Here is a 52794-nt window from a genome sequence, read left to right on the forward strand (position 1 = left end):
GCCCGGTCGCGCCCGCGGAGCGCCCGGTCGCGCCCGCGGAGCGCCCTGCTGCCCGACCGCCTCGCTCGCCGAGCACCCCCCTCGCGTCGCCCATGATCACGCGGGCATGGGCGTGGATGCCCAGCGCGTCGAGCTGCTGGTCGAGGAAGCGAATCAGCTGCGGCTGCTGCTCGACCAAGGTCGCGTGCGCTGCACCCCGGCTGATCGCCTCGATCGCGAGCGCCCCCGTGCCCGCGAAGAGATCCAGCACGCGCGCGCCGACGACTTCGTGCTGCAGACGATCGAAGATCGCGCTGCGCACCCGACTCGAGCTCGGGCGCACGCCCGTGATCGAATTCGGCAGCGACAGCAGCCGCCGCCCGCGAAGCGTTCCAGAGACGATCCGCTGCACGCCCGATCTGTAGCGCCCCGGCGCGCGCCTGGAAACCCACCTTCACGGGACCGCGGCGCGCCCGTCTCAGCTAGCCGGCGTAGCTGCGCACCCAACCACCTAGCGAGACGCCCTCGTCGGCGCCTTTCGAGATCCCGAGGATCTCGAAGCTGCCGTCCGGGCGCGCGCCCAGGCCCCAGGCGGTCCCGCAGATCTCGACGCGGTGGGCCCACTGCGCGTCGCCGCCGGAGGTGATCGCCATGACCCAAGGCTGGCCGGAGCAGGTCGCGCTGGGATAGGCCTGCCGGCCCACCAGCAGATAGCCGCCATCGGGTCGCACGTGCGGGTGGGCGTAGTCGAGCAGCGCACAGCCTTCGGGGCCGCACTGCTCGGGCTCGGCCACGTCGAAGCGCCGATACTCGCGGGTCCAGATGCTGGCGCCGGTGAGCAGCGAGACCTGCTCGAGTGCCAGCGCGCGTCCGGCCCCGACTCCCGTCGGCTGGCGGCGGACGACGAGCATGGTGTCCCCCTGTGCGGCCCCTACCCAGCCCTCGCTTCGCGCCCAGCGGACGCTGCCGTCGGGCTCGATGAGCTCGAAGCCTTCGCCGGTCGACCACACCGCCGCGCCGTCTTCCAGGGCGTGCACGGCTCCGCTTGGCGACGTGCGCGGATTGACGGTCGTGCGCGTCGCGAGCTGCTCAATCTGATCGAGGCTCGTGACCCTGAACAGCGCGTGCTCGACGAGCCCGTCGTCGAGGTCGTCGAGGGTCGTGACCCACGCCCCGCCCGCGACGTCCCGGGCCGCGAGCAGTCGGTTGTAGCTGGCCTCCTGCCAGGCGCGCGAGTCCAAGATCGCGCCGCTGCTGGCGTCGACGATCGCTATCCGCTCCTGGTCATCGAGGTCGCGGGCCACGACCCACAGCTCGTCGGCGACGAAGTCGAAGGACCAGACGCTCAGCTCGCTGACTGCCCAACCAAACCCGGCGCCGTCGCTCATGACCCGGACCAGGGGATGGCCGATCGGGTCGACGGGGTCGACGATGCCGTTGCTCGCAAGCCACGCGTCCCACTCGTCGCGGTAGCCGGGCGGCGCCAACTGCATGACCCAGCCGCCGTCCGGATGGAGCTTGGCGAACCAGGGCACGCCAGGCAGCGCGCGCGTGTCGAGCTCCGGCTGGGTCTCGATCCCGTTGCCCCAGCCAGCGGCACACTCGACGGCGTACTCAGGCACGGGCGGGAAGCGAACGGGATCGAGGCCCAGCGGCCAGTCGATCTCGTCGCAGGCGGGGACGATCTCGACGAGCTCATCGCCGCACGCACCGAGGGCGAGCACGACGAGCACGAGGACGGACGCGGCTGTACGGGTCACCGCCCAATCATCGCGGGCGCGGACGCGACGCGAAAGCGGGGAAGCCCGCGAACACGACAGGTGCTTCCTCCATACTCGCGCTGCCCCGGTGCGATGGGCGTTGTGAAGCTCGCCCGCAGCACCCCCAATTGGCCGACCTACAAACCCTGTTAGATTCCCGCGATGCGCCTGGCTCGTTCGACCTTCGCCCTGCTCTTCCTCGCCCCGCTCGCGACCGCGTGTGGTGACGACGGCGGCTCAACCGACAGCGGAGAGACCAGCCAGACCGGAGATGGCGACGGCGATCCAACCGGCGACGGCGACGGCGACGGCGACGGCGACGGCGATCCAACCGGCGACGGCGACGGCGATCCAACCGGCGACGGCGACGGCGACGGCGATCCCCAAGGCGATCCCTGCACGCCCACCGACTGGAACCCAGCCGACTTCGCCACGGTCTACGACGTTGGCCCGGGACACGCCTACGAAGATCCCTCGGCCGTCCCGTGGGACGCCCTGGGTCCCGGCTCGCTGATCCGCATTCACTGGCGCGAGCAGCCCTACCGCGACAAGTGGGTGATCAACAGCGCTGGCACCGAGGCCGCGCCGATCGTCGTGACCGGCGTGCCCGACAACGGCCAGCTCCCGGTGATCTCGGGCGACGGCGCGAAGACGAGGTCCGAGCTCAGCTTCTGGAATCAGCAGCGCGGCCTGATCAAGATCGGCGGCGCCGATGCGCCCGGCGGCGACGTGGCCTCGTGGATCTACATCGAGAACCTAGACCTGCGCGACGCGAACTCGACCAACAGCTTCACCAGCACGAACGGCGCCGACCAGGGCTACGCCGACAACGCGGCGGCGCTCTACGTCGAGTGGGGCGACAACCTGTACTTCCGCAACAACGAGGTCAGCTGGTCGGGCAACGGGATCTTCACCGGCTCGCAGTCGTCCGATGTCCACGTGCAGTGCAACTACGTGCACGACAACGGCGTGGCCGGCAGCATCTACCAGCACAACTCCTACACGGAGTCGGTCCGCATCACCTTCGAATTCAACCACTACGGGCCGCTGTGCCCGGGCTGCGGCGGCAACAACCTCAAGGATCGCTCCGCGGGCACGGTGATCCGCTACAACTGGCTCGAGGCCGGCAACCGCCAGCTCGACCTCGTCGAGAGCGACCACGACGAGCTGATCGCCCTGCCCGAGTACGCCACCACCTACGTCTACGGCAACGTGCTCGTCGAACCCGACGGGGCCGGCAACGGCCAGATCCTGCACTACGGCGGCGACCTTGGCGATCAAGACTACTACCGCAAGGGCACCTTGCACCTCTACAACAACACCGTGATCTCGACCCGCAACGGCAACACCACGTGGATGCGGCTGTCGAGCAACGGTGAGACCTGCGACGCCCGCAACAACGTGGTCTACGTGACCGCTGGCGGGGCGACCTTGGCGATGACCGACGGCGCGGGTCAGCTCGAGCTTCGCAACAATTGGGTGGTCGAGGGCTGGAGGGATACCCACGGTACGCTGACCGGCAGCGTCGAGGATCTTGGCGGCAACGTGTATGGGACGGATCCTGGGTTCCTCGACTTCGATGGCCAAGAGTTTGGTCCGGCGCCCGCCAGCGAGCTGCGCGACGCCGGCGGTCCGCTCGCCAATGGCGTGAACGCCCCGAGCTGGGCCTACGTCGTGCACCAGAGCGGCGCGCCGCGGACCGACGACGGCGAGCTGGACATCGGCGCCTTTGAGGGGTGATCCCCCCCACTCGAAGCGACGGCCAAGAACAACGCAAAATAGACTCCGCGTCGTCTACCGCGACGAGAAAAGTTGCGGGCTCGACTCCTGCGGATGGCACTTCGCCGTGGTTCCGAATGTGGCAGGTTGCTTGATGGATGGGTGCTTCTCAGCGGTTGATGAGCGTGGCCATCGCCGCATCACTCGAAGCGACCGATCAACTCGATGCTCGGAGGCCCCTGCCAGCGCTGGCCCAGGCTGTCAGGCGTGACCTGCTCGCGGCCGAGCACGAGCGGGCCCGCGCGCCGCCGCAGCCGATCGCATTGGTCCAAGATCAGCGCGACGGTCTGCGGAGCCCGCGGGGCCAAGCTGGGATCGATCTCGCACACCGAGCCCCGGTAGTAGAGGTGGCAGCCCTGCGCGTCGTTGGGCTCGCCCGCGCTCGGCATCGATCGGAACCGCAGCTCCGGCGCGAGCAGGCGCAGCGGCGAGCGATCGGGCGCCAGGCAGCAGTCCAGATCCGGCTCGTCGGTTGCCTGCCGCGGGCGCACGAACCACAGCGTGCATCCCTCCAGCTCACGCGACTGCAGCTGCTTGGCCAAGAACACGTACTCGGCTTGAAAGGTGTACTCGTGGCGCCAGCCGGGCCGCGCCGCCAAGCTCCCGAGCATGGCGATCATCACCGCCCCCGCGCCCAGCAGCGCCCGCCGATGTCGCGCGCGCGGGCCTTGCAGGTAGTCGTTGGCCGCCTCGCCGACCTGGGCCGCGAGCAACACCAAGACCGGCAGCGCCAGCACGAAATAGCGCGCCCCGGTCAGGCCGTCGTGGGTCAGGTTGCGACCGATCGGGATGAAGATCAGCGCGAGGCTGAGCGCGGCGGCGACCAACCCAGACCAACGCCGGCGCGACGCCGCCACGCCAACCCCGACCACCGCCAAGCCCAAGCACAGCGGCGAGATCCAGTGCGGCGGGGTGACCGTAGCCGTCCAAAACTGCGAGAACAGCAGCTTGGCTGCGTCGCGGATCCCGTCGAGCTCGGGGCCGGGATGCCTGCTCGGCACGACCAGGCGAAACCACCCGTAGACTCCGATCGCCACCCAACACAGGCCAAAATACAGCGCGTCCGCCCAGCGTCGCCCGGCCGGCAGCCAGTTGGCGCGACCTGACCCGAACACGGGGCCCAGCAGCGACCACAGCACGATCAACGACAGCTGCGGCCAGCAGTCCACCCGGGTCAACACGGCGAGCACGATCAGCACGACGCTCAGCAGACGTGGGACCGGGCTTGGATCCGCCGCCGCGCGCTGCCACACGACCCAAGCCGCGAGCGCCAGCGTCCCCGCCAGCACGTGCTCCGAGCTCGAGGCCGACAGGCGCACTGCGATCGGTGCGAGCGCGAGCAGCAGCCCCGCGACGATGCCCGCGCTCAGCGAGCCACCCAGGCGCCGCACCAACAACACCACCAGCGGCACCGCGAGCGCGCCAACAACTCGCGCGAGCGCGAACGCGACCCCCACCGTCCATGGGCTCAGGTGACGAACGACCGCCTGCAGCACCGCCGCGGTCGCGCCAAACCGGAGCTCGCCCAGGCCCTCGACCGGCAGGAAGGATCCGTACCAATTGCCGACGCTGGCCACGACCATGAAGCGGGGGACCAGCGCGAACACGAACAGCGTGGCCATGGCCACCGCCCACCCACGGTCATCCTGATCCACCCCACGGTCCACATGGTTGGCCGCGCGCTGCCGCCAGCGCTGAACGAGCGCGGTCACGCCCAGCAACAAGGCGGCCAACCACGCGACGCTCGCTACCACCAGCGGATCTGCGATCTCGATCCCGCTGATCGACTCATCGGCCTCGCCGTCGGTCACGTCGCTGATCACCGGCACCTGCTCGGGCATCAGGGGCGCGAGCTGTTCATGCGCATCACCGACGAACCCACGCAGTCCCGCCAGCGCGGCCGGGCAGCGCTCACCCAGCTCGGGCGGCGCGTAGTAGGCCAAGTCCGCGCCCTCGTGGGTGGCCTCGAGCACGCACCCGCGCGGGCCCAGCAGCGCCGTATGGGAGCCCGCCTCGCTGACCCACTCGATCTGCGTGCGGAACAGCGAGGTGTCGACTCGACCCAGGGTGCACGGGCCAGCGGCGGCGATCGGTCGCAGGCGGTCGAGCAGATCGTCGACCTGCTGCTTGGACAGCGCCTGCTCGCAGGTCTCGCTGAACCCCGGACTGGCCCGCGCTCGCGCCGGCCACAGCACGGCGAGCAACGCCAGCACCGTCAACAGAACACGCAGACGCGGCGGCACGGTGGGACTATATCCGAGCTTGTCCCGCGCGCGCCGATCTCCGCGCTTGGTCGGCGTGATGCCCGGGACTAACATGGTCGACGTGAACGACCCTGAACGTGGCCACCCGCGCTGGACGATCGCCAGCTATGTCGACGGCGACGAGGGGCGCATCGTCTCGCTGTTCGAGCGCGTGTTCGCCAAGCCAATGGGCCGCAGCGAGAGCATCCAGCATTGGCGCTGGAAATTCGCCGCCAACCCGGTCGGCCCCAAGGTCATCGAGCTGGTCTGGGACGCCGATCAGCTCGTCGGTCAATACGCGATCTCGCCTCGCAAGCTGCGCTGCAACGGCGCCCAGCAGCTCGGCGCGCTCAGCCTCGACACGATGACCGATCCCGACTACGGCCGTCAGGGCATCTTCACGGCCAGCGCAGAGGCCTGCTACGCGCGCTTGGTCGAGGCCGGCTTCACCTGCGTCTACGGGTTCCCCAACGCCAACTCGATCCACGGGTTCGAGAAGCGCTTGAGCTGGCAGGTCGTCATGCCCACGCCCGTGCTGGTCAAGGCCCTCGATGTCGGCGAGTTCGTCGCCGACAAGCTCGGGCGCCCAGGCTTGGGTCCTTTGCTGTCGGCGGCCTCGCGGCAGGTCTCGCGCGCGCCCTCGCTGGTCGACGCGCTCGCGGCTCGGCTGCGCGGGCTCGAGCCGCTGAGCGTGCAGGTGTTCGATCGCTTCGACGCCTGGGCCGATACGCTGTGGACCCGCTGCCAAGCCCAGCACGGCGCCTGGGTCATCCGCGATCACGAGTTCTTGGCCTGGCGCTACGACGCCCGGCCCGAGTCCGACTACCTGCGGCTGCGCGTCGATGGCCCCGACGGCGAGGTCGCAGGCTACGTCGTGCTCGCCTTCGCCGAGCGCGAGCAGGGGCTGTGCGCCTTCGTCATGGATCTGCTCGTCGATCTCGAGGTCCCCGGTGCGCTCGCCAGCATCCTGCACGGCGTCGAGCGACACGCCCGGGCGCGCGGCTGCGCGTTCGCCAGCGCGATGGCGGGGCCGGGCTCGCGCTATCGCCAAGCCCTGCTGCGACAGGCCTATCTCCCGCTGCCCGAGCGGCTGTTCCCGCAGGAGCTCTACTTCGGCGTGCGGGTGTTTGGCGACAGCGACGGCGCGCTGCTCCAGCCCCACAGCTGGCAGCTGAGCTGGGGCGACATCGACGTGCTGTGAGCCTCAGTCTGACCCGGCCCCACGCGCTGCCCGGGGGCCAACGGCAATGTTTGCGGTCAGGTACAGCACCAAGCGAAACCCCGCCAACACCAGCAGGGTCTGGATCGCCCCCGCGATCCCCCGAGTCGGGATCAGCCACAATCCAACCCCGACCGAGCAACCGAGCGCCGCCAAGTTCAGCCACAGCTGCAGGCGAAAGCGAGACAGCGCCGTCAAGGTCTGCGACAGCATGTTCGCCAGCCCCAGCACCACCGCGGTGATCGACGCGACCACCAGCTCCGGCAGATACACAGCGTACTCGGGGGTGTACGCGTAGCGCAGATACGCGTCACCGATCAGCGCGACGATCACCACGCCGACCCCGTTGAGCACGACCACGAGACCCAGCAGCTTGACGAGCAGCACCCAAAACCCGCGGGCGTCGTCGACCGACAGGCGGGCCAGCTTGGGGATCGCGGCGTTGCCAAGCGCGACGTTGACCACGCCGCTGGCCTGGATCACCGACAGCACCGCCGCAAAGAATCCAGCAGCCTCGAGCCCGTGGGTGTCTTCGAGCACGTAGGTCGGGACGTTGCCCGTCAGGCCCAGCAGCCCCGCCGCGACGCCCATCGGCAGCGCCTCCCAGGCCAGCCCGCGCAGCCGCACGCGATCGAAGCGAGGCCGCAGCGAGCGACCACTTGCCAGCGGATCGTCTGCGACCTGAACCTGCGCAGCCCTGCGCCGATCGTAGAACAGCATGTGCAGCGTCAGCCCAGCCGCGACCATACCCAGCGCGAGGACCTCGTCGCCAAGCACCAGCCCAAGCGCGAGCAAGCCGATCCACAGGCCACCCTGGACCGCCCGCGAGATCCCGATCGTGTCCATTTTCTGGGCCCGCTGCGCGCGGCCATACAGGATGTCCGAGACACTGCCCGCCACCCGGATCACCCCAAGCAGACACACGACCGCCGCGACCTGCCACGGCCAGCCGCGGATCAGGCACACACCCGCCGTCACCCCCAGGGCCAGCGGCAACATGATCGCCCGCAGGCCCAGGTAGTCGGCGAAGCCCCAGCGTGCCCGCGTGTCGACCACGTAGATCGGTCGCAGGTGCAGGTTGGCCAGGATGATGATCGGCGTGGCCACGGCCAGCCCCAGCGAGTAGCGGCCAAGCGCCTCGGGCGAGCCGAGCTTGGCCACGACGATCAGCGCCAACCATTGCGCGGCCGCGAAGCTCAGCTCCCCGAGCAGGGTCCACGACAGACTGCGACCGACCGAGTCGGGGGTCTCGCTCATGGACCTCGGTTGGCCTGCGTCGTGGCGGTAATCATGGCTGGGGGGGGAGTCTGAGGTATCATCACGCGCATGGGCGAACCAGTGCTCCGCACGGACAATGACACGCTCTGGCTCGATTCGCGGGGAACTCCGGGGATCGGCGAGCGGTGAGCGCGACCGGCGACTGGCGCCGCGAACCCAGCGATGCAGGAGGCCGCGCTGGCGTGACAACGGAGATCCGAGAAGCCAGCGAGCGCGACCTCCCCGGACTCGCCGAGCTGCTTGGTGCCCGCGAGGGACTCAGCAGTCCCTATCTTGGAACACGGCGCGCCTTGCTCGACCTCGACCCCGCGCGCGGCCGCGTGTGGGTGGGCATCGCGGCCGAGCGCGTCGTCGCGCTCAGCTGCGTCGAGCTGCGGCGCCTGCAGGTCGGCGCGACCACCTGCAACGCTGGCTATTGGACAGCGCTCTATGTCCACCCCGACCACCCCGATCCGCAGCTCGACGTCCGACTGGGCCAGGCCATGCTCGGCGGCCTCGAGCAGCTTGGCATCACGCGGGTCTACCTCTCAGTCCGCGGAGCAACGCCGCGCGCCGCCTCGCTCCTCGAGACCCACGCACGCATCGGCTCGCGCGAGCTCGCGCGCTACGTCGTACGCATGAAGCCGCTGCGGCCGCTGTCGTTGGTCTCCAAGCAGCTGCGGCTGCCGGAGCTGGCCCAGCGCGTCGCCGCCCCGCTCGATCGCGTGGCTGGGCTGCCGCTGCGCTTGCCTGGCTGGCGGCCCGATCCTCCGCCCGGCAGCTCGGTGGTCACGTTGAGCCTGGTCGAGGACGGCGAGGCCGTGGCCCAGCTGCTCATGCGCGCGCGCGCGGGCAAGGTCACGCGAGCGTGGGATCTCGAGAGCCTGTGCGCCCGCTACCACTCGGCGAAGGCTGACGCCCGCTACACGCTGCTGGGGTTGTGCCAGGCGGGCGTGATCATTGGCGTCGCCGTGTTCCGCGTCCGCACCCGCACAAGCGGGGTCCGGGTGGGCGTGGTCCTCGAGCTCGCCGCCCGCGACGACGACTCTGCCACCCTCGCGCTGCTGCTGAGAAGTATCGAACGACGCGCGCGCGCTCGATCGGCGGACGCAGTGCTCTTGCTCGACTCGCTTGGCGATCAAACCAGCAAGCTCGCGCGCGCTGCCGGCTATCTCGACATCGGCGAACGAGTCACGGTGCTCACGGCCACCGGCGCCGAGATTGCCAACAGCGATCTGATCCATCAGGCCCAGGCTTGGCGATTTCCGCTTGGAGACCACGACAGCTTTTGATGATGGTTTAATGTCGCGCCCCCAAAGCCGGCCAAAGTGCTACCATTGGTCGCCTTGGCGGACATCACGCAAATTGCAGCAGCGCGGACGCGCCGCCTCCCCCTGCAAGATCTGCAAAGTTGCTCGCTACAGTCCGGTTGGCAGGCATTTCCGGTCGCCGGGCCGCCCATTGGACGCCCCGGATACGCGCCAAAACAGTGCTCCATCTTACTAATATTTCATAGATTTTACTGGCACGAGACTTGCGTAACTTCAGCGCGCGCCCCGCTCGCCATCCACGACCCCCGGGATGACCCACACCTCGCTGGCTCGCCAAATTCGACCTCCTGAGGTCCATCTCCCAAAAGCCGAACAGATGACCACCCACCGCGACAGTCCCAACGTGACCCAATCTAGCAACCGGGATATGCACTTGTTTGTGGGCGATCTCGGCTGGCTACGAAATCCTTTCATAGTAGGTCGCTGGCCCCGCATCACCATGAAACCCGCAGCAACCTCTCCCGCTTCATCTGCCTGCCCACTGGATCGACGACGGGCTCGACAAAGGGGCGCCACCATGGTCAGCGTGATGCTGCTGACCGTATCTTTGATGACAGTGGCCGTGCTGGTCGTGCGCACCTCGAACCGCGAGGTCAACCAAGCCAACGCCGTCGTCGCCCGCGAGCGCGCGCTGATGGCCGCGCAAGCCACCATCGAGCTCGGCGCCGCGCAGCTTCGCCAAGAGATCACCAATGCAGGCAGCGCCCAGGTGGTCATCAACCAATCCCTGACTGGTTACAACAACCCGGGCGACCAGAGCATCTGCACTTCAGTCTTCGAAGACTGCATTCCGGGCGGCAACGGGGACAACCAGGTGCCCGGCACCGGTCAGAAAAATCGATGGGTCACTGGCAAGTCCGACTGCGCTGGCCGTCCCTGCATGCGACAAGGGGCAATTGCCTTCTTGCCGGACGCAGAGGGCGTCACCACCAACTGGGTCCAGGTGCCGCTGCGTGACTTGCTCGAGGGCGCAGACTCCGAGGCCCGCGTGAGCCTGTGGATTCGCAACAATGCGGCCGACGCGGTCGACACTGGCAATGGCACATGGACGAGCGACACCGACGGTCGCGTCATCCTCACGGGTGTCGCCACGGTTCGCAACACGACAATCGCCATCGAGCAAGAGATCGTGCTGGCGCCTGGCAATCAACAGCAGGCCTGGTCCATGAGCTCTCCCGACGTCGGCTACGGCGGTGGGCACAACAACGACAACGTCATGGCTGACGTCTGCGTCGAGAACTTTCTCGGCTACGAGGAGAACTGAGATGCGCAAGCAACACGACAAGCTGTCAACCCGCGGCCTATTGTTGCGGCTCGGCCTCAAGCTGGCCGGGGCCACGCTCTTGTTGTTCGGCATCGCCGGGCACGCCCAGCAAGCCAACGCGCGGCTCGATCCCTTCTACATCGTCCACGGCGCGAGCTACGGCTCAATCTCGCCGCGAATTCTATTCGTGCTCGATAACTCGGGCTCAATGGCCATGGACGAGACCTACGCTCCGCTGGCGCCGTTCCCCAACACCAAGTGCTGGTGGAACTACTGCGAGGACTCCAGCAAGGGCGTGCTTCAGAGCCGGGTCCACGCCGCGCGCGAGGTCATCAGCGAGATCGCCATCACCAACTCCGGTCGGGCCGAATTCGCGCTCATGACCTTCGGCACCGCCAATCCCCCCGATGACCTCGGCGGCGAGCCAGTCCCCGATCCGTGCACCGCACAGGCTACCGTGGGCTCGCTGGTCGCGGGCCAAGACTATCGCTTCACCTGGGTAGAGAACGTCAATCAGCCCTACTCGACGCAGTGGAAGCCCGCGACCAATACATTTGGCGCCCAGGGATTCTGGGTATTGTGCGGTGACAACCGCCCATTCCCCTATTTGCGTCACGACGATCTTGGCGGCTTCACAATGCCGAACAACAGCAATGACCCGCTGTTGGATCAGCCCTTGTACAAGACCGCCTCGAGCCTGGCCGCGTTCGAGAGCCACGCCAACCGCGAGCGAAAGGTCCACTGGTTCCCGCGCTTTCTTGGCCGCCGGTTCAACGTCGATTGCTCCGATCCCTACTATGAAAACCTCGTCAACCGCTCGGCCGGCGACTACGGGAGCACCGACGCCGCCAAGCAAGCGGCGATCTGCGGGCGCGACTTCTACTATTGGCCCTACGTCGACGGCCACCCCGGCTACTCGTTCTACGACGGGCTCAGCGAAGACGACATGTCGCACCAAGAATGCGACGACAACGGGATCTGCTCGACCAAGGTCAATCAAATCCACCGGACCGGCGTGACCCGCCGCAACCAGTGGGTCGGCGCCACGCTGTTCGCCCCGTTCTACTCCAAGGCCGTCAAGGATGACGTGACCATCCCAATGAGCGAGCAAGGCCCGCGAACCCAAGCGGACGCCGACTTGATGTTCAACGGTATCGTCGACAAGACCTACGCTGGTGGCGCTGACGCGGCCTCGGGTACCCCGATGGCCGTCGCCATGGGCGTGCCCGAGTACATGGTCACCTCGGACGGCAACGGCAACATCACCGGCGCCAAGCCGGCAATGACAAGGAGCAACCGTCCATTCTCGCAGCCAACGATCTCGTCGTATCTCGCGTTCATGCGCCTCGCCGAGACCGACCAGCTGTGCCGGCCAATGTCGATGATCATCGTGACCGACGGCCAGCCAGACCCATGGGCCTCGCAGGGCGGCACCAAGCTGTATGAGCGGCTGCGCAGCGTCCGGCGCCTGCTCGGGGTCAAGACCTACATGGTCGCGTACACGGAGGGCGTCTACGCCGACCCAACGACCCTCGCGCAGACCCACAACATGGCTTGCGCAGCGGCCGGAGCCAACGACACGACCACGCCCTGTGCTGGCGGCAACGACCACAATGACTGGGATACGTGCAATGACCCAACGGATCCCGCCAATGGCTGCGCGTGGCTATCGTCAGATCACACGGAGCTCTCGGAGGCCCTGACCAAGATCATCACGCGCGAGATTCAGCTCGACGTCCCCAGCGGCACGCCGACCGTCGCCAACGACTTTCAACTCTCGGATCCCAACAATCCAGAGTCTTCACAAGCCGCGGTTCAGACCGCAATTAGCTCGTGGACAGAGGCGCCCGGCTGGACCGGTCACGTCGCGCGGACCGGCTGCACCGACGAGGATCCCGACAACCCAGGGCAACTCACCGCGTACTGCCAAAACGTCGCCGACGTGCCGCTCGACACCGACGAGCTCGAGACCTTTGGTCCGTGCCCGCTGGGTCGGGTCTGGGACGCGGGTGAATGCTTGGCGCTCACCGACTGGAAAGCGCGACGAATCTACACCCACGACCTCAGCAATAACGTGATTCGCGTCGCGGACGACGCTGGCGCCCCAACCCCCGAGTTCGTGGCGGTCGTCGAGGCCCTCAACGGGCTCGGCAAGATCAGCCCGCCGCTGTCCGCCAACGGCGTCCAGCGGACCGCAGAGATCGTCGCAATGGCAGAGTGGCTGCAGGGCCGCAACATGCCCGATGACTGGAAGCTGCCCGGAACGCCCAATTCGGCGCCCATCCTGATCCGCCGGGTGCCCAAGCAGAACTCCGCGTTCCTACCCAGCGTCGGTATCCGCGATCCGCACTGCGCCGGGCGCCGCAACGCGCAGGGCGACGAGGTCCCCGATTCGCTCAAGTCGTTCTCTTCCAACGCGTGGCAGCTCGCGTCGGGCGGGGGCTTCAGTGACCACTACGACTACGCAGAGGCCGTGCTGATCGGCGACGACTTTGGCATGCTTCACGGCTTTCACTACGACAGCGGCAATGAGCTGTTCGGGTTCGTGCCGGCCACGTTGCTGACCAACTCGCGCACGCTCTCGGTCAACGGTCCCGAAAACTACGGTCAGGGCAAGAACGCCAAGGACCACCTGTTTGGGATCGCCTCTACCGTAAATACGGGTTGGGCGTTCGACGACGACGCTGGCGTCTGGCGTCACCTCGCTGTCTTCGGTCTCGGGCCTGGCGGCTCGGAGATCATGACGCTCGACGTCTCGCACATGGGCCGCGTCCAAGACGACGACCCAATCGAGGTCGTGTGGACAACGTCGACCGCCGCCAACGCGGCCGACTACGCGGCCACGCTTGGTCAGACCTGGTCCCGGCCGGCCCTGACCTACGCCGCGCCCAATCATGAGATGTCGCTCGAGCCAACTGCCTACCTGGTATTCGGCAGCGGCTACCGCGACGGTGTGGGCGCGGCCGAGCGCGGCCGCACGGTGTGGGTGGTCGACGCCATGACCGGTGAGACCGTGACCCAGCGGGCCTTCGTCGCGCCGCCGGGCGCGAGCAGCTACGACCTGACCGACGATCTCACGCAAGCGTCCGACATCGCCGTCGGCTCGCACTGCCTCTCGCGCTATTGGGGCGAGATGCAAGAGGCCTATTGGGTCGACAATGGCGGTCGCCTGTTCCGCTGGGACTTGGCCACCGAGACCAGCGACGTCACCGCTTTCCCGCACACCGCCGACAGCGGTGGCGTGTGGCCACAAGACGGCAACGGCTTCGCGCTCGCAACCGAGGCCTTCCGGTTCCCCGCTTGCCAGGGTACGGGTGTGTTCTCATGCTCGATCGCCGCCAACAACAAAGGCGACGTGTTCAGCTTCTCGCCTGCGGTCGTCGCCAACAACCGAATCGACGAAATCAGCGACCCCGGCACAATCTTGCCATTGTCCGATCGTGATCAATTCCTGATCGCGCTCGCGAGCGGCAACCCCAACGACAACGCCATCGACAGCGGCGACGAGGACAACGACTTCCACAGCAGCATCTACCTGCTCGCGGATGACCACGTCGCCAACCAGAGCGCGGGCTTTGACATCCCCGCCAACGCGCCAACCACGGCGCCGGGCGCCCACGCTCACTTCATGCGATTGCCGCTCAACCAGATCGAGCGTACCCGCACGATCTACTATCCCGATGGGACCGACAGCACCGAGGTGCGTAACTTCGGCAAGGCCGCGCGACCCATCCGCGCGCCCATGATCCGCGTGACCGGTCTCGCCGACGGCACCCTGCAGACCGACGCCGAGGTCTACTACGTGTCGTACACAATCTACGAGCCGGGCAATCAATCGTGTGATAGCCGCTGGTTCGACAACAACACTGGCGAGTGGCTCACCGATCCCGGCTCCACGTACGAGATCACGTTCCGCTTGATCATCTCGGGCAGCGATCCTTTCGACTTCACGAATGGCTACTCGCTCCCCAGTGACTTCGGCGACGGGTTTGGCACCGGCGGCGGTTTGAGTGGGCCTGTCGTCCGGCAGCAAGAGTGCGAGGGCGACAACTGCGGTGCGGTGCTCAAGGCGCCCAAGACCTCGCCCTGCGACCCCAACGAGGACGCACCGCCGGTTGGTGGCGCGATCTCGGTGCCGGTCGGCTACTCGGAGCTCGCGGGCTTCTCGCCGCTCGAGGTCGAGTTCTAGGAGCGAGCTTCCCACGGGGTATCGCAGCACGGTGGGGCACGCTAGGCTCCCACCGTGCGCGCGTACCTCGATCTGGTCCAGCGGATCCTCGACCACGGCGTCGAGAAGACTGATCGCACGGGGGTCGGGACCAAGAGCATCTTTGGCCACCAGCTGCGCTTCGATCTCGCCCAGGGCTTTCCGCTCGTCACGACCAAGAAGGTCCACCTGCGCTCGATCATCCACGAGCTGCTGTGGTTCCTGCGCGGCGACACCAACGTCGCCTACCTGCACGAGCACAAGGTCTCGATCTGGGACGAGTGGGCCGACGAGCGTGGCGAGCTTGGCCCGATCTACGGCAAGCAGTGGCGCAGCTGGCCGGGGCCAGATGGTCAGACCATTGATCAGATCAGCGCGCTCATCGAGCAACTGCACCGCAACCCCGACTCGCGGCGCCTGGTCGTGAGCGCCTGGAACGTCGCCGACCTGCCCCAGATGGCGCTGTCTCCCTGCCATTGCCTGTTCCAGTTCTACGTGGCCCAGGGCAAGCTCAGCTGTCAGCTGTATCAACGCAGCGCGGATGTGTTCTTGGGGGTCCCATTCAACATCGCATCCTATGCGCTGTTGACCATGATGATCGCCGATGTCACCGGTCTAGGGTACGGCGACTTCGTGCACAGCTTCGGCGACGCCCACCTCTACCTCAACCACCTCGAGCAAGCCCGCGAGCAGCTATCGCGCGAGCCCCGGCCGCTGCCCACCATGACCCTGGCGCGCGTGCCGGCCACGCTGTTCGAGTATCGCTACGAAGACTTCGAGCTGCGCGGCTACGATCCGCACCCGCGGATCGTAGCGCCAATTGCGATCTAGCAGGGTATAGAAGTTCGTCCCACGACGCCAGATACGCCTCTGCCCACCGAATGCCTGCGTCGCAAAACCTCGAAGTATGCCGGATACAGCTTCGGCCTCCCTCCTAGGCAGGAACGGCCCCAGACGCACCTGACGACGCGACTCCAAACTGATCGGCGCTCTAGACCGCCTTCGCGACCGCGGGGACGATCGCATCGGCGACGATGCGGGCGCCGTGGAGGCTGTAGTGAACGCCGTCTTCGGTGCGCACGCGAACCTGCTTACCGTCGATCTTCGCGAACTCGGAGTAGCCCTGCACACCCGGCATCAGCCCGCGCGTGGACAGGTAGTGCCCGTTCGCGCGTGCGGTCATGACCGCCTCGTAGATGCCGTTCATCCGCTTCATGCGGCCGTCGAGCTTGTTGGACTTCATCTCGGGCATGCCCATCCAGAAGATCCGCTCGCCGTTTGGCGCGACGGCGTCGGCGAAGGCCTCGACACGGGCGCGGTACTCGGGCTTCCAGCCCTCGTCTTCCCAGCGGATCCACTTTGGCTTGGCGTCCTCACCCATGAACAGCGCCTGGCCATCGTTGCCACCAAACATCACCACGATCGCGTCGGGTGCGAAGCGCTGGCAGTAGCCCTTGGCGGCGGCGGGCCAGTCGTAAAAGTCCGGGCGCGCGAGCCCGGACGAGCTCTTGGCGTGACGCTGGGTGGTGAACCCAGCGTCGGCCAGCGCGGTCTCGATGTTCTTCCCGAGCGCGCCGTGGATCGTGCTTCCGCCGAGCACCATGATCTTCGCAGATCCGGCCTGCCCGCGACGGGGCAAGAGCACGGCCGCGAGCGCGGCGCTCAGACCGATGGAGAAGCTTCGCCGACTGTGCATGGGCCCAGTTAAAAACTGAAACTCCACGGATCGCAAACAACTGGGCGGCGCGGTGTGGGGGCGCGCCCTATATGTGAGCTCGCGCGCATGTAGAGATCAGGCCGGGTAGGACCAGGAAACTGTGTCCAATTCCACGAGCGAGAGCTTGCAGCTGCCCGAGGGGATCCGCTCCCAGCGGGCAATACCGAACTGATTGGTCCGGCCGCGGCGGACGGAGCCGTCTGGTAGCTCGAGCTCATAGGCGACCCCGCTGACGGGCTGCTCGTCCTCATCCTCGACGAGGATCTCGATCCAATCGTTGTTCTCTACGATGTCTTCGGGGGCGGCCGGCTCGTAGACGGGGGCCTCGGGCTCGGGCTGGGGACGGGCACCCACCCGGATCTCGGCTCGGCTGACCACCACGAGCTCACCGGCTTCGATCTGGCGGCGCAGCGCGGCCTCGAGGGGGGCGTCGCGCAGGCCGGCGCCGCGAAGGTTGGACTGCGCCAACAGGGCTCGCAGCTGGTGCGCAGGGACCTCGGCCACGACCGCACGCAGCAATTGATTGAGCGCCCGCGCAGGCACGGCGACGTGCTGGTCGTCGAGCGATGACCGACGCCTGAGCTCATACCCGCGCAGCCTGACCCGCATCGGCATAATCTATCACGACTCGAATGTCCGCCGCGCGAACGGTTGTAGGCGGCGGCACAGGCCCGTGGGTGGGGGCGCGGCCAGGCGACCCGGCAGCCGGGCGACCCGGCGACCAGGCGCGATCGCATTGACCGACTCGAACGGTGGTGCGAGCATCGCTACGCCAAGTTTCGTTCGCTACTACTTCGTTCGCTACTAAGAGGCACCAAGTTGGGTACGGGAAGTCAGCACACGGCCAAGCAAGGCGACTCGATCGAGAGCATCGCGTATGCGGCAGGCCACATCTGGGAGACCGTTTGGGACGCGCCGGAGAACGCAGCGCTGCGCGAGCTTCGCAAGACTCCACACGTGTTGTTGCCGGGCGACGTGGTGTTCGTTCCGCCGATCGAGGTCCGAACGGAGTCCATTGCCACGGGTCAGCGCCACAAGCTGCGGCGCAACAGCGTGCCGTCAAAGCTGACGGTCCGGTTCTTGGTCGATGGCGAGCCGCGGGCCGACGCCGCCTACACCTTCGTGTGCGGCGGCGTCGAGCGCCACGGCACCACCGACGGCGACGGCTGGCTCGACGAGTCCACGCATCCGCTCGCGGCCTGGGCAGAGGTCCGGTTCTCGATCGAAGCGCCCGACAACCCCGACCTCGAACCCGAGCCGGCCGACGATGACGCGGAGCCGGCCGACGAAGACCCCGAGGCACCCGAGGACGACGAGGACGACGAGGACGCTCCGCTCGAGCAGGTCTATCGCTTCGACCTTCGCAAGATGGATCCAAGCTCGGAGCTGACCGGCGCCCAAGCGCGCCTGCACCTGCTGGGCTACGGCGTCAACGGCATCGACGGTGTGCTCGACGGCCCGACCCGCGAGGCGCTCAGGGCGTTCCAGGAAGACAACGAGCTCGAGGTCACCGGCGAGCTCGACGACGCAACTCAGGCCAAGCTGGGCGAGTTCACCAATGGCTAGCCCGCCCGCACCCACGCCAGAGCAGCTCGGCTGGCTGTCCGTGGAGCCACCGCGCGACGATCAGGATCTGCCGGTGGCCTGGACGCTCGCCGACGTGCGGATCAACGAGGTCAAGTGGGCCCAGCCGATCCTCCACGATCACCTGACGCTCGAGCGGGTCCAGTTCACGGCCGCGCAGTGGGATCGCCCGGTGTTCCGCGATTGTCTGCTGCGGGAGGTCTCGTTCGCGCGCACGACCTTCAGCCACGCGCGCTTCGAGGGTGTGGTGTTCCAAGACTGCAGCTTCGAGGGCTCGACCTTCGAGGCCTGCGTGCTCGACAACTGTCGGTTCGAGTCCTGCAACCTGCGCTTCACCACGATGCTGCGTACGCAGACGCTGCGCTGCGTGTTCACGAGCCTCGACGTCACGGTCCTCGACCTGCGCGAGTGCGATCTGTCGGACTCCAAATTCGTCACGTCCAAGCTCCACGGCCCCCGCGTGACCCGGACAACGGCATCGACCCTCGAGCTCGAGGGTGGTGAGCTGCGCGGGGCCGACCTCACCGCCTGCGAGCTGAACACGCTGCGGATCACCAACGTGGCGGTCGAGGGTCTGCGCGTGATCGACTGCGCGCTCGAAGCTGGCGAGCTGTACGGCGGCCGGATCGCAGAGTTCTCGATGTCGGGGACCACGGCCAAGCGCCTGATCGTCAGCGGCTGCTCCGAGCTCCCGGGTCTGCGCCTGCTCGACTGCCGGATCGACGAGCTGCGACTCGAGGCCTGCCTGAACATTCCCTCGCCGTTGATCGCCGACAGCGTGCTCGGGGGCCTGATCACCGACAACGTCGTGCTCTATGACGCGGCGTTCGAGCGGGTCGAGGCTGGCGATCACAGCCTGCTCAACGACACCACGCTGACGGGCGCGCTGTTCAACGCGGGTCGCTGGGCGCGGCTGCAGCTCACGGGCGCCAGCTTGAAAGACTACGTGGCCGTCAACAACACCCACTTTCAGCTGCTGGCGTTCGAGCAAGTGCAGATCGACGACGCCGCGCAGCTGCGCCTCGCTGGCGACACCTACGGTGATGGCTCGATGACCTGGGGAGACCTTCGTGGCGCGTAGCATTTACAACTTGATCTGGATCGTTCCTCCGCCGCCGGGCCCAACGATCGGCCCGGTCCCGCAGCGCAGCACGGCGACCGTGGCGGCCCGCCAGGCCCACACCCGCGGCGTGCTGCTGTTCCCGGCGTTCATGACCCCGCTGGTGTATCTGGAAGGTCGCGAGGCGGAGCCGTGGCTCGAGCTGTTGATTGCGACCGAGCTGGTCCTGACCCGCGAGATGGTCAACGACCAGCTCAAGATCTCGATGGGCCTGCGCAGCGAGAAGCCCGTCAGCGTCGCGCCGCTGTTCGCGGGCGCGGCCGGCAACATCGTGGTCGAGTCCGCCGGCGCGGTCGACGATGACGGCGAAGACATCATCGCGACCCACTCGAAGTTCTCGGGGATCCTGCACCCCTCGTACGGCGAGGCGCTGCGGGCCAAGAACGTCAAGAAGGTGTTCCGGGTCAAGATCCGGGCGACGGCGCTGCCGACCGAGTGCCCGGTCGCCGAGATCAACTACTCGTCGCGCGAGCGCAAGTGGACCGAGTACGGCCCGCATGAGGGTCGTGCCCAGCGGTACACGCGAATGGCCCGGGTCGGCAGCGAGCTCAGCGATCAAATGATCCGCGAGATGACCACCCGCCGGTTTGGCGCCGACAACAGCTCCAACCCCAACAGCCTGCCGGGCCGCGGTCGCTACGCGTTCCCGATGCGCGGCAACACCGTCGACATCCAGCGGGTCGACCCCGAGCACCCGATCCAGTCCTACCACCCGGTGTTCGTGCTCACCGGCGACGACGCGGTCGCCTACGTCAACTTTGGCCACGTCTCGGACATCCACATCAACACCCGCTGGCAGCTGCTGGGCAAGAGCAACGCCCGGGTGATCGAGTACGGCGCGGGGCAATACGAGAACGAGTCGCCCGAGATCGGCGGCCTGCTCGCGGAGAACAACCGCAGCTTTCACGCGGTCCTGGGCCGGGTCGCGGGCGGCGAAGCCAACGCCGTGATCGTTGGCGGTGACATCATCGATCACATCCGCAACGCCTACGACCCGGAGGTCGTGCTCGAGCCCCACAACACGCCGCGCGAGATCTGGGACGCGATGAACCTCGAGGGCAGCGCCTACACCCAGGCCACCTACCCCGTTGGCATCGATCTGCTCGCGTTCTACTCGTTCATCTTCGACGCGATGACGCGCCACTCCAAGCCGGTGTTTGGGATCACCGGCAACCACGACTGCTACGTCGACGCGTTTGGGATCTCGCCGCGCCTCAACGCCGAGGTCATGGCCAGCCGCACCAACGAAGGTATCCCGGCGGATCTGAACTTGACCTTCTACGAGGCGCTGCTGGCTTTTGGGCCCAGCGCGGGTCTGCTGCGCAGCCCATCGAGCTCGTTTGACGCGGATTGGTTCGACTGGTTTCACCAGGTCCTGACCCCATTCAACGACTGGTGGTTCAAGTTCCCCCAGCAGTCGCTGGTTGGGCTGGGCTGGGGCACCAGCGAAGATCTCATTGATCCCTTTGGCGGCCAGTCGGGCGGGCACCTGCCCCGCTCGGACGACGCGATCTCGGACCCGCAGCTGGCCCTGCTGCAGCAAGCGGTCAACGACCGCGCCCAGCGTCGGGTCACCTTGACCTCGCACTTCACCTTCTTGAGCTACATCGAGGGCGAGCCGATGAACCCCGGTGGGGCCCGGAGCGCGCGCGGAACGTTTCGGCTCAACGCCAACACGCTGGGGACCGAAGACTACAGCCGGTTCGAGATGGGCACCTTCGAGACCAACCGCGCGACGCTGATGAACATGCTCGCGGGTCGGCAGATCCAGTGCGTGCTCACGGGCCACTCGCACCGCCGTGGCATGCACCTGCTCGGCGCCCGCAGCGGCAACGAGATCCCCGCGGACCTCTACGACACGGACCCTGGCAACCCCCACAACATGTGCCGGATCCCCGCGGCCCAGCCCAACGCCGAGCCGGTGATCATCGTGTCGGACTCGGGCGGGCCCTACCCTCGCTACAACCGAGACAATGAATTTCTGGGCTGGGGCTCGGACCGCCCCGGCGGCACGCTGGTGAAGTTCAGTCAAAACAGCGGCCGCGTGACCGATGTGCGCACGCTGACCGCGACCAATCGCAACAAGGCACGTGGGGCCGTGGTCATGGACTACGTGGATGTGTCGGCCGAGGGCGCGTTCACCAACAACCGCATGCAGACCCAGAAGGTCCCGGCCGACGTCAACTCGGGCGCGGTCACCAGCGCGGCGCCGGTCTGGTACATCAACGCAAACCTGACCACGCAGGTGCACACCACCTGGGGCATGTTCATTGAAAAGCTGATCTTCGCGGGCCGCCACGCCGGTCGCTGGATCCACGTGGAAGCTACCTACAACCGGCCCCGCAACGCGTTCGAGGTCCCCGTCGCGCAGACCGACGACTTTCGCCTGTGGCTGCGCAACGTGCTGCAACCAACACGCTACGTCTCGATCAAGATGGGCTCGCGCGACGCCTTCATCGCGGGTCGCTACGATTGGGCCAGCTACTGGAATTTCGAGGTCATGGCCCAGGCCATTTTCGAGCACCACCCCAACGCCCTCGGCCAGATGATCCGCTACGTCTCGTATCGAATCTTTCGGCCCCAGCGCGAGATCGAGATCACCGGCCGCAACGTTGCGTGGCGCGAGGCACCCAATTTCGATTGGCGCATGGCCAACGACCCCAAATACGCACGCTGAGCTGACCGGGGCAAATCGCTACAGGCCGCGAAGCCAGAACGTATCGCTAGCGGCACCACGTGCGCGAAAACAGCCCTTTCCGAGGTGGCGTGGGTGGTATTGAATGCGAGTATGTCCAAACGCTCTCTACATTTCCTTCCACTTACACTCGCGCTCGTTGTTGCCTGCACTGACGACACCACGCCATCCGACACGGTCGTCGCAACCGGCACCGAGACCACCGGCGATGGCGACGGCGACGGCGATCCAACCGGCGACGGAGACGGCGATCCAACCGGCGATGGTGATGGCGACCCCGGTGACGGCGACGGTGACGGCGACCCGACCACCGGTCCCGATCCGGTGTGTGGCGACGGCATGGTCGAGGGTGACGAAGGCTGCGACGACGGTAACGACGTCGACACCGATGCGTGCACCAACGCCTGCGCAGTGGCGGCCTGCGGCGACGGTATCGTCCAAGATGGCGTCGACGAGTGTGACGATGGCAACGGTGAGGACGGCGATGACTGCACCAACGCCTGCACGATCGCGTTTTGTGGCGACGGCTCGGTGCAAGTGGGCGTTGAAGCCTGCGACGACGGCAACATGGAGGACGGCGACGGCTGCTCGGCGCTGTGCATGATGGAGACCTGCGGCGACGGGCTCCTGCAAGGCATGGAAGAGTGCGACGACGCCAACATGGTCGACACCGACGAGTGCACCAACATGTGCTTCAACGCGGTCTGTGGCGACATGGTCGTGTGGGAGAACATGGAAGAGTGCGACGACGGCAACATGGATGACACCGACGACTGCGTGGGGATGTGCGTCGCCGCGACCTGTGGCGATGGCTTCGTCCAAGCCGGCGTTGAAGAGTGCGACGACGCCAACATGGACGACACCGACGAGTGTCTGACCGCGTGCACCACCGCCGTTTGTGGCGATGGCTTCGTCCAGATGGGCGTCGAGCAGTGCGACGATGGCAACGTCGATCCCGGTGACGGCTGCTCGGACATCTGCGAGAGCGAGTCCAAGCTCGTGTTCATCACCAGCACCCTGCACACGGGCAACCTAGGTGGGCTCGCGGGCGCCGACGCGATCTGCAACACGCTCGCGGGCGACGCGGGCCTGCCGGGCACCTACATGGCCTGGCTGTCGACGGATGAAATGAATGGCACGCCGGCGACCCGCTTCACCCAGTCCGCTCAGCCCTACGTCAAGGTCGACGGGGTCCAGGTCGCGGACAACTGGGCCGATCTGATCGACGGCTCGATCGACAGCCCGATCAACGTGACCGAGACCGGCGGTCCGCCGCCGATCGGCACCTTCACCTGCCAGGCGAGCTCGGCGTGGACCAACACCAACGCAGCGGGCGCGCTGTACCAAGCCGCCAACTCGTGCGGCAACTGGACGTCGACCACCGGTAGCGCGCTGTGGGGCTACCCAACCTCGATGACGGGCACCTGGACCATCGCGTGTCAGGGCGGCTCGTGTGCGTGGGAGGAGCCGTTCTACTGCTTCCAGCAGTAATGACCCCCACATAGACCTTCGCACTGCGCCGACTGCAGCCGCTTCGCGTCTGGTCCTCTTTGGACCCCCACGAGCACCTTCGCACTGCGCCGACTGCAGCCGCTGGCGCGTCTGGTCGCTTCGCTCCTCGGGGCCGTTTGTTCGCATCCGTATGTGTGGCCCCCTAGAAGGGGGCTCGGGTGGCTTCGGCGGACGTGTACAGGTGCTTCGCTGACTGCAGGTGCTTCGCTGACTGCAGGGCTTCGCCGACTGCGGGTGCTTCGCTGACTGCGGGTGCTTCGCTGACTGCGGGTGCTTCGCTGACTGCGGGTGCTTCGCTGACTGTAGGTGCTTCGCTCTTCGGGGGCGCGCAGTGCACGGGAAAACCTAGGTAGCCTACATACAACAACGGGGATGGGACGCACGCGTCCATCCCCGTTGTTGTATGTGGGTGTTTGAGCTCAGTCGCACGTGCCTTGCGGCGAGCCGCAGTCGCCCGCGCCCGAGCAGCTGCCGCTCTCGCACTCGGCGTCGAACCGGCAGGCCTCCCCGGGCAGCAGCGCGCCGGGACAGTAGGGATCATCGCACTCGGTCGGCAGCGCCGCGCGGCGCTCGAAGTGTGACGGCAGCACGGTCACGCCCGAGACGTCGACCTCGAACCCTTCGTCGACCGGCCCGCTGCGCGGGGCGCTTGCCCGCTCCCACATCACGACGAAGTCGTTGGCGGAGCCACGCAGCGCCTCGGTGTCGACGCCGTGCTGATCGAGATCGTCGAGCAGATCGCCGAGCAGCCCCACGTCGCCAAGGCCATGATCGTCGAAGCTGCTGCCGATCTCGCCGGGGCCCGCGAGCCGCTCGTCGCGAGCTTGGCACTGGGCCTCTTCGGCGAACGAGGCCGAGCACGCGTCGGGCCCGAAGCGCGGGCGAGTCTGCTGGATGAAGCCGTTGAAGTCCGAGCCCAGCCCAATCGCAACACCAAGGCCCTGGCGCCCGAATTCATAGGCCTGCGCGAACGAGCGGGACGAGCCGTGGCAGGTGTTGGTCACGCCCGCGGGCTCGTAGGTGTTGACCTCTTCATGGGCCGTGCGCAGCCCGATCATGCCGCCGGTCTCTCGCACCATGCTCATGATCCAGGCGGGGCTGGTCTTCTCTTCCTTGCCCTTGGCCGGCAGCATGATCTCGCGAAAGTGCGCGTGTGACAGGTACAGCGGGTAGTAGTCGTGCTCGACCGAGAGATCGTAGACGTCGCGGGTCAGCGCCTCGGACATGTGGGCCATGTCGATCAACATCCCGCGCGAGATCATCTCTGTCAGCAGCGCCCGCCCCTCTTCGGTCAAGCCCTTGACGTTGCGGCAGTTGGCGTCGACGTCGAAGCCAAGGGTCACGCTCTGGGTGGTGATGCCGCAGTCGGTGTCGATGTGGCAGCTCTCCTCGAACTGCGCGATGTGAAAGATGCTGTTGTGCGGCGCGGCGCCGCCGAAGCGATTGTCGAGCTGGTGCACGATCTGCAGGGTCCGGACGCCAAGCGCGTAGACCTCGTCGAGCTGCTGCAACCAGTCGCCGTCGCCGAACACATGCGAGGCCTCGATGCTCAACACCAGCGCGAGCTTGTCCTCGCTGACGATCCGCCGGGCATCCTCGGCGCTCAGGGCGATCTCGACCCAGTCGTTGGCGGCCGCGAAGTCATTGGCCTTTTGCAGCTGCACGCGGACATCGTCCATCTCGTCGCACTGCGGGCGATCCACGTTCTGGGGTGGGATCGCCCGACACAGCCAGTCCAAGGTCACGGCCGAGACCACCGAGATCCGCAGGCCAGAGTCGTAGGCCTCGTGCAGCCAGCCCTCCCACGACTGCTGATGAGCGATCACATCCCAGCGCGGCCAGTCTTCGAGCTCGGGCCAGCCGTCGGTGCGATCGAGGTGAATGCCCGTGTCGCCGGTGCTGCCTGGAATGCTGGCGATCAACTCCGAGATCCCCAGACCACCGAGGGTCAGCACCGCCTGCAGCAGCGGGACCTGAGCCGCCGCCTCTTGCAGCGTGGCGTCGTCGCAATTGACGAACAAGCTGGACAGCTCGTCTTTCAGCCGGGCGTGGTCACCCGGCTCGCCGCCGTCACACAGCGCGAGCGCGACCTCGGCCGCGCCGGTGGCGTCACCGTGGAGCCACCCGCCGCCGAACGCATCCTCGGCGAACATGTGCAGGTGCAGATCCGCGTAGCCGTCGAGCGCTGGCAACGGCTCGCCGGTGTCGCCCGACTCTGCCGTCTGCGCCGTCTCCGACCCAAGGCTCTCGCTCGCGGCGTGGGTGTCCGCGGGCGCCGGGTCCGGCGTGCAGGCGGTCAGCGCGGCCCCGAGCAGCGTGACGAGGGACGTGAGCGAGATGGGCGACATGGGCGACATGGGCGAGACTCGGGCTGGCGGCTGCATCGCCGGCAGTCTACACGCCGTGCCGCCCAGCGCAGCACCCGCCCGTGTTCCCCCCAAACTGGCGCCGGTGCGCACGAATGGCGCAGCCGGGCCGCGTCAACAGCGACCCGAGTAGCAGGACAACCGGGCCACCAGGCATGCTCCGGCCATGCGCATCGCCTTGATCGCCGCGGCGTCGGACAACGACGTGATCGGCCGTGACAACGATCTGCCCTGGCACCTGCCCGACGACTTTCGCCACTTCAAGCGCACGACCAAGGGTCACCACGTGATCATGGGCCGGCGCACCTGGGAGTCGCAGGGTCGAAAGCCGCTACCGGGCCGCGTCAACATCGTGGTCAGCTCGCAGACCGAGTACGAGACCCCAGGCGCGACGCGGGTGCGGTCACTCGACGAGGGCCTCGAGATCGCTCGGGCAGCGAGCGACGATGAGGTGTTCGTGATCGGCGGGACCCGGCTCTACGCCGAGGCGCTCTCGAGCGCGGACCGCATCTACCTGACCCGCGTCCACACCCAGCTCGAAGGCGACGCCCACTTTCCACCCTACGACCCAGGGCAGTGGCGAGAGGTCGGCCGCGAACCACATCCGGCCGACGCCCGCCACGCCCACGCGTTCACGATCTTGACCCTCGATCGAGGGTCGCGCCCGCGTTGACCCCCGGCGGTCACGGCACTGAACACGGAGCCCGTAGGTTCGACGCGCTGCCGGTTTTTAGCGTCGCGCGAACCTGCGCGATATGTGTGCTCGTGAATCAGCGGCGGACGAGTCGACGCGATGTTGCAGTACCCATACGTAGATCAGCACTATGTCCCCCACGTCCAGCCGGCGCGGGCGAGCGCCCAGGTGCACCGGAACGTGCGGGCGCTGTTGTCCGACGAGCTCGACGCGACCGCGCAGCTCGGCTTCTTGATCGAGTTCAGCGCGCTCGGGGTCCGGCTGCTGCGGCCCGTCGAGGACTCGCTCGCACGCGCTGCGCTGGTGTGCGTCGCGGTCGGCCTCGATGCGCTCGGCGACGAGCTGCAGCGGCTTGGCACCCAGGCCGCCCAGCGCCGCTTGCTGCTCATCGATGATCTGGTCCAGCTCGCCCAGCTGTGGCGCGAGCAGGTCAGCAGCGCCGGTCGGGGTCTCGATCTCGCCGCGCTCGTGCGCCGGACACCGCCCGATGTCGCGCACCGCCACGCGCAGCTGCGCGAGGCCGCCTCGGCTGACGAGCTCCCGCTCGCGGCGTTGGGTGTCGAGCTCGAGCTTGGGCAATTTGCGGTGAGCGTGGGACCCCAGCTCATGCGCGCGTGCGAGCGCAAGCTCGGGGCCCAGGTGTTCGTTGGTCTGAGCTATCTGCAAGCCCGCACCGACCACGCGGCGCTCGGGACCGACCGTCTGCACGCGCGCCTCGATGATCTGCTGCGGGCGGCGCCCGAGCTTGGGCAGTCGATCGCTAGTGCGGGGGCCCAAGCTCTCCGCGCGCACATCGAAGTGCTCGGCGCTTGCATCAGTCGGGGCCGGCACCTGATCGAGAACGACGTGCTCGAGACCGCGTCGCGCCTGAGCGCCTGAACGGCTGCCGACGTCTACTGAATGGACGTAGCGAAGTCTCGGGGCTCGGGATAGCAACGAAGTTCAACCAGCTCGCACAGGACTCGATCTCGCCGCCGCAGCGGGTCGTCGAGCTGTGCACCAGATCGCCCTGGCTGAACGAGGCGGCGCGCGCTTGGTCGTGCTCGCGCGGACGCGGTACCATTGGCGTCCTGCATGAGCACCCTCGACCATTTCGAGAGCGCGTTTCGGTCGGCGAGCAAGGACACCTTCACCTGGGCTCCGCCGCACATTCGCAAGATCCTGGTGATCACCGACCTCGACGCGGAGGCCTCGGCGCAATTCCAGGCCAGCCTCGAGCAGTTCCTGGCTAGCGCGCTCGCCTCGGTCCCCGGCGGCGCCGCGACGCCGCAGTGGCGCCTGGTCAAGGGTGACGACTACGCGCTGATCAGCGAGCTCCACCGCCTGGTCGAGGACTGGGCGCCGGATCTGGTCTGCACCTACCGCAATTTGCACAGCTCGGCGTGGGCGCTGGAGTTCTCGCTTGGCGAGTTCGTTGACGTGCTCACCCAAGCAACGCCGGTGCCGATCTTGATCGCGCCGCATCCCAAGCGCGCCGACGCGGCCCCCCACGCGCTCCGCGACACCGACGTGGTCATGGCGATGACCGACCACCTGACCGGCTCCCAGCGGCTGATCAATTTTGCCGCGGCCATGACCCAGGCCAAGGGCAAGCTGTGGCTGACGCACGTCGAAGACGAGCTCGCCTATGCTCGCATCATGCAGACGATCAGCAAGATCCCGCAGATCGAGACAGACCTCGCGCGCAAGCTGATCCGCGAGAAGCTGCTGCAGCAGCCAACAGACTATGTCGAGGCCTGCCGGGCGGTGATCATCCCGCAGCGCCCTGGGCTGGACGTCCGCCCGCTGATCGTCATGGGCCATCACCTCTCGACCTACCGCCAGCTGGTCCGCGATCACCGGGTTGATCTGCTGGTCATGGACACCAAAGACGAAGATCAACTGGCGATGCACGGCATGGCCTACCCGATCGCCGTCGAGATCCGCGACATTCCGCTGCTCTTGCTGTGAACACTGCCATGCCCCCGCTTTCGCTCCTGCTCGCTTCCACAGCCCCGACCAGCGAGGCCCACGAGGTCCCGATGTCGATCACGCTGGTGTTCACTGCGTTGCTGCTTGGCATGATCCTATGCTTGGCCTTCGAAGAGAAGATCCACGCCAAGAAGTCGCTGATCGCGGGCGTGTTCGCGGTCGTGTGCCTCTTGGTTGGGACCGCCGTTCACATCCTGCCATTTGGCCCGGTGATCGTTGGCGGTCACGAGATCGACATGCCGATCTACATTCCGGCGATCGACTGGGGCGTGATTGCGATCATCTTGGGCTCGAGCCTGTTCATTGACGTGACCAGCAAGTCCGGGTTGTTCACGTGGATCGCCATCAAGCTGACCAAGGCGTCCAAGGGCGAGCCGCGCCGGCTGCTGTGGCTGTACGGCCTGATGACCGTGGTGTTCTCTGCGGTGCTCAACAACGTGACCGCGATGCTGATCGTCGGCTCGTTGACCGGGGTCAGCCTCAAGAAGCTCGGCCGCGAGCAGTACCTGCTGGGCTTCTTGCTGGTCGAGGGTCTGCTGACCAACATCGGCGGCCTGCTCACCCTGATCTCCTCGGTCCCCAACATCATCGTGGGGACCGCCGCCGGGATCAGCTTCGTCGAGTTTTTCTACAAGGCCAGCCCCTACGTGATTGTGGCGACCATCGTCACCATAGCGATGGGCGTGCGCTTGTTCAAGATCGAAGCGCTGCCCGATGACGCGGCCCGCGAGCAGGCCGCCGCGCAGGTCCAGAGCTTCGACGAGAACGACGGCATCGAGTCGCAGGGGTTCTTTTGGTTCGGCACGGGCATGACCGTGCTGTTCGTGCTGGTCATCGCAACCACCTCCGTGCTGCCGTGGGTCAGCGATCTGGGCATGGGCTTCGTCGCGCTGGGCTTCGCGGTGATCATGCTGCTGCGCTACAAGAGCTCGGTCGACCAGTTCTACAAGGGGCTCGACTGGGATCTGCTGGGGTTCTTTGCGGCGCTGTTCGTGGTCATCAACGTGATGGAGCACGCGCAGGTACTGGCGCTGATCGGCACCGGACTCGCGTGGATGATCGGGCTGGGCGAGACGGCTGGGACGGCGCTGGTACTGGTGAGCGCTTCGGCGTTCTCTTCGGTCACGGACAACATCCCGCTGGCGGCGATGCTGTCGAAGATCCTTGGCAACATGGGGACGCCGAGCACGGATCCGAAGTGGTGGTCGGTGGTGTTTGGGGCCAACTTGGGGGGGAACCTGACGCCGATTGGGTCGGCGTCTACGCTGGTCGCGGTCACTATCATTCACCGGTATAAGCTGGAGCTGAGCTTTGCGGGGTTTGTGGTGAAGGCTTTGCCTTATGCGTTGATTCAGATTGCTTTGGCGGTTGGGTATGTGTTGCTTGTGTTGGCTTGAGGGGGGTGTTGGTTGTTTGCGGGGAATTGGGTGCCGGGGGGGGACCGCGCACGGACTGCAGATGAGCCCAAACCGGCTACGGTCTACTCCAGTCTCGTGGCCCCGCTTCCTTTCGACTCTGCTCATTGGCCCGACCTCGCTTCTCTTCGCTAATCTCCACGTGCGTAGATACGCCGGTTTGGGCTCATCTGCGGCCTTGTGTGCGCTCCACGTTAGTCGGAGGCGTTCTCCGATCCGGACGGGCGGTGGGGCTTCCCTGAGAGGGGGTAGAGGCGTCCTGGTCGTGGGTGCGCTCCACGTTGATCGGAGGCGCTCTCCGATCCTGACGGGCGGAGCGGCGCGTGCGTAGATACGCCGGTTTGGGCTCATCTGACACGCGGAGGGGCTTCCCTGAGAGGGAGTAGAGGCGTCCTGCTCGTGGGTGTGTGGGCTCGGGGATGTTGCGAAAGGCGTTGTTGACGCCTGTATTTCGAGCGCCTGCGCACCCGAAGGCGCAGCCACAAACACAGAGGCCCCGGCCTGTCGGGATCGCAGAGCGCCCCCGATCAACGTGGAGCGCACCCACGAGCAGGACGCCTCATCGCCCTCTCAGGGAAGCCCCTTCCGCCTGTCGGGATCGGAGAGCGTCTTCGATCAACGTGGAGCGCACACAAGGCCGCAGATGAGCCCAAACCGGCGTATCTACGCACGTGGAGATTAACGAAGAGAAGCGAGGTCGGGCCAATGAGAAGCAACGAGAGGAAGCGGGGCCACGAGACTGGAGTAGACCGTAGCCGGTTTGGGCTCGTCTGCAGCCCGTGCGCGGTCCCCTTCGGCACCCAGTTCCCTGCGAACAACCAAACAACCCAACCGCGGTCGTGATCGTCTGTGTGTTTGACCCCGAAGCGGCCCGCAAGCATTGCCCTTGCGCATCGCGGCGACTGGGGCTAGGGTTCGCGCCTACACGGCAAGGCCATGTACAAGTCGCACTTCCAATAGTCCGCTCGTTTCGAGCTTGGTCACGACTCGACCCGACGCCTCTGCTACTGCGTGCCCGCACGTCGTGGCGGCATTAGCGAGGCATGGACCGCTCGTCTGCGCGCGCGCCTGCACCTATCGGTGACGTGGCGCGCGTGAGGACGGCGACTGGAAAGACGCGATGAAATTCCATTCGAAGCCAATTGAAGAACACACTGAAGTCCCGCTCGCCGATGATGGGCGGTGGGAGCAACTGGTCGCTCATTGGGCGCAACTCGACGCTGCGCCCGGCGGCCCCGTACATGGGAAGAACGCCTGCTACGTGGTGTCTGTGGGGGTCTGGGAGGACCTGGCGCAGGAGCGGGCGCAGCTAGCGGAGATCTTGGCGCTGGTTCGGGCCCAGGGGGATCGGGTCGTTGGATACGAGTCCTATCAGCGCGGTCGGCCGGACCCGCGCACCTATTTGGGCACAGGAACATCTGAGGCAATAGCGGCGCGGGCGAGCGCGGCTGGGGCCACATTGCTGGTCGTCGATGCCGAGCTCAGTCCCTCGCAGACCCGCAACCTGGAGGACGCGACCGGACTCTCGGTGAGTGATCGAGAGGGGGTGATCCTCAATGTGTTCTTGATTCACGCGAAGAGCCGCAAGGCGCGGATTCAGGTCGAGATTGCCCAACTCGAGTACCTGCGCCCGCGGATCCGCGGCATCGGGCTGGACATGGACCAGCAAGCGGGCGGGATGATGGCGGCCCGCGGTCCGGGCGAGACAGCCTCGGAGCTGCTCGCGCGTCAGCTCGACGGCCGGCTGGCCGAGCTTCGCAAGCAAAACGCCAAGCTCGAGCGCGCCGAACAAACCCAGCGCAAGGGTCGGGAGTCGTGTCAACGGGTCGCGTTGGTCGGGTACACCAACGCGGGCAAGACCTCGCTCATGAATGGGCTGACAGCGGCGGAGTTGTCGGCCAAGGACATGCCCTTCGAGACCTTGGACACCACGTCTCGCAGCCTGACCCGGCATGGGGGTGACGTCGTGCTCAGCGACACCGTGGGCTTCATTCGGCGGTTGCCCGAGCGCTTGCTGGCCAGCTTCGAGACCACGCTCGCGGAGCTGCGCGAGGCGTCGCTGCTGGCGATCGTCGTGGATCTGTCGGACCCCGAATGGGGCATGCACGTGGACACGACCCAGGCCGTGCTCGCGCGGATCGGGGCCGAGGCGATCCCGCGCTACTACGTCTACAACAAGGTCGATCGGGTGGCGCAGCCGCCCACCAACGACGAGCTGCGCGCGTGCAGCCGGGGCCATGACTTCACGGTGCTCAGCAGCACCGACGCACCCGCGGTCGCCCAGCTGCGGACGGCGCTGATCGACGCGGCCCGGCAGGAGCATCGGCGCGTGCGCTTGTTCGTGCCCTATCGCGCGACCGAGCTGACCACGTCGATCTACGCCAGCTGCCGCGTGATCGAGACGATGGCGGTCGAGCATGGCTTGGTGTTCACGATCGAGGCGGCGTCCCACGTGATCGCGCAGATCCAAAAAGCAGCAAAGGCGGTGCAGGCGTGACCGGAACCGTAATGAAACCACTGGTGGTCGTGCGCCGCGCGGACCTGGACTCGCCGACCCGGCGCCCGCTGTATCGCGGGCTCAACCTCAGCGTGTCAGCCGGGGATCGGGTGGCCTTGATCGGCCGCAACGGCGTCGGCAAGTCCACCTTGCTCGAGCTGTTGGCGGGCGGCCTGCAGCCTGATCGCGGGGCGGTCAGCCTGCACACGCGGCCAACCTTGGTCCAGCAGGATCCGAGCAGCGCCGAGGCGCTTGGCATCGCGCGTCGCCTGCTGGCTCGGGCCCGCGACGAGCCCACGCTCGAGGGCGCGCTGGCTCGCGAGTTCGCGGAGGCGGGGCTACGGCCGCCACGCCAGCTGCTTGGCCAGCAGCAGCTCAGCCGTGGTGAGGTCCGCAAGCTGCACCTGATCGCCGCCAAGCTTGGGCCGGGTGAGCTGCTGCTGCTCGATGAGCCGTCCGAGGACCTCGACGCGGCCGGGGTCGCTTGGCTGCAGCGGTGGCTGGCGAGCTGGCGCGGCGCCCTGATCGTCGCGTCGCACAGCCGGCCGTTGCTGCGTGGGTTCGAGCACTTCTTCATCGTCTCCGAGTCCGGCTGTCGCCACTTGTCCGGCAGCTTTGCGCAGCTCGAGCAGCAGCTCGCGCAGGAGCAAGACGACCACCAGCGACGCTACGCCGAACACCTGCGCACGCTCGCGGACGCAGAGCGGCACCACCACGCGGTCAACCAACGGCGGCGGCGCAAGAAGAACGTTGGGCGATTGCACGAGCTGCGCCGCTGCACGTCGAGGTGCCGGCTCAACGAAAAGCGCAGCTACGCGCAAGAGAGCCAGGCCAAGGCGGCGAAGATCCGCCACGAGCGAATTTCCGCTGCGCGTGGCTGGGCAAAGTCGACGCGCCGGGCGCTGACCGTGCAGCTGCCGCTGCTCGGTTTCGAGGTCGGACAGGGGGTGCCGGCCCTGACCGAGACCGACGGGGGCGCGCTCATCTCGCTCACGGACGTGGGGGTCGAGCTCGGGGGCCGGCGCTTGTTCAACGGCATGAACATTGCGGTCGGGCGTGAACGGGTGGCGCTGCTGGGGCCGAATGGCAGCGGCAAGACCACGCTCTTGCAAGTCATGCTTGGCGCACGCGCACCTACGATCGGCGCGGCGCGTTGTCGGCTCGAAGCGATCGGCTCGATCGCCCAGGGCGCGAGCGACTGGATCTCGGACGACAGCCTGCTCGACCGTCTGTTCGCTCGCACGCGCGCGACCTCGCTCGATGAGGCGGCCCAGCTGCTGATCGCCCACCGGTTCCCGCTCGCGCTGGCCGAGCGTCCGCTCGCGTCGCTGAGCCCCGGCGAGCGGGTTCGGGCCGCGCTGATCTGTCTATTTCGGCAGCAGCCAACGCTCGCGCTGCTGGTCCTCGACGAGCCAACCTTCAGCTTGGATCTCGTTGGGCTCAGTGCGCTGCAGGCTGCCCTGCGGGCCTGGCCTGGCGGCCTCGTGGTGGCCAGCCATGATCTGGAGTTTCTCGACGCGATCGGCACGCAGCATGCGATCAGCTTCGACGGGCACGGCGGCCACACCCGCGCCGCGTTCGTGGGCCGCGCTCAGTCCTGACCGCAGTAGCGCAGGCTGCAGGCCGGCGTGTTCGGCAGGTTGTAGAGGTAGTAGCCCGGGCACGCGACGACCTCGATGTTGGCGTTCCAGTTGCACTGGTTGCCGCTCCAGTTGAAGCACACCTGGCGCGCGACGATGCCGTCGTTGAGCTCCGGGTGGGCGCCGTTGAGCCAGCCTGACGCATGGGTGGCGCACTGGTTGCTGGGGATCACGGTCTCGGACATCTGCGTGCCCGCGTCGCCCGTGAACCGGTACCAGCCCGCGCCCTGCCAGCCGTTGCCTGCTTGCTGATCACAGAAGGCGCCGCCGCCGATCTGGTTCTTGTTGCGGTTGGCCAGCGAGAACTCGTTGTAGGCCAAGAAGCACTGTGGATCAGCCGACGCGATGCAATTGGTGTCGCAGCCGTCGTCGTCGTCGTCGTCGCCGTCGTCGCACTCTTCTACGCCCTCATGCTTGAAGCCGTCGCCACACACGGCGATCGTGCACGCGGTCGTGCACGCGTCGTTGTCGTTGTCGTTTTGGTCGTCGCACTCCTCGACGCCGTCGTAGACGATCCCGTCGCCACACACGGCCGGCGTGCAAAATGGTGAGGTGCACGCGTCGTTGCCGTCCATGTTGCCGTCGTCGCAGACCTCGACGCCGGCTTGGACGTAGCCGTCGCCACAAAACGCGAGCTGGCAGGCCGGGCACTCGTCGGAGGTCGTGACGTTGCCGTCGTCACACTGCTCGCCGTCTTGGAGGATCCCGTCTCCACACTCGCCGGTCAGGCAGGTCGCGGTGCAGCCGTCGGCGTCGTCGTCGTTGCCGTCGTCACACGCCTCGACACCGGCTTGCGTGAAGCCGTCGCCGCAGGTTGCGAGCTTGCAGCCCGACACGCAGTCATCCGTGTTGTCGTTGTTGCTGTCGTCGCACTCTTCAAAGCCCTCGTAGAGGAAGCCGTCGCCGCACGAGGCGATCGTGCACAGCGGCGTGCACTGACCCGACTCGCTGTTTTGCGAGCCAAGGTCGCACTGCTCCCCCGGGTTCACGACACTGTCGCCGCAGTCTTGGGGTGGTGGGTCGCCGTCGCCGTCGCCGGTCGTGTCGTCACCGTCACCGTCGCCGTCGCCGGGGAGCGTTGTGAAGGTCGAGGTGAAGGGAGCGTCGCCCTCGGCCTCGGCGCAAGCGAGCATCAAGAGTGGCGACAGGCAAAGTACAAGTGAGCGGCGCATGGCTGATGCTACGGTGTTCGACGGGGCAGATCCAATCCGCGCTCGCGCGCTCGCCCAGAACGGATCGCGCGCTCGCGCGGAACCGATCGCGCGCTCGCGCCAGTGGTCGGGGTGGCGACGGCCCGGGGCCATGCCGACGCTGACCGACCGCCCGCCCGACCGCCCGAGGCCCGGCACTCGAGCGGGGTTGTCGCTTGCACCGATAGTGTTTATGCGACACTATCACCGCCCATGACCGAGCGCCTGCAATTCTACCGTCAAGACGACCTGCTTGGAGAGTTCTCGAACTTCTCCAGTCACCCGATCGAGCTCGACGGTCAGACCTGGGCGACCACCGAGCACTACTTCCAGGCCCAGAAGTTCGAGGACCCCAAGCTGCGCGAACAGGTTCGGCTGGCGCCGGGTCCCGGCCCAGCGGCCAAGCTCGGGCGCCGGTTGCCGGGGCTGCGCTCCGATTGGGAGCAGGTCAAGGAGGCCGTCATGCTCGACGCGCTGCGGGCCAAGTTCGACCAACATCCCCGGCTGGCGCGGCTGCTGCTCAGCACCGGGGACGCCGAGCTGGTCGAGCACACCCGCAACGACAGCTACTGGGCCGACGGCGGGGACGGGAGCGGACGCAATCGCCTGGGTGTCCTGTTGATGCAATTGCGTGGCGAACTTCGGGCCCGCGACGCGTGACGTACCGAGCCGCGGGGGACTTCCCCCGCGGTCGCCGAGTGCTAGCCTCTGCGCCATGAAGCGAGCATCTTTTTTGACCTTGGTGGCTTGTTTGATCGTGGGTGGCTGCGCGGACAATGGCGCCGGCGAGGACGGGCTGACGACCGAGACGGGGGACGGGGATGGCGACTCCGGTGATGGGGATGGCGACTCCGGTGATGGGGATGGCGATCCCGACACGGGTGACGGCGACGGCGACTCCGGTGATGGCGACGGCGACTCCGGTGATGGTGACGGCGATGGCGACTCCGGTGATGGCGACGGCGACTCTGGTGATGGCGACGGCGATCCCGACACGGGTGACGGCGACGGCGACTCCGGTGACGGCGACGGCGACGGCGACGGTGACGGCGACGGCGACGGCGATGGCTGTGGTCAGAACTTCGCGACCTGCGACGATCTCGTCGCCGCGTTTGCGGCCGAGACCGCGGCGATTCGCAGCTGCTCGAACGACTCCGAGTGCGGGCAGGAGCTGGTCGGCACCAGCTGCGGCTGCACCCGGAACTGGGTGGCCCTCACGGACGCGGACACCACGTGCTTTTATGATCTGATCGATCAAGCCGGGCCGTTGCAGTGTGAGCTTGGCCTGAGCAGCAGCTGCGATTGTCCAGAGACGGACGGCTTCGCCTGCGTCGCCGGCACGTGCGCGTGGAACTACCTGTAGTCGCGCGACTAACAGCGCTGCGGGCAGGGGCGATCGCCGCTCGACTCGAGCTGCAGGGTCGAGTGCGCGATCCCAAACCGCGTCGACAACTCGTGCTCGGCGGCTCGCACGAGGTCCTCCCCGTGCCCCTCGACCACGAGGTGGGCCGTGAGCGCGACGTCCCGGGTCCCGAGCGCCCACACGTGCAGATCGTGAACCTCGACCACGCCCGACTGCTCGCCGAGGTAGGCCCGCACTTGGTCGAGATCGATGTGCTGCGGCGCGGCGTCGAGCGCCAGGTTGAGGGCCTCGCGCAGCAACGACCACGTGCCAACGAAGATCACCACCGCGATCACCAGGCTCACGACCGGGTCGAGCCAACGCCAGCCGGTGAACAACAGCAGGGCCCCGGTCACGACCACGCCAAGCGAGACCGCCGCGTCGGCGGCCATGTGGATGAACGCCCCGCGCAGGTTGAGGTCGCTGCCGTGGGCATGTCCGTGTCCGTGTCCATGTCCGTGCCCGTGCCCGTGCCCGTGCCCGTGCCCCTGGTCGCTGCGCAGCAAGATCACCGCCGACAACAGGTTGATCACCACCCCGACCCCCGCGACGACCATCATCGTCACGGCGGTCGGGGCGGGCGGATCGGCGAGGCGCTCGATCGCCTCCCAGGTCAGCGCCCCCGTCGCCGCGATCAACAGCAGCGCGTTGGCCAGGGCCGCGAGCACGGTCGACTTGCGCAGGCCGTAGGTGCGCCGCCCCGAAGGGGATCGGCGCGCGAGCCAAGCCGCCCCCCAGGCGATCAACAGCCCGAGCACATCGCCAAGATTGTGAGCGGCGTCAGCCAGCAGCGCGACGGAGTCGGCCGCGAACCCGTAGCCAAACTCTGCGACCACATACACGGAGTTGAGGACCACACCGAGCGCGAACGCACGATCGATCCGGCGATCGTTGGCATGGGCGTGACTGTGGTCGTGCATCGGATCGATCAATCGTGCGCCGAGCCGAAGTCTATCGCGCGACACCAACCAATGCTCGAAGCACGCCCCAGCGCGTCGCTCGTCGTGCAGACGTCACCGCACGCCAGTGCCTGCTCACGCAGGCCGCCACATGCGCAGGGGAGCGAGTCGACGGGTCAATTCAGGGCAGCGTCTGCTGCGGGGCAACGCGCGCGCTCCCGCAGCGCGGGCAGCTCACCTTCGAACATCCGCCCAAGCGCCGCATCGAACGAGTCGCGGTCGAGCAGCAGCACGTGCTTGTTATCGGCGGCGACGTGCCTTCGCGTCATCGGATGGCGAATCGAAAACCCTCGCACCTGCGACAGCTGATTCTCCAGCGCAAACGAAGCGTAGTAGGCCGCGTCATCGGCCTCGAGATCCGTGCGCACGAACGGCGACGCCAGGGTCCACAGGCCCGACAGGCCCCGCAGCCCGCGTGCTTGCACCTTCCGCGCGAACGCCAGGATCACCGCCTGCTGCCGCTTGGTCCGATCCCGATCCCCCGTCCCATGCCGCGATCGAACGAATTGCAGGGCGGTCGCGCCGTTCATGTGAACGCGGCCGGCGTCGACGCTCATCATCACGCAGGGTTGGTCGGTCCCGTTGATCCAAAAGCAATCCATGATTGGACACTCGACGTCGACATCGACGCCGCCGAGCTCGTCGACGAGCGCCTCGAAGCCCGCGAAGTCGATGCTCGCGTAGCGATCGATCCGGATCCCGAGCTCATCGAGCAGCACCTGGCGCAGCAGCGGGAGCCCCTGCCCGGCTCCGAGCCGCACTTCGCCGATCCGCACGACCGAGCTGACCCGCGCGTGATCGCGGCCTTCTTCGTGCAAGCTGCCCAGATCCGGCAGGGCGACCCACAGGTCTCGGGGGATGCTGAATGCTGCGAGGTTGCCGTCGCGGTGGCGAAACGCGAGGACGATCATCGCGTCGGTCCGCCCGACGACCTTGTCGGTCCGATTGTCCGCCCCGAGCAGCAGCACGAACGAGACCCCATCGAGACCGGGCGGCCGCCGCGGCGGGGCCGGGGGCGGCTCGAGCACGGCCGGCGCGTCGGGGATCACGGTTCGCCGAGCGAGCACCACGCCGGGCGGTCCTTCGTCGTGAAGTTGGACGCTCAACCCCACCGGAGCCTCGGGCGCCCCCACCAGCTCACGAAACGACTTCGCGGTCGTGTGTCGCGTCGCCCCCACGTCCTCGACCAGCGCCCAAGCGAGCGCCGCCATGAGCAGCGCGACCACGGACAGCGAAGACGCGACGTAGATCAGCCCTCGCTTGCGACCTGGACTCACGGCGCGCAGACGCGTGGCCGCGCGGGCCCTATTCCGGTGCAGGGCCCGCGCGGGCGTGTGCAGCGAGCGCACCACTAAAGTAAACACCGGGCCTCGTCCCGGGCCAACGAGCGGGTACCCTGCGCCAAATGGTCGACGACAACCAAGACCCGATCCGCCTGACCGCCTACGCAAGCGGGGGTGGCTGAGCCGCCAAGCTTCGGCTCACGGACCTGGTCGAGGTCCTGGACGGGGTGCTCCCACCTGCAGCCGGGAGTGAGCGCATACTCGTTGGACCCGAGCTGTCCGACGACGCGGCCGTCGTGCGCCTGCCGACCACGGACGGATCCGAAGGACCGCGGCTGGTGCTGACGACCGACACGATCGCGCCGCTGGTCGACGAGCCCGAGGCCTTCGGCGCGATCGCGGCCGCCAACGCGATGTCAGATGTGTGGGCGATGGGAGGCCAGCCGCTGTGGGCGCTCAACTTGGTGTTCTTCCCGAATGATCAGCTGCCGCTGTCGATCCTGCGCCGGATCATGGTTGGCGCCCGGGACAAGTGCGCCGAGGCCAAGGTGTCGATCGTGGGGGGCCACACGGTCCGCAACGGTGATCTCAAATTCGGCCTCGCGGTCACGGGCATGATCGACCCCGGACAGCGGCGGGCGCTGGCCAACACCCGCGCGCTGCCAGGCCAAGTGCTGGTCCTGAGCAAGGCGCTGGGCACGGGTGTGATCGGCACCGCGATCAAGAAGCAAGCCGCGAGCCCAGCTCAGATCGCAGCCGCCACCGCGTCGATGACCCGGCTCAACGATGTGGCCGCCGCGCTCGCGTGCAAGCACGGCGCGACCGCCTGCACCGACGTGACTGGGTTTGGGTTGCTCGGGCACCTGCGCAACATCTTGCGGGGCAGCCGGCTGCGCGCGCAGATCGATCTACACCGCCTGCCGATCCTGCCCGGCGCGCTCGAGCTGCTCGCGGCCGGCCACTACCCCGGCGGCAGCAAGGCCAACCTCGAGCACGTCGAGGGCTCGCTGCTGCGCCGCTACTCCAGCAACGACGCCGACGCGGCCGCGCGCACCCGGCTCGCGGCCGACGCCCAGACCAGCGGCGGCCTGCTGGTCTCGCTGCGCGTCGAAGAGGCCGAGCGCATGCTCGAAGAGCTGCGCAGCAGCGGACACCCAGCGGCGATCATTGGCGAGCTGCTGCCGGCCAAGCCTGCGCAGATCGGCCAAGTCGAGCTGCGCAGCGGTCGATGAAGCGGACGGCGTCTCCCCCACGAGGTCGAGCGGCCAGCCACGATGAGGTTCAACGTTGGCTTCCGCGACCTCGGCCGCAGCCGACTCGAGCCGGCGAGCTAAAAAGGGGCGCGTCCCGCAGACACAGGAATTGCGCTCCGACCCCCTTCAAGTCCCCGTAGACATCCGCCGAAGCCACCCGAGCCCCCTTCTAGGGCTTCTAGGGGGCCACACATACGACCGCGAACAAACCGCCCCGAGGAGCGAAGCGACCAGACGCGAAGCGGCTGCAGTCGGCGAAGTCCCGTACCCGTCCGCCGAAGCCAAACGAGCCCCCTTGTAGGGGGCCACACATACGCCCGCGAACAAACGGCCCCGAGGAGCGAAGCGACCAGACGCGAAGCGGCTGCAGTCGGCGAAGTCTAAGGTCCATGTGGGGGTCATAACGACCAACGACTAGGTCCGTCGGGCGACTTGGTTGTAGTAGGTCAACGTCGCCTGCGCGAGCGCCTCGACCAGCTGCCGGCGTCCGCTGGCATCGAGCATCAGCGCGCTCTCGTCGGCGTGATCCAAGAACCCAACCTCGTGCAGCACGGCGGGCATGCGCGCGCCCATCAGCACGTCGAAGTTGGCTTGCCGCACGCCGCGATCCGGCCGACCGGGGAACCGCTTGGCCTGCTCGCGCTGGATCGCCTTGGCGTAGAGCGCCGCGTGCTTGCGGTTGTTGGTCATCCCGAGCTCGCGCAGCATCACGGCGATCTCGTCGTCCGCCTCGCCGCTCGGGCGGCCAGACGCCTCGTCGTTCTCGCGCTGGGCCGTGAGCGCGGCCTCCTTGCTGGAGGCGTCGACGTCGAGCAAGAAGGTCTCGAACCCGGTCTGGTCGGCGCGCGGTGAAGCGTTGCAGTGCAGGCTCAAGAACAGATCGGCCTTGCATGCATTGGCGAACCCAACCCGCTGCGAGAGGTGCAGGGTCTCGTCGGTCTCGCGGGTCAGCAGGACCTCGGCATGGGGCATCAGCTCGACGACCCGGCCGGCGAGCGACCGGGCGAGCGTCAGCGTGACTTCTTTTTCGTGGGTCCCGCCGCGATGCGCGCGACACCCGAGGTTCTCGCCGCCGTGGCCGGGATCGATGACCAGTCGAAATCCCTGCTCGATCACCGGCGTGGGGCCAGCCAGGGCACGCGCCGGGCGGAGCGCGACGGCGCCAGCGGAGACTGCGCAAAACCCGAGCAGGAAGTCACGTCGGTTCATGTCCTACATGTAAGACACTGTCGGGCAGGGTCCAAGAAATCGGTCAGAACCCTCACATGGCGCCCGTGATGGTGATGGCATCTATAGCGGCGCGGCGGCGGTGATCTTCACGCTCGCGCCTTGCTCGAGCCCAAGCGTGATCGTGGCCCCTGCCGGGACTTGGCTGAGCGTCCTGTACCGGTTGGCGTCGCCGCCGATCGCGTGCCCATCGACCGACTCGATCACCGCGCCAACCTCGAGCCCCGCCGCGGCCGCCGGGCCCCCGGGCCGCACCAGCGCGACCACGATCTTGCTGTCCTCGGGCGCCGCCGAGGGGTCAGGCTCGACGATCGTGTAGCCGAGCTCGCCCGGCTGTTTGCCACGCTCGACCCGTCGCGCGATCGCTTCGATGTCGCCGATGTCCTGAACCGCGGGGGTCGGTTGGATCTCGCGGACGGTAAACGCGAAGTCGTAGGGCTTGTCGGCGCCGCCAGTGCGCAGCCGCGCGATGATCCGGGTGCGGCCGCTGGGCACCTCGGGCAGCTCGAAGCGGCCGTCGGCGTCCGTCACGTTGGCCGCGTCGCCGCCCAGATCGCCGACTCGCAGGCGCCGGCGGCCGCCGCCGGGCCCAGCGGCGTTGACCTCGAACCCGGCGATACCCTCGCGGGTGTCGAGATCGATGATCCGCCCACGGATCGTGACGCGGCTCTCGAGCTCGAGCACCAGGTCGTCGCGCTGCTCCCCCTCGCCGAGCACGACCTCGAGCTCGGTCGTGCCGGCGCTCGAGCTGGCCGAGAGCGAGTAGCTGCCGGGCGGGAGCTCGCGCAGGGCCCAGACACCGTTGGTTCGGAAGAACTCGTCGCCGATCGAGATGCCCTGCTCGGGATCCCGCGCGACCACGCGAAAGCGCTCGGGCGCGGGGTTGCCCGGGTCGACGACGGTGCCGCCCAGCGATCCGGTCGTGGCGATCACCAGCTCGACGTCGGCCCCAATTGCGACCTCTTCGAGGGAGGCTTCGCCGCCGCCCTTGCGATGGGCGCGGACCAGGAACACGCCGTCGGGCAGCTCGTCGAGCTCGAAGCGTCCGTCTTGATCGGTGAGCACGGGCTTGCGACCCCAGCTCCAGCGCATCGCCTGGCGGGAGCTGCGGGCGCTGGCGCCAGCGCGATCCGACATGCGCTCGGCGTCGACGAAGGCGTCGGCGACCGGGCTGCCGTGCTCGTCGACGACGGCGCCACGGATCACCCCAGCTTGGGTCTCGACGATCAGGTCGAGCTCGACGGTCTCGTTGGCGACGACCTCGATGACCTGACCTTGCGGGTCGTCGTCGGTGGTCCCGGGCGCGCGCAGGCCCGAGCGGGGGGTGGGGCTGACGCGGGTCGGGCCCGGCTGCAGCGCCTGAAACGCGAACGCGCCGGCGTCGTCGGTCTGGGCGCTCTGACCCCGCGCGGCCCCGACCGGCGCGGCGGCGACCCAGACCCCCGCGACGCCCTGCCCCCGCTCGTCGAGCAGGTGTCCGCGCAGCTGCCCGACCGCCGGCAACACCAGGCGCAGGTCGTTGACGTCGGCGCCCGCGAGCAGCTCGACGGGGATCGGATCGGGACCCGGGCGACCGGACCGGCTGGAGAGGCTGACCTCGTAGCGCCCTGGCAGCAGCCCCGTCAGCTCGAAGTGCCCGGCCTCGTCGCTGCGGCTGGCGTCGTCGGTCTTACGCCCGCGCGCGTCGTCACCAGCGAGCAGCGCGTTGGCGGCGATCGAGATGTCGGCGACCGGCGAGCCAGCGTCGTCAACGACCTCTCCCCGGATCGCCAGGCCCTCGCGGACTGTCCAGCTGAGCCCGGTCAAGCTCGCGTCGACCAGCTCGATCGCCGGGTAGCTGTCTTCGGTGATGTAGCCGTCGCAGCGCACCTCAACCTGGTACACGCCCGGCAGCACCCCACGCAGCTCGGCCACGCCCTCGTCGTCGAGCCGGTCCCGGCCGTGTGTCCGTTGATCGGCCCGCAGCAAGATGCTGCCGTCGGGACAGGGGCGGCCCTCGCCGCCAGCGATGCTCACGGTCCCGCTCACCAGGAACGCCGGGTGCACGAGGATCTGCACCGGATCGGAGGTCTCACCGAGCCCGAGGTTCACTTGCTCGGCGGCCTCGCCATACAGCTCGTCTGCCTGGGCGATCGGCTTGTAGGTGCCGGGCTCGAGTCGATCGAGCCGATACCAGCCGTCGTCGTCGGTCCGGGTGCTGTGGTCGCTCTGGCCCATGCGACGGCCGGAGACGCGAACGGTCACGTCGGAGACGGGCTGCTTGGTCTGGGCGTGGATCACCTGGCCAACGAGGACCGATTCGGGCGTCAGGAACACCTCGATCAGGGCCCCGGGCGCGACACCTGGCACGTCGCCGTCGGCGTAGCCTTCGGACCTGGCGAGGATCGACAGTGAGCCCGGGGCGGCCCACAGCTCGAACCGGCCGTCGTCGCCCGTGCGCGTGACGGCGAGGCCCGCCGCCATGATCCCACGGGGGCGGCCGATCACCACCGCGCCCTCGATCTCACCGCCCGTGATGTCTCGGACCACGCCTTTGACCAACACCCCGCCTGGCTGCAGCAACAGGTCGATGTCGACCGCCTCGCCGCCCGGGGTCAGCCGGACCTCGTCGCGCAGCTGGCCGGTGTCGTCGCGGGTCTGCCAGCGCGCGGGCTTGAACGTGGGCGCGCTGGCCTCGATGTTGGTCGGCACCGGCCACAGACCGTCGAGGCGGTAGTGCCCGTCGGCTTCGGTGGTCGTGCAGCGCGGCTGTCCGTCGCCGAGCCCGCGCAGCGCGTCGCGAACCGCGTCGCGAACCGCGAACCCGCACACCTGCGCGTTGGCGATCGGCTGGCCCGCCGGATCACGAACCACCCCGCGGATCGAAGCCTTGGCCGCGAGCTGCAGGTCAGCGCGCTCGCGCTTGCCCGGCGCTTTGATCACATCGCCCGCGTCGACCACGGTGGTCGCGCCTGGTCCGCCTGGCTCGAGCGCGGGCGCGTTGGACTTGTAGAGCTTCCAGCCCAGCAGCAGCGCGACGACGAGAATGGCGAAACCGCCGAACGACAGGGCAAGCGTACGGTTTGGACTGGGCATGGCGCGATGGCGCGACCGGGTCGCGCGCGCCAAGTCTACCTGGCGCGCCTCGAGATCGCGCTGACTGCTCGAACCAGGGCCGTCACGGGCGAGCGTCGGGCCGCGTGGGGCTGCTCGGGCGGATCAGCTGGCGGTCGGCGGCGGGATCCTGTTGTTCGAGCGCCCGACTGCGTTCGAGGTCGGCGCGCCCACTTCGGGCCCGCGCGTGCACGAGTCTCGGCTCGGTCGAGGCTCGTCCTTCGAGCGAGCTGTCGAGGGGGATACGGCCAGACTCGCGCGGCGCTGCGTCGCTAGCGTTGGCTCGCAAAGGGCTGCTAGACTCCGCGCCCACGCCAAGCCGTGGACCCTGCGAGCCCCTGGGTGACCACGAACAACGCCAGCCCAACGCCCAGTTCGACCTCGAGCGAGGCCGTCCCCCCCGCACGATCCTGGTGGGACATCGCAGCGGTGGCGCTCACGGCCGGGCTCCTGCAGATCATCGCCAGCATCGTGCTTGGGCTGGCGCGGCTCGATCGCTTCACCGCTGCCGCGAACGAGGGCCCATACACCTACTTGGTCGCGGCCGCGCTGGTCGCTGCAGGGGCCTTCTCGATCTGGACGGTCCGCGCCCGCCCGCCGGTCGCGTTGGTCCTCGCTGCGGTGTGGCCGATCGGCCTGTGGTACGGGCTGCGTCCGCACACGACCAGCCTGGGGCTGGCCTACCACGGCGAGTTCATCCTCCATCACTTCTCGGCGCTCTTGTGCCTGGTCCTGGCGATCGCGGTCCCGCTTGGCTGGGCTCGCGACCCGCGCTTGGGCAAGCTGCGCTTCGCCCCCGTCGCGTTCGCGCTGCCCGGCGCCTTGCTGCTCGCGGCCGCGCACCTCGGTCGGATCCCGCTCGGCCCGGCGTGGCTGGCCCACAGCACCCTCGCCACAACCGGCGCGGCGCTGCTGCTCGTCGCCTGGCCCGTGGCGGCGGGGTTGTTCTGGCCCAAGCTTGGTCCCGCGCAGCGCCGCCCGATCGTGTTCGTGCTCGCGCTGCCGCTGGTGGTGCGGGTCGGCTTCGCGGGCTGGGGCGGACTCGCGGGCGAGCTCGTCGGTCCCCACGCGGTCGTGTGGGTCGGGGCGGCGATCGTGGTCACGGCGATCTTCACCCTGTTGCTGCTGCGCCCGCGCCTCGAGCTGTGGGTGATGGTCGTCGTCGCGCTGATCTGCCTGCTCGGCAGCGCGTTCTTCTACTTCCTGTACGAGCGCGGCTTCGGCGAACTCGAAGACGGCCTGGGCGGGCTGCTGCAGTCGCTGTTCGGGTTTCAGGTCCCCTACCCCTCCTATGTAAACGATCTGCGCTCCGCCGGCCTGATGATGGGCCTGTTCTTCATGTTCGTGACGGTCTACGCGTCGCTGGTCTCGACCGAAGATCGCGTGCGTGGCATCGCGCTGGGCCTGATGCTGGTCGCGGGTCTGGGGTTCTCGAGCCCGCACCTGGTCATGATGTTTGGGGTCGGCGCGCTGCTGATCGTCGAGGGCATGTTGCCGGGGGCGCCGCACCGCGAGCTGTCACCGTCGCTTTCACAGAGCCTGGCGGAGATCGAGGCTGACTTGGACGCGTCGGGTGACGATCTGCAAGGCGAACACTCGAGCGGCGGGCTCGCCCAGGTCCGCGAGGCCGTCAACGGGCTCGCGCAGCGCCACGGTCTCGAGCCGCCCACGCTGGTGCAGACTGGTCAGGGCGCGCACATGCTCAGCCTGCGGGGCCCCGTTGGTGGGCCGCTGCTGGATCTGCGCGCCCGCGTCGAACCAAAGTCGACCCGCGTCGAGATCAGCGTGGGGCTGCCCGGCCGCGGTGAGCCCGTGTTCGAGCTGATCCCCGATCCCGGCAAGCGCGGCACCCGTCCGGCCCACCTGCTGGCCCGCAGCCACCGCATCCACGGCGAGCCGCGTGGGCTCGAAGCGTTTGGCGACGCGCCCCTCGACGCTCTGACCTGCTTCCCGACCGCGTACCTGCGCGCGTGGGATGGCGGCGTGCAGGTTGATCTGGGTCGCGAGCTGATGAGCCTGCGCGTGGATCAGGTGGACGCGCTGGTCCGCAGCCTGGCGCGCGCGCTCCGGCCTGACGATGAATTGGGCGACGAGCCTGACGACGAATTGGGCGACGAATTGGGCGACGAATTGGGCGACGATGCCGAGTCGGCCAACGACGAGCCGGGCGACAAGCCTGACGACGAACGGGTCGACGGGCCGGGCGACGAACGGGTCGACGGGCCGGGCGACGAACCGGTGGACGGGCCCGGCGACGAACCGGGCGACGGGCCCGCGGACGACGTCGCGGCCGCCGATCGCGACCCCGCGGACGAACGCAAACTGGGTGACGATGCCGAGTCGGCCAACGGCGAGCTCGCCGATGACCGCGTTGGCGACCCCACTGACGGATGACGCGTGACGGCGCTGCACCGTAGCTTGCGCGTCGCCGAGGTCGAGCCCTTCTCGCCCCACGATCTCGCGGCGTCCTGCGATCACCACCGCTACGCCGCGCTGCTCGAGAACCCCGGCACGCCGTCGGAGCTGGGCCGCTACGCCTACTTTTGCACCGATCCATTCTGGGTGTTTCGCAGCAAGCGAGGGCGCTGCTGGTCGGGGCCGCCCGACGCCGTCGCCGAGGTCGATCGCGCGCCGCTCGACGAGCTCGCCCGCCTGCTCGAGCGCGATCGGGCCGGCGTGCGCCTGCGACCCACCACCGGCGACGACCCGCTCCCCCCGTTTGTCGGCGGGGCGGTCGGCTACCTCGGCTACGAGCTTCTGTACCTGATCGAGGACATCCCCGATCTCGGCCGCGATGATCTCGAGCTGCCCGACGCCTACTTGTTGTTCTGCAAGCTGGTGTACGCCAGCGATCGGCTGACCGGGCGCAGCTGGGTGTTCGCGACCGGCCTCGGCCACACGCCCGAGGCCGCGGCCGACGAAGCGCAGACCCTGCTCGACGAGGGCCGCGCGCGCGTGGCCAGCCTCGATCCCGCGCGCTCACGCGAGCGCGGCGTGGCGGACCTGCGCGCGCTCGCTGCCGCCGCGCGCGATCGCGAGCCTCGCCTGCTCGAGGCCCATCTGCACGCACGCGGGATCACGCCAACGATCGATCGCGCCGGCTACCTAGACTCGATCGAGCACATCAAGCAGCAGATCCTGTGCGGCAACGCGTTCGAGGTGTGCCTGACCCAGCGCTTCGATCTGCGCCTCCCCACCCGCGTCCGCGAGCTCTACGAGGTGCTGCGGGCGATCAACCCAGCGCCCATGAGCGCGTACCTGCGCTTCCCCGAGGCCGAGCTGCTGTCGGCCTCGCCCGAGCGCTTCGTCAGCCTCGATCGCGCGGGCGTGGTCGAGACCCGACCGATCAAGGGCACGCGTCCGCGCGGGCGCAGCCCGGCCGAGGACCAGGCGCTGCGCGACGATCTGCTTGGCGCCGCCAAGGACCGGGCGGAGAACCTGATGATCGTGGATCTGTGCCGCAACGATCTGGGCAAGGTCTGCGAGTTCGGCAGCGTCCGCGTCGACGAGCTGTGCAGCGTGCAGCCCTACGAATTCACCTGGCAGATGGTCTCTACGATCCACGGCCAGCTGCGCGCGGGGCTCGGTCCCGTCGAGCTGCTGCGCGCCTGCTTCCCCGGCGGCTCGATGACTGGCGCGCCCAAGATCGAGGCCATGAAGATCATCGATCGGCTCGAGCCGACCAAGCGCGGGGTGTTCTCGGGGGCGATCGGCTACTTCGACTTCGACGGCTCGCTGGATCTGAGCATCGTGATCCGCACCCTCATCAAGACCGGCGAGCTGCTGACCTTCAACGTGGGCGGCGCGATCGTGGCCGACTCGGACCCCGACGAGGAGTACCAAGAGACCCTCGACAAGGCCCACGCGCTGGTCCTGGCGATTGATCTGGTCCGCGCTGAAGCCCACGCCCGAGGAGATCGCTGAGATGCCCGCGCGCGCAGCCGATCGCCGCTACCGCCTGGTGATCATCGATAACTACGACTCGTTCGCCTACAACATCTATCAGCTGCTTGGCGAGCTGACCGGCTGCGCGGCCAAGGTCGTTCGCAATGATCGGATCTCGCTCGCCGAGCTCGAGGCCGAGCAGCCGACCCACTTGTTGATCTCTCCGGGTCCCGGCAACCCCGAGGACCCCGCCTACTTCGGCGTGTGTCGGGCGGCCATTCACGCGCTCGGGGCCCGACGCGTGCCGATCCTCGGGGTCTGCCTGGGGCATCAAGGCATCGGCGCTGCGTTCGGTGCCAAGGTGACTCGATCGCCGCAGGTGATGCACGGCAAGCAGAGCGAGGTCGAGCATGGCGGCGTCGGCCTGTTCGCGGGCCTGCCCTCGCCGCTGACGGTCATGCGCTACCACTCGCTGATGCTCGACGAGGCCAGCTTGCCGGCGCAGCTGCAGGTCACCAGCCGGACCCCCGACGGGCTGTGCATGAGCATCGCGCACCGCTCGCTGCCGATCGCGGGCGTGCAGTTTCACCCCGAGTCGATCGGCACCGAGCACGGCGCGGCGCTCGTGCGAAACTTCTTGAGCTGGTGAAGCGCCGCGGCCGGCTGCGGCACTAGTCGAGGCTGGCGGGATCCATCACAGGTGGGTCGTGCTCGTGCCCGTCGGCCTGGAAGCCGCGGCGCTCGATCTGCACCTCGACCTCGCGCTGTCCATCTTCACGATCGCGCACCTCGACCACGACCTCGTCGTCCTCGAAGCCCTGCGCCTGCAGCTCGAGCAGCAGCTGCGCGCGCGCCTGTTCGACGTCAACCTCGCGCAGCGACAGGCTGAACGCCCGGTTGGCCAAGCGGCGCGCCCAGATCGTCTCGATCTCGCCCTCGAGCGGGGTCTCGATGATCTCGGCGCCCTCGAGCTCCGGGAATTGCTCGCGCAGCTCGAGCTCGATCTCACCGAGCGCGAGCTCGTGATCCCACAAGCGGATCATCATGACGAACTGCGGGCCGGACCCAGCGCCCACGACCTCGCGCATGAGCACGTCGACCTCCGCGGCGTTGCTGCGCGCTTGTACGTAGTTGGCGATCTCTTGGGCCGAGTCTAGCTCGCCCGCCGCCACGCGGATCTCCACGCTGATGCCAAGCGGAATCTCGTAAGAGGTTGGCAGCACACACGCGCCAACGATCGCCATCAGCATCGCCGCGAGCGCGACCGCGAGGCGGTGCCGGCCGAACACCCCAAGCACGCCGAGCAAGCTGGCCCCGCGCCCCGACGCGGCGCGCTGTCCCGCGTCGGGCCGGGCGTTTGCGTAGCGCTGGCTCCACGCCGCGAGCGCTTCGGCCTCGCGGGCGTCTGCTGCCTCGCCGTGGGCGGGTGACGGCTCGATCCGCGGGGCATGAAGCTCGCGCAGTCGGGCCTCGATCAACGGTTCAGAGCGCATGGGAGACCTCCGGGTTTTGCTCGTCCTCGAGCGCGCGCGAGCGAGTCCGCAGCTCGCTGATCGCCCGCGAGATTCGCTTGCGCACCGCCGACTCGCGCAGCCCCAAGAGCTCCGCGATCTCGGCGTGGCGCAGGCCATCGCCGTAGCGCATGGCCAGCAGCTGGCGGGTCTGCTCGGGGCACTCGGCCAGGATTTCGCGGATCTGCCGGGTCCGCTCGTCGGCGATCAGGTGATCGAGCGGCCCCGTCGTCTCGCGCAGCCCATCCGCGATGGCCTCGAGCGCGACCGGGCTCTTGCGGGTGCGGTAGTGATCGATGACCGCGTTGCGGGCGATCCGCAGGACCCACGCGCGGACGCTCCCGCGGCTTGGATCAAACCCGCCAAGGTGCTCGACCACCCGCCGAAACACCTCGGCGACGAGCTCCTCGGCGTCGGCCCGGGAGTCGACCCGCCGGGCGATAAACCGGGCGACCAAGGGATGCAGCTCCCGATACAGGCGCGTGAACGCCCGGCGATCCCCAGCCACAGCCTGGCGCACGCGGCGAGCCAGCGGATCACGAACAATGAGCATGCGAGAGCCCTACGAGCGACCGCCCGATCCGTGACCGGGCGGCCCATGGGTTCTACGAAGGCCGGGCTCTACGTAGGCCGAAAGATCTTGATCATCCCGTCAAACCAGCCGGGGCGCCCCGCGAGCTGCTCGAGCTCGCCGTCATCCAAGAACACGCCTCCGCACGAGAAGCACTTGTCGACCTTGACCCCACGGAACTCGACCTCTTGCAGCTCCGCCCCGCACTTGGCGCAGCGCATCCAATGCAGCTCCTTGAGCGACGCCCGCTCATCGTCGGCGAGCTCGGCCTGCTTGGCGCGGACAGCGTCACGGCGCTTCTCCAGCTCTTGGCGAAGGATGTACTCCTCTTCGTTCTCACTCGGGCGTGTCATCGTGGCTCCTGCAGTTGAAGGGTTTGGGTCTCAGCCATCGTCCGCGGCCGGCTTTGGGTCCGGTGGGTCCGGCTGCGGGGCTGGCTCGGGATCCGGCTTGCTGGGGTTGTTCTTGGCGAGGAAAGCCTTGGCGGCGGCGTTGCCAGGGTCGACCTTCAACAGCCGCTCGTAGAGATCTGTAGCGCGCGCGGTCGCGCCGGTCTGGGCCGCCGCCTTGGCGGCCCCTCGCAGCGCGAGCTTGTTCGAGGGCGCCTGGTTGAGCGCGCGATCGAAGAACTGATTGGCCCGCCCGTTGTTGCCCTGGGCGGCGTAGCCATTGGCGAGGCACACCAACACGTCGATGTTGTTGGGCTCGCGGTCGAACGCCTTGAGCAAGGTCTTGATGCCCGTGGCCGCGTTGCCCGACGAGACCTCCTCGCAGCCGCGCTCGAGCAGGCGATCGAAGCTGTTGCCACCGCCGCCGCCGCCACCGCCGCCGCCGCCGCCGCCGCTGCTAGCGCTGCCACTGTCGCCAGGCTGGGGCGGGGGCGGAGCCTTCGCCACACCGGCCGCGTCCAGGCTGCCGGGAGCGCCGTCGGTCTCAGCCGCGCCCGCGTCGTCGCTGCCCGCGTCTGCGCCGGGTTGATCCCCAGCGAGCCGAGCGCGAATCGCCAGTCCAACGATCTGATCTTGGGCGCCCGCGAGCAGCCGCTCGGCGGTGTTGTTGGCCGCCGTGGTGTCGCCTGCCCGCAGCAGCGCCAGCGCCAGCGCGCTCTCGCCCAGGCCGCTGCGCTGGGGCAGCCCCTGCAGACCCGCGAGCAGGCCGGGGGGCACCGGCGCGTCGAGGTCCTGCCACAACACGGCAGCCCGCACGATCAGCGCCAGCTCGGGAGCGGACGCCGGCACCAGCGGGAGCACCTCGGCCTCGGCACGGCCCGCGGCCAGCCGCGCCAGCGCACGCACGCCGGCCAGGCGATCGACGTTGGTCACCCCTTCGAGCCCATCGACGAGGCGATCGCCATCTTCTTGATCTTCGCGAGCACGACGCCGGAAGTCCTCGCGCTGGGCCTCGTCGATCACCGCCGCGATCTCGTAGCCGATCGCCCGATTGAGCAGCAGATCTGCCAGCGCCAGCTTCATGGCCGCGAGCGTGGTGGGGTCGGCATCACCCGCGTCGATCGCCCGCTGCAGCCCGGCCTCGGCGTTGGCGATGTCCGCGGTGCCAAGCGCGAGCAGAGCGGCGTCGGCCGCCTTGAGCTCGGGCCGCGACGCGACGCTGCCCGGCGCGGCGCTTGGATCCGCCGCCGCGTCGCCGCCAAGCGAGAGCAGCTTCTCGCGGATCGGCGTGACCCCGAACATGATCCCGACCGCCGCCGCCACGCCGATGAACGCGACGACCCCGGGACCGATGCGGCGCCGCGGGGGCACCTCGAATGCATCGAGGGCGTCGACCTCCTCGCTCTCGTGGTCGTCGTCAAACTCGGGATCGGGCTCGGGCTCGCGGGCGGCCGCAACCCGAGCTTGCCGCGGCTCTTGCTCGGGCTCCGGCTCCGGCTCCGCAGCAGGACGCTGGCGCTCGTGGACCCGCGTCGTCGCGTCGACCTCGGGCTGCCTGCGCGCGTGGACCCGCGTCTTCGCGTCCACGCTGGGCTCCGCGCGGTCCTCGACCGACGGCACGCTGTGCGCCTCGGTTGGCTCATCGTCATCGTCATCGAGAAAGTCGAGCTGCTCGATCTCCCGCGCGATCGCCCTGGACACGGGGGCCGGGCTCTGGGGGGGCGCGCTGCGGGGCGGCGACAGGGTCTGCCGAGAGCTCTGCGGGCCCGGCCCAGCCGCCA

Annotated in this window: 38 protein-coding genes and 1 pseudogene; 22 read left to right on the forward strand and 17 right to left on the reverse strand. The window is 68.1% G+C overall.

The genetic code is table 11. From position 1 onward, the window contains the following. On the reverse strand, positions 1–391 hold a 391-nt coding region (locus DB30_RS23630), incomplete at its 3' end, for an RsmD family RNA methyltransferase (RefSeq protein ID WP_205633047.1). Between the two features lie 70 nt (positions 392–461). Beyond that, on the reverse strand, positions 462–1739 hold the full coding sequence (locus DB30_RS23635; RefSeq protein WP_052552823.1) for a hypothetical protein: 1278 nt from the start codon (positions 1737–1739) through the stop codon (positions 462–464). Positions 1740–1901: 162 nt separating this feature from the next. On the opposite strand from DB30_RS23635, the gene DB30_RS23640 reads away from it, so the two are divergent. After that, positions 1902–3479, forward strand: a complete 1578-nt coding sequence (locus DB30_RS23640; protein ID WP_052552825.1) for a hypothetical protein — start codon at positions 1902–1904, stop codon at positions 3477–3479. A gap of 179 nt (positions 3480–3658) precedes the next feature. On the opposite strand, the gene DB30_RS23645 is transcribed toward DB30_RS23640, so the two are convergent. Next, positions 3659–5761, reverse strand: a complete 2103-nt coding sequence (locus DB30_RS23645; protein ID WP_146660307.1) for a hypothetical protein — start codon at positions 5759–5761, stop codon at positions 3659–3661. 82 nt (positions 5762–5843) lie between these two features. On the opposite strand from DB30_RS23645, the gene DB30_RS23650 reads away from it, so the two are divergent. Further along, positions 5844–6962, forward strand: coding sequence for a GNAT family N-acetyltransferase (locus DB30_RS23650; RefSeq protein ID WP_165703917.1), 1119 nt, complete (start codon positions 5844–5846; stop codon positions 6960–6962). A gap of 3 nt (positions 6963–6965) precedes the next feature. Here the strand turns inward: DB30_RS23650 and DB30_RS23655 are convergent, their stop codons facing one another. Then, a complete protein-coding gene (locus DB30_RS23655; RefSeq protein WP_052552832.1) occupies positions 6966–8237 on the reverse strand; it encodes a lipopolysaccharide biosynthesis protein in 1272 nt (423 codons plus the stop codon). 203 nt (positions 8238–8440) lie between these two features. On the opposite strand from DB30_RS23655, the gene DB30_RS23660 reads away from it, so the two are divergent. The 4 genes from DB30_RS23660 (at position 8441) to DB30_RS23675 (ending at position 15870) form a co-directional block, all read left to right on the forward strand. After that, the gene (locus DB30_RS23660; protein WP_146660311.1) at positions 8441–9529 is read left to right on the forward strand and encodes a GNAT family N-acetyltransferase; all 1089 of its coding nucleotides are present in this window, start codon (positions 8441–8443) and stop codon (positions 9527–9529) included. Between the two features lie 355 nt (positions 9530–9884). Then, on the forward strand, positions 9885–10832 hold the full coding sequence (locus DB30_RS23665) for a hypothetical protein (RefSeq protein WP_240480312.1): 948 nt from the start codon (positions 9885–9887) through the stop codon (positions 10830–10832). A 1-nt stretch (position 10833) separates the two neighbouring features. After that, complete coding sequence (locus DB30_RS23670) at positions 10834–15021, forward strand: pilus assembly protein (protein WP_052552839.1); 4188 nt, start codon at positions 10834–10836, stop codon at positions 15019–15021. A 54-nt stretch (positions 15022–15075) separates the two neighbouring features. After that, on the forward strand, positions 15076–15870 hold the full coding sequence (locus DB30_RS23675) for a thymidylate synthase (protein WP_052552841.1): 795 nt from the start codon (positions 15076–15078) through the stop codon (positions 15868–15870). Between the two features lie 160 nt (positions 15871–16030). Here DB30_RS23675 and DB30_RS23680 read toward each other — a convergent pair whose 3' ends face one another. Both DB30_RS23680 and DB30_RS23685 read right to left on the reverse strand, forming a co-directional pair. Next, a complete protein-coding gene (locus DB30_RS23680; protein WP_052552842.1) occupies positions 16031–16735 on the reverse strand; it encodes an SGNH/GDSL hydrolase family protein in 705 nt (234 codons plus the stop codon). A gap of 96 nt (positions 16736–16831) precedes the next feature. Continuing rightward, positions 16832–17365, reverse strand: coding sequence for a hypothetical protein (locus DB30_RS23685; RefSeq protein ID WP_146660314.1), 534 nt, complete (start codon positions 17363–17365; stop codon positions 16832–16834). A gap of 210 nt (positions 17366–17575) precedes the next feature. On the opposite strand from DB30_RS23685, the gene DB30_RS23690 reads away from it, so the two are divergent. The 4 genes from DB30_RS23690 (at position 17576) to DB30_RS23705 (ending at position 23646) form a co-directional block, all read left to right on the forward strand. After that, positions 17576–18322: a peptidoglycan-binding domain-containing protein gene (locus DB30_RS23690; RefSeq protein WP_052552845.1), complete on the forward strand. Its 747-nt coding sequence runs from the start codon at positions 17576–17578 to the stop codon at positions 18320–18322. After that, positions 18315–19421, forward strand: a complete 1107-nt coding sequence (locus DB30_RS23695; RefSeq protein ID WP_052552848.1) for a pentapeptide repeat-containing protein — start codon at positions 18315–18317, stop codon at positions 19419–19421. Before DB30_RS23690 ends, DB30_RS23695 begins: the two co-directional genes overlap by 8 nt. Next, positions 19411–22137 (forward strand): metallophosphoesterase, encoded by a 2727-nt coding sequence (locus DB30_RS23700; protein WP_052552853.1) that lies wholly within the window; start codon positions 19411–19413, stop codon positions 22135–22137. Before DB30_RS23695 ends, DB30_RS23700 begins: the two co-directional genes overlap by 11 nt. 111 nt (positions 22138–22248) lie before the next feature. After that, entirely contained in the window at positions 22249–23646 is a 1398-nt protein-coding gene (locus DB30_RS23705) for a DUF4215 domain-containing protein (RefSeq protein WP_052552855.1), read from the forward strand. A 440-nt stretch (positions 23647–24086) separates the two neighbouring features. Here DB30_RS23705 and DB30_RS23710 read toward each other — a convergent pair whose 3' ends face one another. Continuing rightward, complete coding sequence (locus DB30_RS23710; protein WP_146660316.1) at positions 24087–26051, reverse strand: membrane dipeptidase; 1965 nt, start codon at positions 26049–26051, stop codon at positions 24087–24089. Positions 26052–26199: 148 nt separating this feature from the next. Here DB30_RS23710 and DB30_RS23715 point away from each other — a divergent pair, with 148 nt between their 5' ends. From DB30_RS23715 to DB30_RS23740, 6 genes are all read left to right on the forward strand, one after another. Further along, the gene (locus DB30_RS23715; RefSeq protein WP_052552858.1) at positions 26200–26706 is read left to right on the forward strand and encodes a dihydrofolate reductase; all 507 of its coding nucleotides are present in this window, start codon (positions 26200–26202) and stop codon (positions 26704–26706) included. A 120-nt stretch (positions 26707–26826) separates the two neighbouring features. After that, positions 26827–27606 (forward strand): hypothetical protein, encoded by a 780-nt coding sequence (locus DB30_RS23720; RefSeq protein ID WP_052552860.1) that lies wholly within the window; start codon positions 26827–26829, stop codon positions 27604–27606. A 195-nt stretch (positions 27607–27801) separates the two neighbouring features. Further along, positions 27802–28677 carry a hypothetical protein gene (locus DB30_RS23725; RefSeq protein WP_052552863.1) on the forward strand — a complete coding sequence of 292 codons (876 nt, stop codon included), beginning with the start codon at positions 27802–27804 and terminating at the stop codon, positions 28675–28677. 8 nt (positions 28678–28685) lie between these two features. After that, positions 28686–30095, forward strand: coding sequence for an ArsB/NhaD family transporter (locus tag DB30_RS23730; protein WP_146660318.1), 1410 nt, complete (start codon positions 28686–28688; stop codon positions 30093–30095). A 1138-nt stretch (positions 30096–31233) separates the two neighbouring features. Continuing rightward, complete coding sequence (hflX, locus tag DB30_RS23735) at positions 31234–32610, forward strand: GTPase HflX (protein WP_146660320.1); 1377 nt, start codon at positions 31234–31236, stop codon at positions 32608–32610. Then, on the forward strand, positions 32607–34211 hold the full coding sequence (locus tag DB30_RS23740; protein ID WP_146660322.1) for an ATP-binding cassette domain-containing protein: 1605 nt from the start codon (positions 32607–32609) through the stop codon (positions 34209–34211). The genes hflX and DB30_RS23740 overlap by 4 nt, the downstream gene beginning before the upstream one ends. Here DB30_RS23740 and DB30_RS23745 read toward each other — a convergent pair. Continuing rightward, positions 34202–35422 (reverse strand): DUF4215 domain-containing protein, encoded by a 1221-nt coding sequence (locus DB30_RS23745; RefSeq protein WP_240480313.1) that lies wholly within the window; start codon positions 35420–35422, stop codon positions 34202–34204. The two genes, DB30_RS23740 and DB30_RS23745, sit on opposite strands and share 10 nt — an antisense overlap. A 231-nt stretch (positions 35423–35653) precedes the next feature. On the opposite strand from DB30_RS23745, the gene DB30_RS23750 reads away from it, so the two are divergent. Next, a complete protein-coding gene (locus tag DB30_RS23750) occupies positions 35654–36100 on the forward strand; it encodes an NADAR family protein (RefSeq protein WP_052552875.1) in 447 nt (148 codons plus the stop codon). 55 nt (positions 36101–36155) lie between these two features. Further along, a complete protein-coding gene (locus DB30_RS41640; RefSeq protein WP_205633048.1) occupies positions 36156–36803 on the forward strand; it encodes a hypothetical protein in 648 nt (215 codons plus the stop codon). An 8-nt stretch (positions 36804–36811) separates the two neighbouring features. On the opposite strand, the gene DB30_RS23760 is transcribed toward DB30_RS41640, so the two are convergent. Beyond that, a complete protein-coding gene (locus DB30_RS23760; RefSeq protein ID WP_052552896.1) occupies positions 36812–37762 on the reverse strand; it encodes a cation diffusion facilitator family transporter in 951 nt (316 codons plus the stop codon). A gap of 155 nt (positions 37763–37917) precedes the next feature. After that, a complete protein-coding gene (locus tag DB30_RS23765; protein WP_052552879.1) occupies positions 37918–39078 on the reverse strand; it encodes an LCP family protein in 1161 nt (386 codons plus the stop codon). A 200-nt stretch (positions 39079–39278) separates the two neighbouring features. On the opposite strand from DB30_RS23765, the pseudogene selD reads away from it, so the two are divergent. Beyond that, a pseudogene (gene selD, locus DB30_RS23770) lies at positions 39279–40316 on the forward strand (selenide, water dikinase SelD); the annotation flags it as partial. Positions 40317–40751: 435 nt separating this feature from the next. Here the strand turns inward: selD and DB30_RS23775 are convergent. From DB30_RS23775 to DB30_RS23785, 3 genes are all read right to left on the reverse strand, one after another. Then, positions 40752–41546 carry an N-acetylmuramoyl-L-alanine amidase family protein gene (locus DB30_RS23775; protein ID WP_052552885.1) on the reverse strand — a complete coding sequence of 265 codons (795 nt, stop codon included), beginning with the start codon at positions 41544–41546 and terminating at the stop codon, positions 40752–40754. An 81-nt stretch (positions 41547–41627) separates the two neighbouring features. Beyond that, a complete protein-coding gene (locus DB30_RS23780) occupies positions 41628–44639 on the reverse strand; it encodes a carboxypeptidase regulatory-like domain-containing protein (protein ID WP_146660326.1) in 3012 nt (1003 codons plus the stop codon). Positions 44640–44953: 314 nt separating this feature from the next. After that, the gene (locus DB30_RS23785) at positions 44954–45097 is read right to left on the reverse strand and encodes a hypothetical protein (protein ID WP_153258395.1); all 144 of its coding nucleotides are present in this window, start codon (positions 45095–45097) and stop codon (positions 44954–44956) included. On the opposite strand from DB30_RS23785, the gene DB30_RS23790 reads away from it, so the two are divergent. From DB30_RS23790 to DB30_RS23800, 3 genes are read left to right on the forward strand one after another with little or no spacing between them, the layout of a single operon-like run. Further along, positions 45087–47051: a hypothetical protein gene (locus tag DB30_RS23790; RefSeq protein WP_052552889.1), complete on the forward strand. Its 1965-nt coding sequence runs from the start codon at positions 45087–45089 to the stop codon at positions 47049–47051. The two genes, DB30_RS23785 and DB30_RS23790, sit on opposite strands and share 11 nt — an antisense overlap. A 3-nt stretch (positions 47052–47054) precedes the next feature. Further along, on the forward strand, positions 47055–48581 hold the full coding sequence (gene pabB / locus DB30_RS23795) for an aminodeoxychorismate synthase component I (RefSeq protein WP_052552890.1): 1527 nt from the start codon (positions 47055–47057) through the stop codon (positions 48579–48581). Between the two features lies 1 nt (position 48582). After that, a complete protein-coding gene (locus DB30_RS23800) occupies positions 48583–49191 on the forward strand; it encodes an anthranilate synthase component II (protein ID WP_052552897.1) in 609 nt (202 codons plus the stop codon). Positions 49192–49213: 22 nt separating this feature from the next. Here DB30_RS23800 and DB30_RS23805 read toward each other — a convergent pair whose 3' ends face one another. The 4 genes from DB30_RS23805 to DB30_RS23820 all read right to left on the reverse strand — a co-directional run. Beyond that, on the reverse strand, positions 49214–50035 hold the full coding sequence (locus tag DB30_RS23805) for a hypothetical protein (protein WP_052552891.1): 822 nt from the start codon (positions 50033–50035) through the stop codon (positions 49214–49216). Beyond that, the gene (locus tag DB30_RS23810) at positions 50025–50606 is read right to left on the reverse strand and encodes an RNA polymerase sigma factor (protein WP_052552892.1); all 582 of its coding nucleotides are present in this window, start codon (positions 50604–50606) and stop codon (positions 50025–50027) included. Before DB30_RS23810 ends, DB30_RS23805 begins: the two co-directional genes overlap by 11 nt. A 68-nt stretch (positions 50607–50674) precedes the next feature. Next, positions 50675–50977 (reverse strand): TFIIB-type zinc ribbon-containing protein, encoded by a 303-nt coding sequence (locus DB30_RS23815; RefSeq protein WP_052552893.1) that lies wholly within the window; start codon positions 50975–50977, stop codon positions 50675–50677. A 30-nt stretch (positions 50978–51007) separates the two neighbouring features. Then, positions 51008–52794 (reverse strand): tetratricopeptide repeat protein (locus tag DB30_RS23820; protein ID WP_338082209.1); only part of this gene is annotated, 1787 nt, incomplete at its 5' end.

The sequence above is a fragment of the Enhygromyxa salina genome (assembly GCF_000737335.2).
Classification (GTDB): domain Bacteria; phylum Myxococcota_A; class Polyangia; order Nannocystales; family Nannocystaceae; genus Plesiocystis; species Plesiocystis salina_C.

Excerpts from the sequence above, each read along its gene's own strand:
- DB30_RS23640 (WP_052552825.1), top strand. The coding sequence starts at position 1,902 with ATGCGCCTGGCTCGTTCGACCTTCGCCCTGCTCTTCCTCGCCCCGCTC.
- DB30_RS23655 (WP_052552832.1), bottom strand. The coding sequence starts at position 8,237 with ATGAGCGAGACCCCCGACTCGGTCGGTCGCAGTCTGTCGTGGACCCTG.
- DB30_RS23665 (WP_240480312.1), top strand. The coding sequence starts at position 9,885 with ATGACCACCCACCGCGACAGTCCCAACGTGACCCAATCTAGCAACCGG.
- DB30_RS23670 (WP_052552839.1), top strand. The coding sequence starts at position 10,834 with ATGCGCAAGCAACACGACAAGCTGTCAACCCGCGGCCTATTGTTGCGG.
- DB30_RS23680 (WP_052552842.1), bottom strand. The coding sequence starts at position 16,735 with ATGCACAGTCGGCGAAGCTTCTCCATCGGTCTGAGCGCCGCGCTCGCG.
- DB30_RS23685 (WP_146660314.1), bottom strand. The coding sequence starts at position 17,365 with ATGCGGGTCAGGCTGCGCGGGTATGAGCTCAGGCGTCGGTCATCGCTC.
- DB30_RS23695 (WP_052552848.1), top strand. The coding sequence starts at position 18,315 with ATGGCTAGCCCGCCCGCACCCACGCCAGAGCAGCTCGGCTGGCTGTCC.
- DB30_RS23705 (WP_052552855.1), top strand. The coding sequence starts at position 22,249 with ATGTCCAAACGCTCTCTACATTTCCTTCCACTTACACTCGCGCTCGTT.
- DB30_RS23710 (WP_146660316.1), bottom strand. The coding sequence starts at position 26,051 with ATGCAGCCGCCAGCCCGAGTCTCGCCCATGTCGCCCATGTCGCCCATC.
- DB30_RS23715 (WP_052552858.1), top strand. The coding sequence starts at position 26,200 with ATGCGCATCGCCTTGATCGCCGCGGCGTCGGACAACGACGTGATCGGC.
- DB30_RS23720 (WP_052552860.1), top strand. The coding sequence starts at position 26,827 with ATGTTGCAGTACCCATACGTAGATCAGCACTATGTCCCCCACGTCCAG.
- DB30_RS23725 (WP_052552863.1), top strand. The coding sequence starts at position 27,802 with ATGAGCACCCTCGACCATTTCGAGAGCGCGTTTCGGTCGGCGAGCAAG.
- DB30_RS23730 (WP_146660318.1), top strand. The coding sequence starts at position 28,686 with ATGCCCCCGCTTTCGCTCCTGCTCGCTTCCACAGCCCCGACCAGCGAG.
- hflX (WP_146660320.1), top strand. The coding sequence starts at position 31,234 with ATGAAATTCCATTCGAAGCCAATTGAAGAACACACTGAAGTCCCGCTC.
- DB30_RS23745 (WP_240480313.1), bottom strand. The coding sequence starts at position 35,422 with ATGCGCCGCTCACTTGTACTTTGCCTGTCGCCACTCTTGATGCTCGCT.
- DB30_RS23750 (WP_052552875.1), top strand. The coding sequence starts at position 35,654 with ATGACCGAGCGCCTGCAATTCTACCGTCAAGACGACCTGCTTGGAGAG.
- DB30_RS41640 (WP_205633048.1), top strand. The coding sequence starts at position 36,156 with ATGAAGCGAGCATCTTTTTTGACCTTGGTGGCTTGTTTGATCGTGGGT.
- DB30_RS23760 (WP_052552896.1), bottom strand. The coding sequence starts at position 37,762 with ATGCACGACCACAGTCACGCCCATGCCAACGATCGCCGGATCGATCGT.
- DB30_RS23775 (WP_052552885.1), bottom strand. The coding sequence starts at position 41,546 with ATGAACCGACGTGACTTCCTGCTCGGGTTTTGCGCAGTCTCCGCTGGC.
- DB30_RS23780 (WP_146660326.1), bottom strand. The coding sequence starts at position 44,639 with ATGCCCAGTCCAAACCGTACGCTTGCCCTGTCGTTCGGCGGTTTCGCC.
- DB30_RS23800 (WP_052552897.1), top strand. The coding sequence starts at position 48,583 with ATGCCCGCGCGCGCAGCCGATCGCCGCTACCGCCTGGTGATCATCGAT.
- DB30_RS23805 (WP_052552891.1), bottom strand. The coding sequence starts at position 50,035 with ATGCGCTCTGAACCGTTGATCGAGGCCCGACTGCGCGAGCTTCATGCC.
- DB30_RS23810 (WP_052552892.1), bottom strand. The coding sequence starts at position 50,606 with ATGCTCATTGTTCGTGATCCGCTGGCTCGCCGCGTGCGCCAGGCTGTG.
- DB30_RS23815 (WP_052552893.1), bottom strand. The coding sequence starts at position 50,977 with ATGACACGCCCGAGTGAGAACGAAGAGGAGTACATCCTTCGCCAAGAG.